Origin of the sequence: Pandoraea sp. NPDC087047, assembly GCF_044745225.1 — a bacterium.
Taxonomy (GTDB): domain Bacteria; phylum Pseudomonadota; class Gammaproteobacteria; order Burkholderiales; family Burkholderiaceae; genus Pandoraea.
Genome location: NZ_JBIUZU010000003.1, coordinates 182874 through 240544, shown reverse-complemented (window position 1 = coordinate 240544; position 57671 = coordinate 182874). Strand labels below are relative to the sequence as shown.

Annotated in this window: 43 protein-coding genes and 1 pseudogene (1 of these 44 only partly in view); 21 read left to right on the top strand and 23 right to left on the bottom strand. The window is 64.0% G+C overall.

The genetic code is table 11. The features are described from left to right. Positions 1–104 precede the first annotated feature (104 nt). Positions 105–417: pseudogene (locus tag ACIPHM_RS06625) on the bottom strand (hypothetical protein); the annotation flags it as partial. A gap of 184 nt (positions 418–601) precedes the next feature. Here ACIPHM_RS06625 and ACIPHM_RS06620 point away from each other — a divergent pair. Next, complete coding sequence (locus ACIPHM_RS06620) at positions 602–1789, top strand: lipocalin-like domain-containing protein (protein ID WP_400325825.1); 1188 nt, start codon at positions 602–604, stop codon at positions 1787–1789. Between the two features lie 125 nt (positions 1790–1914). On the opposite strand, the gene ACIPHM_RS06615 is transcribed toward ACIPHM_RS06620, so the two are convergent. The 4 genes from ACIPHM_RS06615 to ACIPHM_RS06600 form a co-directional block, all read right to left on the bottom strand. Then, a complete protein-coding gene (locus tag ACIPHM_RS06615; RefSeq protein ID WP_400325822.1) occupies positions 1915–2157 on the bottom strand; it encodes a hypothetical protein in 243 nt (80 codons plus the stop codon). Beyond that, positions 2154–2285, bottom strand: a complete 132-nt coding sequence (locus ACIPHM_RS06610) for a hypothetical protein (protein WP_400325819.1) — start codon at positions 2283–2285, stop codon at positions 2154–2156. Before ACIPHM_RS06610 ends, ACIPHM_RS06615 begins: the two co-directional genes overlap by 4 nt. A gap of 312 nt (positions 2286–2597) precedes the next feature. Continuing rightward, positions 2598–3107, bottom strand: a complete 510-nt coding sequence (locus tag ACIPHM_RS06605) for a single-stranded DNA-binding protein (RefSeq protein ID WP_400325817.1) — start codon at positions 3105–3107, stop codon at positions 2598–2600. A gap of 30 nt (positions 3108–3137) precedes the next feature. Further along, a complete protein-coding gene (locus ACIPHM_RS06600) occupies positions 3138–4301 on the bottom strand; it encodes an MFS transporter (protein WP_400325814.1) in 1164 nt (387 codons plus the stop codon). Positions 4302–4792: 491 nt separating this feature from the next. On the opposite strand from ACIPHM_RS06600, the gene uvrA reads away from it, so the two are divergent. From uvrA to ACIPHM_RS06570, 6 genes are all read left to right on the top strand, one after another. After that, entirely contained in the window at positions 4793–7657 is a 2865-nt protein-coding gene (gene uvrA, locus ACIPHM_RS06595) for an excinuclease ABC subunit UvrA (protein ID WP_400325812.1), read from the top strand. 103 nt (positions 7658–7760) lie between these two features. Beyond that, entirely contained in the window at positions 7761–8789 is a 1029-nt protein-coding gene (locus tag ACIPHM_RS06590; RefSeq protein ID WP_400325809.1) for an AI-2E family transporter, read from the top strand. Positions 8790–8941: 152 nt separating this feature from the next. Further along, complete coding sequence (locus tag ACIPHM_RS06585; protein WP_400325806.1) at positions 8942–9616, top strand: transcriptional regulator; 675 nt, start codon at positions 8942–8944, stop codon at positions 9614–9616. After that, positions 9613–10593 carry a threo-3-hydroxy-L-aspartate ammonia-lyase gene (locus ACIPHM_RS06580; protein ID WP_400325805.1) on the top strand — a complete coding sequence of 327 codons (981 nt, stop codon included), beginning with the start codon at positions 9613–9615 and terminating at the stop codon, positions 10591–10593. Before ACIPHM_RS06585 ends, ACIPHM_RS06580 begins: the two co-directional genes overlap by 4 nt. After that, entirely contained in the window at positions 10590–10988 is a 399-nt protein-coding gene (locus ACIPHM_RS06575) for a RidA family protein (RefSeq protein ID WP_400325802.1), read from the top strand. Before ACIPHM_RS06580 ends, ACIPHM_RS06575 begins: the two co-directional genes overlap by 4 nt. A gap of 135 nt (positions 10989–11123) precedes the next feature. After that, positions 11124–12128 carry a hypothetical protein gene (locus tag ACIPHM_RS06570; RefSeq protein WP_400325799.1) on the top strand — a complete coding sequence of 335 codons (1005 nt, stop codon included), beginning with the start codon at positions 11124–11126 and terminating at the stop codon, positions 12126–12128. Positions 12129–12148: 20 nt separating this feature from the next. On the opposite strand, the gene ACIPHM_RS06565 is transcribed toward ACIPHM_RS06570, so the two are convergent. The 5 genes from ACIPHM_RS06565 to ACIPHM_RS06545 all read right to left on the bottom strand — a co-directional run bounded on the left by ACIPHM_RS06565 (position 12149) and on the right by ACIPHM_RS06545 (position 18490). Beyond that, positions 12149–12697 carry a phosphonate degradation HD-domain oxygenase gene (locus tag ACIPHM_RS06565; protein WP_400325796.1) on the bottom strand — a complete coding sequence of 183 codons (549 nt, stop codon included), beginning with the start codon at positions 12695–12697 and terminating at the stop codon, positions 12149–12151. Further along, the gene (locus ACIPHM_RS06560) at positions 12657–14474 is read right to left on the bottom strand and encodes a Na/Pi cotransporter family protein (protein ID WP_400325793.1); all 1818 of its coding nucleotides are present in this window, start codon (positions 14472–14474) and stop codon (positions 12657–12659) included. Before ACIPHM_RS06560 ends, ACIPHM_RS06565 begins: the two co-directional genes overlap by 41 nt. 338 nt (positions 14475–14812) lie before the next feature. Further along, a complete protein-coding gene (gene phnY / locus ACIPHM_RS06555; protein WP_400325790.1) occupies positions 14813–16267 on the bottom strand; it encodes a phosphonoacetaldehyde dehydrogenase in 1455 nt (484 codons plus the stop codon). A gap of 124 nt (positions 16268–16391) precedes the next feature. Next, entirely contained in the window at positions 16392–17645 is a 1254-nt protein-coding gene (phnA, locus tag ACIPHM_RS06550; protein WP_400325787.1) for a phosphonoacetate hydrolase, read from the bottom strand. A 119-nt stretch (positions 17646–17764) separates the two neighbouring features. After that, positions 17765–18490 (bottom strand): phosphonate utilization associated transcriptional regulator, encoded by a 726-nt coding sequence (locus ACIPHM_RS06545; RefSeq protein WP_400325785.1) that lies wholly within the window; start codon positions 18488–18490, stop codon positions 17765–17767. 397 nt (positions 18491–18887) lie between these two features. On the opposite strand from ACIPHM_RS06545, the gene ACIPHM_RS06540 reads away from it, so the two are divergent. The 7 genes from ACIPHM_RS06540 (at position 18888) to ACIPHM_RS06510 (ending at position 36975) form a co-directional block, all read left to right on the top strand. Then, complete coding sequence (locus tag ACIPHM_RS06540; protein ID WP_400325782.1) at positions 18888–19928, top strand: putative 2-aminoethylphosphonate ABC transporter substrate-binding protein; 1041 nt, start codon at positions 18888–18890, stop codon at positions 19926–19928. A gap of 76 nt (positions 19929–20004) precedes the next feature. After that, positions 20005–21099 carry a putative 2-aminoethylphosphonate ABC transporter ATP-binding protein gene (locus ACIPHM_RS06535; protein ID WP_400325780.1) on the top strand — a complete coding sequence of 365 codons (1095 nt, stop codon included), beginning with the start codon at positions 20005–20007 and terminating at the stop codon, positions 21097–21099. A 5-nt stretch (positions 21100–21104) separates the two neighbouring features. Continuing rightward, complete coding sequence (locus tag ACIPHM_RS06530) at positions 21105–22925, top strand: putative 2-aminoethylphosphonate ABC transporter permease subunit (RefSeq protein WP_400325777.1); 1821 nt, start codon at positions 21105–21107, stop codon at positions 22923–22925. Positions 22926–23008: 83 nt separating this feature from the next. Further along, positions 23009–24142, top strand: coding sequence for a 2-aminoethylphosphonate--pyruvate transaminase (locus tag ACIPHM_RS06525; RefSeq protein ID WP_400325774.1), 1134 nt, complete (start codon positions 23009–23011; stop codon positions 24140–24142). Between the two features lie 450 nt (positions 24143–24592). After that, on the top strand, positions 24593–34498 hold the full coding sequence (locus ACIPHM_RS06520) for an autotransporter-associated beta strand repeat-containing protein (RefSeq protein WP_400325772.1): 9906 nt from the start codon (positions 24593–24595) through the stop codon (positions 34496–34498). Positions 34499–34862: 364 nt separating this feature from the next. Next, on the top strand, positions 34863–35177 hold the full coding sequence (locus ACIPHM_RS06515; protein ID WP_400325769.1) for a DUF488 domain-containing protein: 315 nt from the start codon (positions 34863–34865) through the stop codon (positions 35175–35177). Between the two features lie 427 nt (positions 35178–35604). Continuing rightward, positions 35605–36975, top strand: coding sequence for a DHA2 family efflux MFS transporter permease subunit (locus ACIPHM_RS06510; protein WP_400325766.1), 1371 nt, complete (start codon positions 35605–35607; stop codon positions 36973–36975). A gap of 150 nt (positions 36976–37125) precedes the next feature. Here the strand turns inward: ACIPHM_RS06510 and purU are convergent, their stop codons facing one another. From purU to phnF, 6 genes are all read right to left on the bottom strand, one after another. Continuing rightward, on the bottom strand, positions 37126–37998 hold the full coding sequence (gene purU / locus ACIPHM_RS06505) for a formyltetrahydrofolate deformylase (RefSeq protein WP_400325763.1): 873 nt from the start codon (positions 37996–37998) through the stop codon (positions 37126–37128). A gap of 71 nt (positions 37999–38069) precedes the next feature. After that, entirely contained in the window at positions 38070–38921 is an 852-nt protein-coding gene (locus tag ACIPHM_RS06500; RefSeq protein ID WP_400325760.1) for a DUF4743 domain-containing protein, read from the bottom strand. Positions 38922–39111: 190 nt separating this feature from the next. Continuing rightward, the gene (locus ACIPHM_RS06495) at positions 39112–41601 is read right to left on the bottom strand and encodes an FAD-dependent oxidoreductase (protein ID WP_400325757.1); all 2490 of its coding nucleotides are present in this window, start codon (positions 41599–41601) and stop codon (positions 39112–39114) included. A 238-nt stretch (positions 41602–41839) separates the two neighbouring features. Then, positions 41840–42421, bottom strand: a complete 582-nt coding sequence (gene phnN, locus ACIPHM_RS06490) for a phosphonate metabolism protein/1,5-bisphosphokinase (PRPP-forming) PhnN (protein ID WP_400325754.1) — start codon at positions 42419–42421, stop codon at positions 41840–41842. Beyond that, positions 42418–43167 carry a DUF1045 domain-containing protein gene (locus ACIPHM_RS06485; protein ID WP_400325751.1) on the bottom strand — a complete coding sequence of 250 codons (750 nt, stop codon included), beginning with the start codon at positions 43165–43167 and terminating at the stop codon, positions 42418–42420. Before ACIPHM_RS06485 ends, phnN begins: the two co-directional genes overlap by 4 nt. Further along, on the bottom strand, positions 43164–43925 hold the full coding sequence (gene phnF, locus ACIPHM_RS06480) for a phosphonate metabolism transcriptional regulator PhnF (protein WP_400325748.1): 762 nt from the start codon (positions 43923–43925) through the stop codon (positions 43164–43166). Before phnF ends, ACIPHM_RS06485 begins: the two co-directional genes overlap by 4 nt. A 92-nt stretch (positions 43926–44017) precedes the next feature. Here phnF and phnG point away from each other — a divergent pair, with 92 nt between their 5' ends. The 7 genes from phnG to ACIPHM_RS06445 all read left to right on the top strand — a co-directional run bounded on the left by phnG (position 44018) and on the right by ACIPHM_RS06445 (position 50089). Beyond that, positions 44018–44518, top strand: a complete 501-nt coding sequence (gene phnG / locus ACIPHM_RS06475) for a phosphonate C-P lyase system protein PhnG (RefSeq protein WP_400325745.1) — start codon at positions 44018–44020, stop codon at positions 44516–44518. Next, positions 44519–45172, top strand: a complete 654-nt coding sequence (phnH, locus tag ACIPHM_RS06470; protein WP_400325743.1) for a phosphonate C-P lyase system protein PhnH — start codon at positions 44519–44521, stop codon at positions 45170–45172. Next, positions 45172–46401, top strand: coding sequence for a carbon-phosphorus lyase complex subunit PhnI (locus tag ACIPHM_RS06465; protein ID WP_400325740.1), 1230 nt, complete (start codon positions 45172–45174; stop codon positions 46399–46401). Before phnH ends, ACIPHM_RS06465 begins: the two co-directional genes overlap by 1 nt. Further along, positions 46398–47327 carry an alpha-D-ribose 1-methylphosphonate 5-phosphate C-P-lyase PhnJ gene (locus tag ACIPHM_RS06460; RefSeq protein WP_400325737.1) on the top strand — a complete coding sequence of 310 codons (930 nt, stop codon included), beginning with the start codon at positions 46398–46400 and terminating at the stop codon, positions 47325–47327. Before ACIPHM_RS06465 ends, ACIPHM_RS06460 begins: the two co-directional genes overlap by 4 nt. Further along, positions 47324–48148 (top strand): phosphonate C-P lyase system protein PhnK, encoded by an 825-nt coding sequence (gene phnK, locus ACIPHM_RS06455; protein ID WP_400325734.1) that lies wholly within the window; start codon positions 47324–47326, stop codon positions 48146–48148. The genes ACIPHM_RS06460 and phnK overlap by 4 nt, the downstream gene beginning before the upstream one ends. Positions 48149–48222: 74 nt before the next feature. Then, positions 48223–48927: a phosphonate C-P lyase system protein PhnL gene (phnL, locus tag ACIPHM_RS06450; RefSeq protein ID WP_400326537.1), complete on the top strand. Its 705-nt coding sequence runs from the start codon at positions 48223–48225 to the stop codon at positions 48925–48927. A gap of 16 nt (positions 48928–48943) precedes the next feature. Further along, a complete protein-coding gene (locus ACIPHM_RS06445) occupies positions 48944–50089 on the top strand; it encodes an alpha-D-ribose 1-methylphosphonate 5-triphosphate diphosphatase (RefSeq protein WP_400325730.1) in 1146 nt (381 codons plus the stop codon). 250 nt (positions 50090–50339) lie between these two features. Here the strand turns inward: ACIPHM_RS06445 and phnE are convergent, their stop codons facing one another. The 7 genes from phnE to ACIPHM_RS06410 all read right to left on the bottom strand — a co-directional run. Next, positions 50340–51146, bottom strand: coding sequence for a phosphonate ABC transporter, permease protein PhnE (phnE, locus tag ACIPHM_RS06440; RefSeq protein WP_400325727.1), 807 nt, complete (start codon positions 51144–51146; stop codon positions 50340–50342). A gap of 144 nt (positions 51147–51290) precedes the next feature. After that, the gene (phnD, locus tag ACIPHM_RS06435; RefSeq protein ID WP_400325724.1) at positions 51291–52259 is read right to left on the bottom strand and encodes a phosphonate ABC transporter substrate-binding protein; all 969 of its coding nucleotides are present in this window, start codon (positions 52257–52259) and stop codon (positions 51291–51293) included. A gap of 16 nt (positions 52260–52275) precedes the next feature. Next, entirely contained in the window at positions 52276–53148 is an 873-nt protein-coding gene (gene phnC / locus ACIPHM_RS06430) for a phosphonate ABC transporter ATP-binding protein (RefSeq protein WP_400325722.1), read from the bottom strand. A 658-nt stretch (positions 53149–53806) separates the two neighbouring features. Beyond that, positions 53807–54562: a DeoR/GlpR family DNA-binding transcription regulator gene (locus ACIPHM_RS06425; RefSeq protein WP_400325720.1), complete on the bottom strand. Its 756-nt coding sequence runs from the start codon at positions 54560–54562 to the stop codon at positions 53807–53809. An 87-nt stretch (positions 54563–54649) separates the two neighbouring features. Continuing rightward, on the bottom strand, positions 54650–55264 hold the full coding sequence (locus ACIPHM_RS06420; protein WP_400325717.1) for a LysE family translocator: 615 nt from the start codon (positions 55262–55264) through the stop codon (positions 54650–54652). A 70-nt stretch (positions 55265–55334) separates the two neighbouring features. Continuing rightward, positions 55335–55886 (bottom strand): adenine phosphoribosyltransferase, encoded by a 552-nt coding sequence (locus tag ACIPHM_RS06415; protein ID WP_400325715.1) that lies wholly within the window; start codon positions 55884–55886, stop codon positions 55335–55337. 130 nt (positions 55887–56016) lie between these two features. After that, positions 56017–57671: the 3' portion of a cation:proton antiporter gene (locus tag ACIPHM_RS06410; RefSeq protein ID WP_400325713.1), read on the bottom strand. Its footprint extends 328 nt past the window's final position; 1655 of the gene's 1983 nt are visible here — the last part of the coding sequence; its start codon lies off the right edge, out of view; it ends in the stop codon at positions 56017–56019.

Sequence of the window (57671 nt, the reverse complement as noted above, 5' to 3'; positions counted from 1 at the left end):
GAAGGTGGTTCGATATGACGTGTAGCCGTGGCTCGTTATAGTCCTTGAGACAGACCGCGATGACGCCTACGCCTGCGCAAGCGTAGTAAGCAGTGACTCGCCACCTGGGGGTAGACGCGGACGCGAGCAGCGCGGTCCAGTGCACGAGCGACATAAAAACCTGGAATGCCGTGGTCGATGACGAAAGTGACCTTTTCACGAATTGCCGCCACTGCGTTGCGTTTGGCTTGCGGGCTCAGGACTTTCCCCTGACGAGCTTCAACGCATCCATGTCGATCGTTGCCCCGGCCAGCAGCCTGTTGATCCGAGCGCTCTCACCTGCAAGGTCTTTCGCCGGTGAGCGTCCGACACCTCCATGGAGCCATCGGCTTTTTTCACAAACCCGATTACTTGTCTTTCCGCGAACCACTTCGTCATATTCGTCTTCTTGTCCGAAAACGGACTTTACTAGACTACGGTTGGCAGCGTTGGTCGGTTCCTTTCATTCGACATGATCGGGCCACCTGCTGGTCTTGTTGTAAGACTGGGAGCTGTGTACCGGGGAGTCATGGAACACAAAATGGTATGTGTGGCTAGGGGGCAATGCAATGTGGGGGGAGGCATGAATATCGCATTGTATTTGAAGTGGGCGGTTTCAAATACCGTAAATCATGCATTGGTGCGAGCCGGATTGGTCCGTGAACCAATGGCGGTGAAATTACCCGGGAACGCGAATGTTGGCGTCGAGGCCCCCGTCTCTATTCTGCGAGATGAGTCTCCGCACGATGTGCCATTGGAGTGGTGGTACTACACTGGACATCTTTCGGGTACGGATATTTTTGGGATTGTGCACGATTACGGTTATCAAATGACATTTTTTCGTTCGGGGCTTGGGTTATTCCCGATATCTTCCGCTTACGTTGGGAATATTGCAATCTCCGACTTGAATCGAAGCGCTCATTTCAGTTCAAGTAAAATTACAATTCAACCTGATTTGCTGTTGCCGAATGGTGGATACAATATTAATCTGCTGGGTTGGGGGATGAATGCGAAATACGGAAATGGTCAGATAAGTGGTAGTTTTTTTGTTCCCCAGGAGAGTGGCAATTCGAAAAAATATGATTTGATCCTGAATTTGCAGGCACAGAATCCGGCTGTGCTTCACGGCAATCAGGGAGTGATGCCAGAAAACGCTGCCGGATCTTTAAGATACTATTCATTTACCGATCTCAAAACATCCGGTGTAATTAGGGATAATGGGTTGGTCGTTCCAGTGGTCGGCGTCTCATGGTTCGATCATGAGTTTGGCACTCCCAGTGGCATCGCAACAGGTTGGCACTGGTATGCCATTGAACTATCGGATGGCACAAAATATTGCATTTCCCTTCTCAAGGATCTTGACGACAGGACCACACTGGCATACGGCACCTACATAAAGGCTGACGGCACCTATAGTGAAATAGACCCACAGGCATTGGGCGATAGTGCGGCAGGTCCTGTCTGGACCAGTCCTCGTAGTGGCGTCACTTATCCAACAGCAGAAATTGTTACTGTCCCTGGAGGTCAGTTAATTGTTACTTCTTGTATCGATGATCAGGAAATGACGTTGTTTGGGTCGATGTTTTCAAAATTCATGGGCATTGCTAATTTAATTGACATTCATAATATATACTATATGGAGAGTTACTCCTCCGTGACTGGCGTGATAAACGGTGCAGCGGTAAGTGGCAGGGCTTATATGGAAATCGTTCCATTATCTTCGCTGGCGAAATTTTCCCCACATTTGCCGAAGAAATTCTCGCGTCATTGAGCAATAGTCCGGGGTGGCGGGGGCATGCCAATTTCATGGCATGTGAGTGAAACTGATGGGGTTTTGAAATTTGGCGGATTGCCGCTTACTCTCGTCTTTTTCGCGAATAGATTTTTTAATCTTATTCAGACCTTGTCGTTATACGGTGATGACACCAAGATGCGGGAAATTTCATCCTGCGATTTTTCCGCCCAGCCAGGGTCGATTGAAGCCATCAAAGCGACTCTCTTTGCAAAGGCGATCCGCGCAACGCGGACACGCGTGTGCCGCCGCCGGAATTTGCCGCAGCACTCACCTAATTGGTGACGTTCTGCACGGCATCGATCACCGGCGATTTCACCGCCGGCGTGAAACCGGAACTCTTTCACGCATGCGTCTCGTCGCGATGCTGACGATTGAGCACCGACTCGATCGTGATGTGTTGGACGGCACCCGTGATGTCCTTGCCCGCCATGATGTCGCTGCCACGAACCAACAGGGCGTTGCCAGCCACCATGCTGACGTTGCCATCGGGCTGCCGGCCAAGCTCCCTGGCTGCGTCACACTGCTATCGTTGGTCCAGTCGCCTTTCCCTACGAAATCCCCACACATCCCGAAGATCCCAAGCCCGAACTCTGTCAGGATGAAACGAATTGGAAATAGTCGATGCGCAGAACGCAATCGGCATGACGGATAAATCTCCGAAAAGGTAATGACCTACCAATCTTTCAAAGACTTCAGGGGTGCATCACAATTCGATGTAAACAATGAAAAAACCCCGGCAGCACAAGGCTCCGGGGTTTTGTGTACGTTAACAAAAAAATAAATTTTAGAACGGAATATCGTCGTCCATGTCGTCGAAGTTGCCGCCGGACTGCTTGGCCGGGGCTTGCTGACGAGCACCGCCACCGCCGCCACGCGAGTAGCCGCCACCACCGCCTTCGTCGCCACCACCGCCACCACCGCGCGAGTAGCCACCACCACCGCCGCCTTCGCCGCCGCCGCTGCGGCCGCCGAGCATTTGCATCTGGTCAGCCACGATTTCGGTGCTGTAACGCTCCGAGCCGTCCTGCGCCTGGTACTTGCGCGTGCGGATACGGCCCTCGATGTACACCGACGAGCCCTTCTTCAGGTACTCATTGACGATCTCGGCAAGACGACCGAAGAACGACACGCGGTGCCATTCCGTCATCTCCTTGAATTCGCCGGACTGCTTGTCCTTGTAACGGTCGGTCGTCGCCAGACGAATGTTCGCGACCGCGTCGCCGCTCGGCATGTAGCGGACTTCGGGGTCGGCACCCAAATTGCCGACCAGGATCACTTTGTTGACTGATGCCATAAATCTTTCTCCGGTATTGCTGAAACCCGATCAGGATTGACGAGGCACTGGCGTCCTCATCGGTGCGGCGATTATAAGCCACACGAAAGCCCCGGCAGCACAAGTCAGGAAGATTGCGTTTTGACCGTAGTGGGTCATAAGAAAACCCCCTAGTGCTCCACCGCAGAATAGCCCGAGTGCCTGCGTAGTATTGTAGACACCCACGGCCGCGCCCTTGCGCTGTCCCGGCGCCAGTTTCGACACCAGCGACGGCTGCGACGCTTCGAGCACATTGAAGCCCAGGAAGTACACAAACAGCACCGCGGCAATCACGCCCACCGTCGGCGGCAACCCGCCCAGCGCGGCCTGCGCCACCGCCACCAGCGCAATCGCCGAGAGCAGCACCACCTTCATCTTTCCACGCTTTTCCGCCGCAATGATCGCAGGCACCATCGCCACAAACGACAACCCCATCACCGGCAGATAAATCTCCCAGTGCTGCGCCACCGGCAAGCCTGCGGCGACCAGCATGCGCGGCATCGCCACGAACAGCGCCGTCTGCGTGGCATGCAACACGAACACACCGAAATTCAGACGCAGCAGTTCCGGGTTATGCAACACCTCCGAGAACGGCGCAGGCCCGGCCTTGGCATGCACGGGCGGTGTCGGCACCACCCACAACACCACGAAAATCGCCAGCACCGCCAGAATGCCAATGGCCGAAAACAGGCCGCTCATGCCCAGCCAGTGATACAGAAACGGCGCGCACACGATCGCCACGGCGAACGACACGCCAATGCTGCCGCCAATCATCGCCATCGCCTTGGTACGGTTCGCGTCGCTCGTCAGGTCGGCCACGCAGGCCATGACTGCCGACGAAATCGCCCCCGCGCCCTGAATCGCACGGCCGACGATGATCCACGTCAGGTCATGCGCCATCGCCGCCACCAGCGAGCCGATCGCGAACACGATCAGGCCGAAAACGATGACCGGCTTGCGGCCCAGACGGTCGGACGCCCATCCGTACGGAATATAGAGCAAGGACTGCGTCAGGCCGTAGATGCCAATGGCCAGCCCGACGAGAAAAGTGTTGTCGCCGCCCGGAATCGTCTGAGCGAAGACCGAGAACACCGGCATGATCAGGAACAGGCCGAGCATGCGCAGTGCAAAAATCCCCGCGAGCGACGCACTGGCGCGCACTTCTAGCGGGGTCATGCGGCCACCTCGGCCGCGGGTCGAGGCAGGGGATGCGGAAGTCACGGAATCAGTAGACATTACGTCCTGAGAGATGGAAAAAGCGCGTGCAGCCTCGGAATCGTCTGATGATTGCAGCCCGGACGGACGTCACGTCAGCCGCCCGGCAGCCGCGCCGATGACTGGCTTCTGTCCCAGGGGCGACGGGTGAGCGCCAGCCTCTGGAAATCGGGCAGTTCGTCCCCATCTGTACCCCGTGCCGCCTGGCGGCTCAAGACAGGCCGTCAGCAGGGATCAGCCCCGGCAATCAAACTTAGGTATATTAGCAGGTTTAGCCGCCCGGATTTCCCCCCCAGCGGCCCGCCCGACCGCTTCCGCCGCCTGCTGCGTCGATGCCCGGCCAACGCCGTGCGGCGGCGCCCGACGTCCCGGGAGACTCAGGCTCTTGGGGGCCGGATCCCGCCCCGCGACAATTCGCCGCGCGGATTCCTCGGCGACGACCCGGAACCGTCATGGAAACCATTCGTATTCGTGGGGCTCGTACCCACAACCTCAAGAACGTCAATCTCGACCTGCCGCGTCACCAGCTTGTGGTGATCACCGGGTTGTCGGGCTCCGGCAAGTCGTCGCTGGCTTTCGACACCCTGTACGCAGAAGGTCAGCGTCGCTATGTCGAAAGCCTGTCGGCGTATGCGCGTCAGTTCCTGCAACTGATGGAGAAGCCCGACGTCGATCTGATCGAAGGCCTCTCGCCCGCGATCTCCATCGAGCAGAAGGCCACGTCGCACAACCCGCGCTCGACGGTCGGCACGGTCACGGAAATTCACGACTACCTGCGTCTGCTCTACGCACGCGTGGGCACACCCTATTGCCCGGACCACGGCCTGCCGCTCGAGTCGCAAAGCGTGTCGCAAATGGTCGACGCCGTGCTCGCGCTTCCCGAAGACACCAAGCTCATGATCCTCGCGCCGATCGTCGTCGATCGCAAAGGGGAGCACGCCGATCTCTTCGAATCGATGCAAGCACAAGGGTTCGTGCGTTTTCGCATCCGCTCCGGCGGTGGCGCGGCCAACGAAGGCACGGCGCGTGTCTACGACATCGACGCCCTACCCAAACTCAAGAAGACGGAAAAACACTCCGTCGACGTGGTCGTCGACCGCGTGAAGGTGCGCGCCGATCTGAAGCAGCGTCTGGCGGAATCGTTCGAAACGGCGCTGCGGCTGGCCGACGGCCGGGCCATCGCGCTGGAAATGGAGACCGACAAGGAACACGTGTTCAGCTCGAAGTTCGCGTGCCCGGTGTGCTCGTATTCGTTGCAGGAACTCGAACCGCGTCTGTTTTCGTTCAACAATCCAATGGGCGCGTGCCCGACCTGCGACGGCCTCGGCCAGATGACGTTCTTCGACCCGAAGCGCGTCGTCGCCTTCCCGGCGCTCTCGCTCGCCTCCGGCGCGATCAAGGGCTGGGATCGACGTAACCAGTTTTACTTCCAGATGCTGCAAAGCCTCGCGGCGTTCTACGATTTCGACGTCGACACGCCGTTCGAGGAGCTGCCGGAAGACACGCAGAAGATCGTGCTGTACGGCTCGGGCGAGCAGGAAATTCCCTTCACGTATGTGAACGAGAAGGGACGCACCTCGGTGCGCTCGCATGCCTTCGAGGGCATCATCCCGAATCTGGAGCGACGCTATCGCGAAACTGATTCGGTCGCCGTGCGAGAAGAGCTCGCCAAGTATCAGAATAACCGTGCCTGCCCCGACTGCGAAGGCAGCCGCTTGCGTCGCGAGGCGCGCTTCGTCAAGGTCGGCGAAGACAAACAGGCACGCGCCATCTACGAAATCGGCAATCTGCCGCTGCGCGAGACGCTCGGCTATTTCCACGAACTGGTACTGCATGGCGCAAAGCGCGAGATCGCCGACAAGATCGTGAAAGAGATCGTTGCGCGCCTGACGTTCCTGAACAACGTCGGCCTCGATTACCTCTCGCTGGAGCGCAGCGCCGACACGCTCTCGGGCGGCGAGGCGCAGCGCATTCGTCTCGCGTCGCAGATCGGCTCGGGCCTCACGGGGGTGATGTACGTGCTCGACGAGCCGTCCATCGGCCTGCATCAGCGCGATAACGACCGGCTGATCGGCACGCTCAAGCATCTGCGCGACCTCGGCAACTCGGTGATCGTGGTCGAGCACGACGAAGACATGATTCTCGCGAGCGATTACGTTGTCGACATGGGCCTCGGCGCGGGCATTCACGGCGGCACCGTGATCGCGCAGGGTAGCCCCGAGCAGATCGAGCAATCGGCCGAGTCGCTCACCGGGCAGTACCTGTCGGGCGCACGATGCATCGAAGTACCCGCCGAGCGCCGCGCGCCGGGCGAGGACAGCCTGCGCATTCTCGACGCCACGGGCAACAACCTCAGGCACGTGAATCTGGATATGCCGGTCGGGCTGCTCACCTGCGTGACGGGGGTGTCCGGTTCGGGCAAATCGACACTCATCAACGACACGCTGTATCACGCCGTCGCCCGCCATCTCTATGGTTCGTCGGCCGAGCCGGCGCCGTACGACCAGATCGAAGGGCTGGAGCACTTCGACAAGGTCATCAACGTCGACCAATCGCCCATCGGACGCACGCCGCGCTCTAACCCCGCCACCTACACGGGGCTGTTCACGCCGATTCGCGAGCTTTTCGCGGGCGTGCCGGCGGCCAAGGAACGCGGCTACGATCCCGGCCGTTTCTCGTTCAACGTGAAGGGCGGACGCTGCGAAGCCTGTCAGGGCGACGGCGTCATTAAGGTCGAGATGCACTTCCTGCCGGACGTGTACGTGCCTTGCGACGTTTGCCACGGCAAGCGCTACAACCGCGAAACGCTGGAAGTCCAGTACAAGGGACGTAACATCTCCGAAGTGCTCGACATGACGGTCGAGCAGGCGCACGAGTTCTTCAAGCCGGTGCCGGTCGTCGCGCGCAAGCTCAAGACGCTGCTCGACGTCGGGCTGGGTTACATTCGTCTCGGGCAGTCGGCCACCACGCTCTCGGGCGGCGAAGCCCAGCGCGTGAAGCTCTCGCTGGAACTGTCCAAGCGCGATACCGGCCGAACGTTGTATATCCTTGATGAACCGACCACCGGGCTGCATTTCCACGACATCGAACTGCTGCTGACGGTGATTCACCGCTTACGCGATCAGGGCAATACGGTCGTCATCATCGAACACAATCTCGACGTGATCAAAACGGCGGACTGGGTGATCGATCTGGGACCGGAAGGCGGCGCAGGCGGCGGGCAGATCATTGCGCAGGGCACGCCCGAGCAAGTGGCGGCAAACAAGGCCAGCTTCACCGGCAAGTATCTCGCCCCGCTGCTCACGCGCACGAAGTAAGACGCCGGGGGAAACGCCTGGCGAGCGTTTGCCCGGCACCGTGCGTCGCGCGTCGCCAGTCACACGTGGCGGCGCACTCGCAATTTTTTAAGGACGTCATTTCATGGAACCGCGCTCTGGCTGGACTCCGGACCGCAATTTCTGGGTCGAACTGGCGAGCTATGTCTTCGCCGCCGTGGCGCTCTGGCTGATTCTCAGCATCCATCTGCTCTCGGCGGTGCTCTCGGGCATGGTGGTCTATCAGCTCGTTCACGTGCTGGGACCGCGCCTGCAGTTACGCATCTCGAGCGAACGTGCACGACTCGTGGCAGTGGCGCTGCTCGCCGCCCTCATCGTTGCGCTGATGACGGCGCTCATTTTCGGTGTCATTGCCTTCTTCCGCAGCGACGCGGGGCATCTGGAGCACATCAACGGCCGCATGATGGAAGCGGTCGAACAGGCGCGCACGCAATTGCCCATGTGGCTGACCGACCGTCTGCCGGCGGATAGCCAGGATATCCATGAGGCCGTGACGGGATTCCTGAAGGATCACACGCAGGAGATGTCGCTCGTCGGCAAGGAAGCCCTCAATGCGACAGTGCACATCATCGTCGGGCTGGTGCTCGGTGCGCTCGTGGCGCTCTCGACCGTGCGTCCGGTGCAGCATATGCGCCCGCTCGCCGCGGCGCTCACGCGCCGCGTCACGCTGTTCGGCGACGCCTTCCGGCGCATCGTGTTCGCGCAGGTGAAGATCTCCGCGATCAACACGCTATTCACCGCCATCTTTCTGCTCGCCATCCTGCCGTTGTTCGGGATTCACCTGCCGCTGCGCAAGACGATGATCGTCGTGACGTTCGTTGTCGGCCTGCTGCCGGTCGTCGGCAATCTGATCTCGAACACGTTCATCGTGGTGCTCGGTCTGTCCGTGTCGCTGTACGTGGCCATCTCGGCGCTGATCTTCCTGATCGTGATCCACAAGCTCGAATACTTCCTGAACGCGCGCATCGTCGGCACGCAGATCCAGTCTCGCGCCTGGGAATTGCTGCTTGCCATGATCGTGCTGGAGGCCGCGTTCGGACTGCCGGGGCTTGTCGCCGCGCCCATCTATTACGGCTATCTCAAGAGCGAACTGGCAGAGAAGAAGCTCGTCTGAGTGTCTCGCTCGGCCGTACCGCCGTAACGTCGTAACGTCGGCACGCTGTCACGCCCGCTGTCTGGCGCCTCCGAACAAGGCGCCACGGACACCGGGCGTCATTTTTTGACCTCGACTTGACATTTCGTCACTCAATGACACAATGTCAAATCATGAACTCCGCAAAATCTCCCGCCACGGGCAAGCTCGACGAGAACACGCTGCTGTTGCGTGAAGGACGCAAGATCGTCGAAGCGCTCGGCCAGACGTTCGCGCCACTCGTCGAAGTGGTGTTGCACGACCTGACCGATCCCGATCACGCCATCGTGGCGATCGCCAACAATCTGTCGGGCCGCGAGCCGGGCGACGCTGTCACGGAGATGGGCCTCGCGCGCATTGCCGATCCGGCGTTCCCCGAAGTCATCGCGAACTACGCCAACCGGTTTCCGGACGGGCGTCCCGCCAAGAGCACGTCCATCGGGCTGAAGAACAGCCGTGGCGAGTACGTCGCCGCCATCTGCCTGAATATGGACATTTCGATGCTGGCGGCGGCCGCGGCGAGCGTTCAGCAACTGGTGAACGTGCCGAATCAGGCCCCGGCATCGGTCAACGAGACGCTCTCCAACCGTCGCCTCGACGACATCGGCCCGCTCATTACCGACTTCGCCGCGCAGCGCAACACCACGCCGCAGGCGCTGACGCTCGCGCAACGCCGCGAAGCGATCCGTCTCATCGAAGGCCGGGGGCTGCTCGATCTGCGTCATGCGCATGCCGAAGTGGCGCGCGCACTGGGCATCGCCCGCTCGACCGTCTACACCTACCTCTCCGACCCGAAAGGCGCATCATGACTCCCCCCACGCTAGCGATTACGTATGGCGACGTTGTCGCCGCTCACGACAGAATCCGGGAAGCGGCGCATCGCACGCCGGTGCTCACGTCGCGCACGGCCGACGCCATGACCGGCGCGAGCCTGTTCTTCAAGGCCGAGAACCTGCAGCGCATGGGCGCTTTCAAGTTCCGTGGCGCCTACAACGCGATCTCCCAATTCACCGCAGAGCAGAAGCGTGGCGGCGTGCTGGCGTTCTCCTCGGGCAACCATGCGCAGGCAATTGCCCTGTCCGCGCGTGAGCTCGGCGTGCCGGCCGTCATCCTCATGCCGCAGGACGCCCCGCAGATGAAGATCGACGCCACGCGCGGCTACGGCGCGGAAGTGATTCTGTTCGACCGTTACAAGGAAGATCGCGAGGCGTTGTCGCAACGTCTGGCACAAGCGCGCGGCATGACGTTGATCCCGCCCTACGACCATCCGCATGTCATGGCAGGACAGGGCACGGCGACCAAAGAGTTGATCGAAGACGCCGGGGAGCTCGATGTCCTTCTGGTGTGTCTAGGCGGTGGCGGCCTGCTCTCGGGCAGCGCGGTCGCAGCGCGTGCGTTGAATCCGAATATCGAGATTTTCGGTGTGGAGCCGGAGGCCGGCAACGACGCTCAGCAGAGCTTTCGCACGGGCGAGATCGTGCACATCGAGACTCCGCGCACGATTGCCGACGGCGCGCAGACGCAGCATTTGGGCCAGTTCACATTCCCGGTGATCCGCGCGTTGGTGGACGACATTCTCACGGTGACGGACGACGAGCTCGTGCAAACGATGAAGTTCTTCGCGAGCCGCATGAAGATCGTGGTCGAGCCGACGGGTTGTCTCGCGGCGGCGGCGGCGCTGCAAGGAAAAATCGACATCCGCGGCAAACGGGTGGGTGTCATTCTGTCCGGCGGCAACGTCGATCTGGCGCGCTTCGCCAAACTCACGCTCGGGGAGGCCGTATGAGCACACAGGAACGCGGTATCGAATCCGTCAACGTAGCGACATTGCAACCGCCGCGCGGCCATTATTCGCACGGGGTTTGCGCGGGTGGCTTCGTGTTCGTCTCGGGCCAGTTGCCCATCACGCCGGAGGGCGAGCGCCTCGTGGGTGCGCCATTCGCCGTGCAGGCAAGGCAGGCGCTGGATAACGTCGCAACGATCCTGCGCGCTTGCGGAACGAGCATCGGCCATCTGGTGCAGGTGCGCGTGTACATCACGAGCGTCGACGATTGGGGCCCGTTCAACGAGGTCTACGCCGAGTGGGCAGGCGAGGCAAAGCCGGCGCGCTGCGTTGTACCGGTGCCTGCGCTCAGTCATGGCGTGGCGGTGGAAATCGAGGCGACTGCGCTGGCAGGGTAATGGTTGCGTCGGTCATCTGACTGACGGCGGCGGCAGGGGCGCGCGAGGCGCGCCTGCCCATCGGTCGGTGCAGGCATTCATTTGCGCAATATCCTATGGATTTCGCGCCAATTGGGCTCGTCGGATAGATACACTTTGGCAATCAACGCCGACGACACCCTCGCCATGACCACACCTGACCTTTCGAAACCCAGCGAAGCCAACACGGCAGACGTGCCGTCGCAACAACGCATCGACGACGAACCGATGCGTCTCATCACCAGCTTCAACGACGTTTTCGTCTTTGTCGCGTCGCTGCTTTTGCTATTCGGCACGGCATGGCTGACCATTTCGCTGCCACGCTGGCTCGCCGCGCTGATCGGCGCCGCCATGTTCTGGGGGCTTTCCGAGATATTCGTGCGACGCCGCCGCATGGCGCTGCCCGCGCTCTACTACGCCTTCGGCTTTCTCGCGACGTGTGCCAGCTTTGGCTTCAGCGTCCTTTACTGGGTGAACGGCCTTGACGAGTCCAGCGCCGTCACGGAGCAACCGGTGTCGGGCATCGTGTTGCCGATGATGGTCGGCTATGTCGCCCTCGCCATCGGAACGGTGTTTTACTGGAAACGCTTTCGCGTACCGGCCACGTTCGCGATGGGCATTGGCGGCGCGGTCGCGATGACGTGGATCGTGTTCGTCCTTTTGCTCGACGAGCCCTTCATCGGCGCGCTGCGTGTCGCGAACATCGCCCTTGGTCTCGCGATCTTCGGCTGGGCGCTACGTTGGGACGCCCGAGACCGCAAGCGCACGACCATCCGCTCGGATGTCGCCTTCTGGCTGCACTTGCTGGCCGCCTGCATGGTCACGCACCCGATCTTCTGGGCGCTGATGCCCGCCTATCCCTTCGCCGCCATCGCCGTGTTCGTTCTGCTGACGGGTATCTCGCTGGTCATCGATCGTCGCGCGCTCATGATGTCGTCGCTTCTCTACGTCATCAGTGCCATCGTGAACGTGTTGATGACATCGACAGGCACGCAGTCGCTCGCGGTGGTCGCCGTCGTGGTCGGCGGCGCTCTGCTGCTGTTGTCGGTGTTCTGGCAGCCCGCGCGGCACGCAGTTCTCAAGCTGGTGCCCGCAGACCTGCGCGAGCGGCTGCCACAGTAAGCGCGAGTGCTCGCCGTGACTTACTGCATCGTCACGCGCTCAAGCACTTGCATGTAGTGATCCAGCGAAGGCGTCGGCATACCGGCGACCTTCGCGCGGTCGTCCCAGCGACGCAACCGAAGTGCCGCCTGCGCGTGTTCGCGCGCCAGAAACGTTTTGGTTTCGTCCTCGCGGAACACCCCGCCCTGCAACGCCAGACTGCGCACCGAATCCACCGACAGCTTGCCGTAGTACTCGGGATCGATGGCGCACAGGCAACGCTTGGCGTCCACGTGCAGACAAATCGGATCGAGCACGGCGTCGCTGAACAGCGGTCTCAGGAACGGCAGCGCGAAATATTGATGCAGATCGTCGATGCCGCGCTCGGTGGGCGTTTCGCCCTGAAGATTGAGCAGGTGGCCGAGATCGTGGAGAAAGCTGGCGGCGACGAGCGCCTCGTCGGCGCCCTCGCTCTCGGCAAGCGCGCCGCTTTGCAGCGCGTGCTCCAGTTGCGTGACAGGTTCGCCGCTGTAGGCGATCGAACCGAATTTATCGAACAGGGTCCGGATGTCCGGCAGGCTCAGGGCCATCGTGAGAACTCTCGTTATCGTCGCGAGAACTTGAGACAGTACCGGCAGCGGCCGTCGCGGCATCGGCAAGCGCCGCCAGCTTCGACACCTTCGTCTCCTTGGGTGCCTTCAGATCCTTCGTTTCCTTGCTCTCCTTCGGCTTGTCGCGCATCCGGCTCTTGCGCAGGGCACCGGCGTCGTCGAGCACCGGATATGCCGTCGAGCAGAACAGCGAATTGAGACGCTTCATATCGCTGATGATGTCCAGATGCAGCGAACTCGTCTCGATACTTTGCACCGACTGACCTGCCAGACGGTTCAGGTGCGTGTACGAATAGGCGCGCTCCAGATCGCGGAAGCTCTCCTTCTCGGCCATCAGCCGCTGCGCACTCCTGAGGTCCGTGTTCAGGAACACCGACAACCCGAGTTGCAGGTTGGTCACGAGTCGCGCGTGCATATCGCAGATCTCCTGCAACCCGGCCTCCGAGAACGACAGCTTGTGCGAGATCTTCTTCTCCTCGACTTCCACGACCATGCGCTCGATGATGTCGCCCGCATGCTCCAGGTTGATCGTGAGCGAGATGATGTCCGTCCAGCGGCGGCTGTCCTGCTCGCTGAGGTTCTCGCGCGACACGCGCGTCAGGTACATCTTCACGGCCGTATAGAGATGGTCGACGTCGTCGTCCAGACGCCGCGTCTCGCGGGCGCGCACCACGTCGTTGCTCTTGATGACGTCGAGCAATCCATGCAGCATCTGCTCGACCAGATCGCCCATGCGCAGCGTCTCGCGCGTGGCGTTGGCCAGCGCCACCGACGGCATCTCCAGCGCACTCTCATCCAGGTGACGGGGACGTGTCACCCCGTCGGCCTCCGGCTTCTCCGCGAGCAACCGCACGCACAGGCGCGCCATCGGTTCGGTGAACGCGAGGAAGACCACGCAGCGAATCAGGTTGTAAAGCACGTGGAAGTTGACGACGGCTTGCGCGGGGGCGTCGGAGAGCCAGTTCACCAGCAGCGGCGCGTAGTCGACGAACGGCAGCACGATCAGGCAGCCGATCAGCTTGAAGATGAGACTGCCGAACACCACGCGGCGACCGGCCGCGTTCTGACCGGCCGAGGTGAGCATCGCGAGCATTCCGCTGCCCAGATTCGCGCCGATCACGAGGCACAGGGCGACCTTGAGCGAAATCACACCGGAGGACGCCAGCGTCGCCGTCAGCAACACAGCCGCCAGACTCGAATACGACACCATCGCGAACAGCGCGCCGATAAGCGTGTCGAGCATGACGTCGCCCGTCAGCGAGCCAAACAGCACCTTCACGCCTGCCGCTTCGGTCATCGGCGTGGTCGCACCCACGATCAGTTGCAACGCGAGAATGATGAGTCCGAGGCCAATGGCGACACGGCCAAGCTGGCCGGCACGCGTTTGCTTGCGCGACAGGAAGAAGATGACGCCGAAGAAGATCAGCAACGGCGAGAGCCAGTGCAGGTCGAACGTCAGGATCCGCGCCATGAGGGCCGTGCCGACGTCCGCGCCCAGCATGATGGACAGTGCGGGGGCCAGCGCAATCAGGCCCTGCGCGCCGAACGACGAGACAATGAGCGCCGTCGCGTTGCTGCTCTGCACAAGGCCCGTGACGAGCACGCCCGCAGCGAACGCAAGGAAGCGGTTCGAAATGCTGTGCGACAGAATACGCCGCAGATCGGCACCATAGACGCGCAGGACCCCGGTACGCACAATGTGCGTACCCCAGATCAGCATCGCCACGCCGGAGAGAAGGTTGAGCAGTGTCAGCATGCCAGTGTTCCGTGATCTTATTGTCGACGGGACAGGCAGCGCTTCGCGCCGCCAAGATGACGCGTGCCCTGGTTTGCCAGACAGGCATCCGGCGTCAGTCCAACACTGGCGTCGGGATGCGTATGAAGTTCACGCGTCATGCGTATCCCCAATCGACACACCGTACACCAAATCGACCAGCGCAACAATCGTGTCATCAATTTGTCACAATTTTTGCGCCGGTTCTGCTAAGCCTTGTTGCGTAAGGGGCACAGACCGGGTCCGCAGGCCGCAACCCGCGCCATTTTAGACGATTTCGCCGCCTGTGGCGCCCATCCGTTACCGCGGGAGACCCGGCCTCAGATCCCCCATGGCAGCGTAAAGGTCTTCGTGTTCGTGAAGCTCTTCATCGCCTCCTGCACACCTTCCTTGTAGCCGAGTCCCGAATCCTTGATACCACCAAACGGTGTCAACTCGATGCGATATCCCGGCACCTCCCAAACATTGACCGTCCCCACCTGCAATTCGTTGGTAAAGCGCGTTACATAATCGAGCCGGTTCGTGCACACCCCTGACGACAGGCCGAACGCGGTGCCGTTGGACATGGCGATGGCCTCGTCGATGCTGCCGAACGTGAGGATCGGCGACACCGGCCCGAAGGTCTCTTCGCGCACCACCGTCATCTTCGGATCGACGCGATCGATGACCGTCGGCGAGTACAACGCGCCATCGCGCTTGTTGCCCGCGAGTAGCCGCGCCCCTTGCGCCACCGCTTCGTTCACGCGTGCCTCGAACAGACGGGCAGCCGCCTCGTCGATGACCGTGCCCATATCGTTGTCGCCATCCGCCGGATCGCCGTACTTCCACGCCCGGGTCTTCTCCACGACCAGTTCGGTGAACTGCGCCGCAATGTCCCGATGCACGAGCATGCGCTTGACCGCCGTGCAGCGTTGCCCCGAGTTCTTGTACGAGCCCTGCACAGCGAGATCGGAGGCGCGTTCGAGATCGGCGTCTTCCATCACGATCAGCGGATCGTTCCCGCCGAGCTCCAGCACGATGCGGCGATAGCCCGCCTTCGATGCGATGTACTTGCCGATCGACACGCCGCCCGTGAACGTGATCATGTCGATGTTCTCGTTCGTGATCATCTCGTCGGCAATCTCCACCGGATCGCCCGTGATGACTTGCAGCATCTCCGGGGGCAGACCGGCTTCGTAAAGCGTGTCGGCCAGATAGAACGCGGAGAGCGGCACTTTCTCCGACGGCTTGAGCACCATCCGATTGTTCGTGGCGATCGACGGCGCCACCTTGTGCGCCACCTGGTTCATAGGGTGATTGAACGGCGTGATGGCGGAGATCGCCCCGAGCAGCGGCTCGCGCTGCGTGACCACGCGACGCTTCTTGCCGTGCGGCGTGAGGTCACAGGAGAACGCCTGTCCGTCGTCCTTGAGCGCCTCGCCCGCCGCGAAACCCAGCACGTCGGCCACCCGGCCGATTTCATAGACAGCGTCTTTCTTGCACAACCCCGACTCCATCGTGATGATGGCGGCCGCCTCCGGCGTGCGCGCACGCAACAACGCAGCGGCCTTGTCGAGGATGTTGGCCCGCTCGAAACGCGTGAGCGTCGAGCGGTACTGCTTGGCAATCGAGAACGCGCGGCGCACGTCGTCGAGCGAGGCTTTCGGCACAGTGCCGACCAGATCGCCCGAATACGGATTGAACACTTCGATGATCCGTTCGCGGGTCACTTTCTCGCCACCGATGCGAAGCGCTTCGGCGCGGAACTCGGGGTGCAGCTTATGCGGCGCGTTCATGGGGTTCTCCACTGCGTCTCCAACTGGACAGGGGCCCGGCGACACAAACGTTCTGAGGTTTGCGCGCCGTTGCTTCTTGTTGCGGCTCTTTCGGGGCAGGCGTCAGACGTGAATCAACGGTGACTCAAACGTGATTGAGCGCGACATCGAGAATGTCGAAGTTGCGCAGTCGCGCCTTGCCCGGAATGCCTTCGGTCTTGCGGTTGAAGAGCAACGGCACCGTCTGCTCCGAGATCCCGCCATGCGAGCGCAGGGGCACGGTCAGCCCCGACAGGTCGTGACGGCTGACGCTCGTGCCCAACACGACCGACTGATCGCTCACGATCACCAGATCGCCCACGCGATCGGGCGGCAGTTCGAAACGCGCGCAGGCTTCGGCGTTGGTGAGCACCACTTCGATGCCCGGCAGCGCGGCAATGCGCGCACGCATGGCGTCGCGATCCGCGTCGGCCGGCAGGTAGATCGTGGCGTACGAGCCGAGGGCACCGTGATGCACTACGTACGGATCGGTAATCGGCAGAATCACGCGCGCGCCGCCCGCTTCGACACCCTTGCCGAACCAGTCGTCGAGCAGATCCTGCAAATAGATCACGTTCGGCTCGCCGGTCTTCGGATCGTGCTTGGCGTTCATGCCGTGGTCGGCCGTGAGCCCGATGACCGCACCCAGTTCGTCCATGCGGGCGAGGTACTTGTCCATCATGGCGTAGAAGGCATTCGCGCCTTCGGTGCCCGGCGCCCACTTGTGCTGAACATAATCGGTCGTCGACAGATACATCAGGTCGATGTGACGCGTCTCGAGCAGGCGCACGCCCGCGGCGAACACGAACTCCGAGAGTTCCGCGCTGTAGACGTCCGGCACGGGCATGCCGACGAGACCGAGCACGTCTTCGATGCCGTTCTCTTCGAGCGTGACCTGATCGGCCTTCTCCGACGAGAAGCAGATGCCCTTCATGCGATAGCCGAGCAGTTTGCGCAGCTTGTCCTTGGCCGTCACGACCGCGAGGCTCGCACCGGCGTCGGCCGCCGCCGCGAACACGGTGCCCGCGCGCAGATAGGCGGGGTCGTTCATCATGACTTCCGCGCCACGGCCGCCGTCGGCGGCCGGGTCGAAGAAGTAATTGCCGCAAATGCCGTGCACGGCGGGAGGCGCGCCGGTCACGATCGACAGGTTGTTCGGGTTGGTGAACGACGGCACGACGCAGTCGCCACGGAAAACCGCGCCTTCGGCAAGCAGGCGCTTCAGATACGGTGCGACGCCTGCGGCAGCGGCCGCTTCGAGGTATTCGAACTGACAACCGTCCACGCATACGATGACGGTGGTCTGTTGCGGCAGCCGGTACTGGCGGCCGTTCACTTGGATCTGTACGGGCTGGTTCACGTCGGGTCTCCTCAAGAGCAACTCGGTTGACCGTGGCGGGCATCGCACTTCGCGCAATACCCCGTCTGCGGCCGGAAAATCAACAAGACAACATCGTCAAAAACTCGCGCATCGGGCGTTCAGCCGGCTTTCGCCTGCGCCGAAGTCACCGGCGCACCTGGCGCACGTGCCAGCATTTCGCGAATGCGTGTGCGGCCAAGCGTCAGGTGATCGCGCGTGACTTGCGCCGCACGTTCGGGATCTCGCGACGCAATCGCGCTCACGATGTCGCGGTGCTCGCGCTCCGACTTAGGCGGCGCAGAGGCGTCGCCCGTCAATGCTTCGTGACGGAACAGACTCAGTTCCTTGACCAGGCGGCGGTAGGTATCGAGCAACTTTCGGTTACCGACCATCTCCACGAGCGCGTCGTGAAACGCCAGATTCAACTGGTAATACGCCTCGCTGTCGCCCGCCTCGACCGCGCGATGCATCGCTTCGACGGATTCGCGCAAACGCGTGAGCTGCTCGGACGTAATGGACTCGGCCAACGTGCGCGCCACGTACTCGTCGAGCACGCCGCGCAACGCGTAGATCTCTTCGGCCTCTTCCAGCGAGATCACGCGCACGAACACCCCGCGATTCTTCTCCGTGCGCAGCAGCCCCGCCTCTTCGAGCGCGCGAAACGCCTCGCGTACCGGACCGCGCGACACGCCAAGGCTGCCTGCGACCTCGATTTCGTTGAGCTTGGTGCCGGGCGTGAGCGTGCCCGCCATGATCTGGCGCTCGATCTCGTGCTGGACGAGCGTGGTGAGCGACTGACTTTGCAACAACTCGATCGCCGTGGGCGACGTGGGCTTCGGGGTCATACGGGTCTTCCTTATCTCTGGACGCTAGTGCTATCGCGCGACGCCATCGCACCGGGAGACAAATTGCCCTGGCATCTTCGCGTGGCAATTTGTGGCATCACGTGATTATTTTTGTTGTTGACATTCAAGCACAGCAATTTGTAGATTGTCAACAAAACACATCCGACATTGCAGACAGATTTCGCAAAGCCGTCGGGGTGAGTCAGTTGAGGCAACGACAAAACCCTATCTGAATCAACGATTTCCATACTATTTGAGGTATTTGACGAACAGATGACAAAAGCAAAGGGTTTCAATAAAACGACATATTTTGCCAATATCATGCAACAAATCGCCTCATAGAGGGCGTCAACCGTACTCACAACGCGACCCGGATCGCGACCCACAGGAGCCATCCATGAACCTATCCTTACGCCGTGCCATGCGTGCTGCCGCCGTTCTCGCCGCGGGCCTCGTCTGCGCCGCCCAGGCCGGCCACGCACTTGCCAAGACCACGCTGACCGTCTACACGGCGTGGGAAGTCGAAGTCATGCGTCCGTACGCCGAAGCGTTCCAGAAGGCCAATCCGGATATCGAAATCAAATACGTGCGCGACTCCACGGGCGTGGTCACGGCCAAGGTTCTTGCCGAAAAAGCCAATCCGCAGGCAGACGTGATCGCGGGACTCGCCGCGTCGAGCCTGGCGCTGATCAAGCAGGAAGGCCTGCTCACGCCGTACACGCCCAAGGGTTTCGATCAACTCACGCGTGCGTACAGTGACAAGGCCAATCCGCCGTCATGGATCGGTCTGGACGTATGGGGCGCCACCGTTTGCTTCAACACGGTCGAAGCGGCCAAGCGCAATCTTCCCAAACCCACGTCGTGGGAAGACCTGGCCAAGCCCATCTACAGGGGAATGATCGTGATGCCCAATCCGGCGACTTCCGGCACGGGCTTTCTCGACGTGACCGCCTGGTTGCAGATGTTCGGCAGCGACGGCGGCTGGAAGTACATGGACGCGCTCGACAAGAACATCGTCAAGTACACGCATTCGGGCTCCAAGCCGTGCCGCGACGCGGGTGCGGGCGAGTACCCGATCGGCATTTCGTTCGAATTCAACGCGCATCGCACCAAGGCGGCCGGCGCGCCCATCGAGCTCGTGTTCCCGAAGGAAGGACTGGGTTACGACATCGAGGCAGCGGGCATCGTGAAGACGACGAAGAAACTCGACGCCGCCAGGCGATACATGGATTGGCTCGCGAGCAAGGAAGCGAACCAGATGTACGCGAAGGACTGGGCCATCGTGGCGTATCCCGGCGTGGCGAAGAAGTTCGACACGATTCCCGACAACTACCCCGATCTGCTCGTGAAGAACGATTTCACGGACATCGCCAAGCGTCGCGAGTCGGTGCTGACCGAGTGGCAGAAGCGCTACGGCGCGAAGTCGGAGAAGAAGTAACGTCCGGCACCGCCACGCCATGCATAGGCACGCATGCGAACTCACGCGCACCCACGCAATGCAGGAGGTCCACCGAATGAGCGACGACACGCTTCAAAGCGCTTACCTGAATCTCGCCGGCATCCACAAACGTTTCGACAACACCGTGGTGCTGCACGACATTCACCTCACCGTGCGACGCGGCGAAATGCTCTGCTTTCTCGGCCCGTCGGGGTGTGGCAAGACCACGCTGCTGCGCATCATTGCCGGGCTCGAAGCGCAGACGCAGGGCACGCTGTCGCAAAACGGCCGTGACATTTCCTTGCTGCCGCCGATGCAGCGCGACTACGGCATCGTTTTCCAGTCGTACGCGTTGTTTCCGAACCTGAGCGTCGCGCAAAACGTCGCTTATGGATTGACGAACCGGCGCGTACCGCGCGCCGAGCGCGACGCGCGTGTGGCGCAACTGCTGGAGATGGTCGGGCTGCCCGATGCGGGCGGCAAGTTCCCCGGCCAGCTCTCCGGCGGTCAGCAGCAGCGCATTGCCATTGCTCGAGCGCTGGCGACATCGCCCGGCCTGCTGTTGCTCGACGAACCGCTCTCGGCGCTCGATGCTCGCGTGCGGGTGCGTCTGCGCAGCGAGATTCGGGCGCTGCAACAGCGTCTGGGGATCACGACGATTCTCGTCACGCACGATCAGGAAGAAGCGCTGTCGATGGCCGATCGCATCGTGGTGATGAATCACGGCGTGATCGAGCAGGTCGGCACGCCCGGCGAGATTTATCAACATCCGGCAACGCCGTTCGTTGCCGATTTCGTCGGCAAGACCAACATCCTGCCCGCGCGTCTCGGCGACGCGGGACGGGTGCGCGTGGGGCAGTACGAGCTGACGTGCGGCACCCTCAACGGTTGCCGCCCGGGCGAAGACATCCGCGTCTTCTTCCGGCCGGAGGACGTGCGCGTGCGCGACCTCGGCGATCTAGACGACACCGTCAACGTCTTCGACGGCGCCGTCGAGAAGATCGAGTTTCTCGGCGCGTTCTCACGCGTGACGCTACGCATGCATGCCTGCGAGCACCCGCTGTACGCCGACCTCTCCCCTGCGGACATGCAGGCCCTGCAACCGGCCGCTGGCGGCGCCTTGCGCTTCGCCGTGCCGAGCGCCGCCGTGCGCGTCTTTCGTCAGGGGTAGCCACCATGGGTTCTGTATCCTCGACACTGACCGATACGCCGCAAGCGCATGCAGCGCCGTCTGCGGCGGGTCTTACGCCCTCGGCGGCGGCGCACGCGGCGCGTCCCTCACGGCAGGTCAAGCTCGCCTCGCACTGGACGGATCGTCTCGCACAGGCGCTGTTGCTCGTTGCGGCGGCTGCGGGCGTGCTCTTCCTGCTCGCGCCGATGGCCGCGATTCTCATCAAGAGCGTGCAGGACAGCGACGGGCACTTCGTCGGTATGCGCCACTTCCGTGAGTATTTCCAGTCTCCCGCGTTGTTCGGCTCGATCTGGAACAGCGTGTGGATCTCCGTGGCGACAACCTGCATCACGGTGCCACTCGCGTTCGTGTTCGCGTATGCGCTCACGCGCAGTGGCATTCGTCACAAGACGTTGTTGCGCAACATCGCGCTGATCCCGATTCTCGGCCCCACGCTACTGCCCGCGATCTCGTTCATTTTCTGGTTCGGCAATCAAGGCTTGTTGCGGCCGTTCATGGGAGATGTGGATATCTACGGGCCGCTGGGCATCGTGATGTCGCTCGTGAACGCCACCTTCCCGCACGCGCTGATGATTCTGATCACGGCGCTCTCGCTCACCGACGCGCGGCTTTACGAAGCGGCCAACGCGCTCGGCACGCCCATGCTGCGACGCTTTTTCACCATCACATTGCCGGGCGCGAAGTACGGGGTAATCAGCGCGGCGATGATCGTCTTCACCTACGCGATCTCGGATTTCGGGATTCCCAAGGTCATCGGCGGCGACTTCAACGTGCTCGCCACCGACATCTACAAGCTCGTGATCGGTCAGCAGGACTTCTCGAAAGGCGCGGTCGTCGGCCTCGTGCTGCTGGTGCCCGTGGGCATCACGTATCTCGTGGACTCGGTGGTGCAGCGCAAGCAGCAGGCGCTGCTCTCGGCACGCGCGGTGCCGTATGCGCCGAAGCCGTCGCGCGGGTTCGACTGGCTGATGGCCGCGCTGTGCTGGGGCATGGCCGCGATCATGCTCGCGATTCTCGGCATGGCGGTGTACGCATCGTTCGTGAAATTCTGGCCGTACAACTTCAGCCTGTCGCTCGGACACTATCGCTTCGGCCTGATCGAGAGCGGCGCGGTGGACTCGTACGTGAACAGCTTGCAAATGGCGTTCTGGTGCGCGGTATGGGGCACGGCGGCGATCTTCGTCATCGCCTATCTGCTCGAGAAGACGCAGGGCATGGCCTGGCTGCGCGGGTTCATCCGCATGATGGCCGTGTTGCCGATGGGCGTGCCGGGGCTGGTGCTCGGCCTCGGGTACATCTTCTTTTTCGTCTCCGAGGCGAACCCGCTGCACAACCTGTACGGCACGCTCGCCATTCTGGTGATCGTCAACGTCGTGCATTACTACTCGTCGAGCCATCTCACGGCGGTAACGGCGCTCAAGCAGATCGATCCGGAGTTCGAGTATGTGTCGGCGTCGCTGGGCGTGCCCTTCTATCGCACGTTCTGGCGGGTGTCGGCGCCGATCTGCCTGCCGTCGATCATCGACATCAGCCGGTATCTGTTCGTGAACGCCATGACGACGGTCTCCGCTGTCGTGTTCCTTTACTCGGCCGATACGTCGCTCGCGTCGGTCGCCATCGTCAACATGGACGAAACCGGCTCCATCGGACCGGCGGCGGCCATGGCCACGCTGGTCGTGCTCACGTCGATGCTGGTGTGTGCGCTCTATCACGGCGTTCAAATCGTGGTGGAGCGTTATACGCAGGCATGGCGGCAACCCTCGGGAGTGGCACAGGGCGCTACCCGCGTTCGTCAAGGGCATTGATGCACATCTCATCGAAGCCGACGGTGTTGTTACTTCTTTCGCTTGCTCATTTCACCAGTTTTCCCGCTTGATAGGAGGCGGTCATGATTCTCGGTCAGGAACCGATTCTGCTCACCCCCGGCCCGCTCACGACGTCGCCGGCCACCCGACAGGCCATGCTGCGCGACTGGGGCTCGTGGGACGCCCAGTTCAACCGCATCACGGCGTCGCTGTGCCGCGATCTCGTGGACATCGTGCATGGGGGCGACGAGTACGTTTGCGTGCCGCTGCAAGGCTCGGGAACGTTCTCGGTGGAAGCCGCCATCGGCACGCTCACACCGCGCAACGCCCGCATTCTCGTGCCGGATAACGGGGCGTATTGCCAGCGGATTCTGAAGATCTGCCGCTATCTGGGGCGCGACGCCATCGCGCTCGCGATCGCCGAAGATCAGGCGGCGAGTGCTGCGGCCATCGACGAGGCGCTCACGCGCGATCCGTCGATCACGCACGTCGCGCAAGTGCATCTGGAAACCGGGGCGGGCGTGCTCAACCCGCTCGCCGAGATCGCGCGCGTCTGCCAGAAACACGGCAAGGGGCTGATCGTCGACGCAATGAGTTCGTTCGGCGCCGTGGAAATCGATGCCCGCTCGATGCCGTTCGACGCGCTCGTCGCCGCAAGCGGCAAGTGCCTCGAAGGCGTGCCGGGCATGGGCTTCGTGATCGCGAAGCAGTCGGTGCTGGAGGCGAGCGGCGGCAACAGTCATTCCCTGGCGATGGATCTGCACGATCAGTACGTCTATATGCAGAAGACCACGCAATGGCGCTTCACGCCGCCGACGCATGTGGTCGCCGCGCTGCGCGCCGCCATCGATCAGTTTCTCGTCGAAGGCGGGCAACCGATACGCGGCGAGCGTTATCGGAAGAACTGCCGCACGCTCGTGGACGGCATGGCGTCGCTGGGCTTCCAGCCGTTCCTCGCACCGGACGTGCAGGCGCCGGTGATCGTCACGTTTCATGCGCCCACGGACAGCAAGTACGACTTCAAGGCGTTCTACGCGGCAGTGCGCGAGCGGGGCTACATCCTCTATCCGGGCAAGCTCACGCAGATCGAAACGTTCCGCGTCGGTTGCATCGGCGCTATCGACGATAACGAGATGCGCAATGTCGTCACGGCAATTGCGCAGTCGCTGGCGTCGCTCGGTATCCGTCAGGTCGCACCGCTCACTCGGGCGGCGTGACGACTTGCGCGTCAACGGTCGCTGGTAATGACGGCGAGCGGCCCCGGACAGTCGCTCGCCATCATCGATCTAGGGAATCGTCCGAAACTTCGCTTTTTATCGCGGCGCCGCCATGGCGTCGTCTGGTGCTTCGCACGGTCTCGATCTGCCTTGATTCTCCGGTCAAATTTCGCATCGGCGCCCGTCACTCGTCAGCGCACGTCGGCGCACGTCGGCGCAACACGACGGGCGCTGACGCATCGCGCTTTCTAGAATGGCCCGCACGTTAATAGCCGCGCATTAACGCTTCGTCAGGTATCGGGACGCGCCGGTTCATCGGGTCTGCCGGGCTCATCCATCGTTCGTCCACTGCTGTCGTCGCCTCCCCCCCCGAATGTCGCCTGCCCAGGGTGCGTCGCCATCGCGCGCGCCGCCCCGTCTGCATTCCATGCCATTGGAAACCGGAGCACGATGAACCAACACCTCTATCGTTTGGTCTGGCGGCATTGCCGCGTCGATGTCGTCCCCGCGCCGGAGACGGCGAGACAAAGCGCCGGTGCTCCGGCGTCGCGCGTGCGCCGTGCGCGGCGTAGCGCGTCGCCATTCCTCACTCGCGTTTGCCTCGCCTGCATGGCGCTGCTGGGTGCCGCGGTGCCGATGTCGTCGTGGGCGACCTGCACGGCGGCAGGCAGCGTGGTGACGTGTAGCGGTGCGGCGAACCCGTTGGCGCCGTCGTACGCCAACGCGGCGAACAACTTGCAGGTGAACGTCAACAACGGCGCCGGGATCGGCGTCCTGCTCGGTGTCGGCGGCACCGCCCTAACGCTGACGGGGAACAATGTGACGCTCGTTAATGCCGGCACCGTCGATCCGTCGTTGCTCGGCGGCATCGGGCTGCTTGCGACGGGCACCGTCATCGGCAACGGTAACGCCGGCGGTAGCACGCAGACAGTGACGAACACGGGCACCATGCGCGGCACGGTCGGCATACTCGGCGTGAGCCTGCCGGGACTGACCGGCCTCGCGCTGACGGTGCAGAACGCCACCGGTGGCACCACCACGATCAACAACAGCGGCACCCTCGGCGCCACACCGATCCTGGGCGTGACGCTCACGGGCAACGGCAGCGCACCGGTCGCTGCGGCGTATGGCGGCGGGGCCGTCAACTTCTCCAACACAGGCACCATCCTCGGACGCGTCGCATTTCAGTCGAACGGCGCGGCGGGTGCGGGCAATACGTTCAGCAACGCAGGCACGATCAGCGGCAGCGTCTCGCTCGGAACGAACAGCACAAACACGTTCACGGCGATCACCGGCTCGACGCTCGACGATGGCGGGAGCACCGGCATCGGCGCCCTGCCCGTCACCGGGTTCAATCTCGGTTTTGCCGCAACCGGCGTAGTCGATGGCGGCGCAGGCGGCAACAACTCGCTGGTGCTTCAGAACACCACCAACGACGCCACGGCGACAGGCACCGGCACGCTCAACGGGACAAGCTATGTGAACTTCTCGCAGGCGACGGTGAACGGTGGCACGTGGACGCTCCAGGGGCCGCTCGCCGTCACATCGACAACCCTCAACGGCGGCCTCGCCATCTTCAATAACGCAGGCAGCTTCGGCACCGGTTCGCTCACGATCAACGGCGGCGCCATGCAGGCGGCCGCCACGGGTCTGACGATCGCCCTGCCGGCGACGCTTGGCGCCAACGGGCTGTCCGTCTCAGGTGCCAATCCCCTCACGCTCAGCAATACGGTCAGCGGCATCGGCGGCGTGTCGCTGGCGGGCCCGGGCAGTCTGACGCTCTCCGGCACCAACACGTATGCCGGCGGCACGTCGTTGACAGGCGGCACGCTCATCGCGGGCAACAGCGCGGCATTCGGTAGCGGCGCGATTCAGGTGTCCGGCACGACCGGCGTGCTCGATGCCAATGCGCCGCTCGCGCTTGCGAACCCGATCACCCTCGGCGGCGGCAGCACCTTGACGCTCGGCGGCAGCGTACCGCTGACCCTGTCGACCGCGATCGGGGGCAGCGGCAGTCTGGCCAAGCAGGGCACGCAGACGGTCACGCTCTCGGGAGCCAATACGTTCAGCGGGGGCGTCAACGTCGCCGCGGGCACGCTCGCGTTGTCGGGCGCGGGCACGCTACAGACCGGCGGCACACCGCTCTCGCTCTCGGGCGCTGGCGCCGTCTTCGACATATCGAATGCGAACGGCAACAGAACGATCACGACACTCTCCGGCGTGGGCAACACACAGGTCGTGCTGGGCAGCAACAGCCTGACACTGGGCGACAGCGCGGCGGGGACATTCGCGGGCACGATCAGCGGCACAGGCGGCATCGTCAAGGCGAATGCCGACACGCAAACGCTGAGCGGTACGAACACCTTTACCGGCGGCACGACGATCAACGCGGGCGGGATAGCGCTCGGGGCAGGCGGCTCGCTGTCGCCCGCCGGCGCCGTGTCGCTGGCGGGCAGTAACACCACGTTCGACATCAGTCAGGCCTCGGCGCAAACCATCGGTGCGTTGTCGGGCGCTGCCAACACATCGGTCGCGCTGGGCGCCAATACGCTGACCTTTGGCGATGTAACCAGCCAGACGTTTGCCGGTGTATTCACCGGCGCTGGCGGGGGCATCGTCAAGCAAGGCACGGGCACGGTGACGTTGACTGGCACGAGCACCGCCTCCGGGGGCATCAACGTGCGCGCGGGCACGCTCACGCTCGACGGCGCCTTTGCCAACGCCACGCCGCTCTCACTGAGCAGCGGTGCCGCGACGCTCGATCTCTCCGCGGCAACGGGCATGAATTTCGGGGCGCTGTCCGGCGTTGTCGGGTCGACGGTGCTCATCGGCAATCAGACACTGACCGTCGGCGGCGCGGGCAACTCGACGTTCGGCGGCACGATTTCGGGAACAGGCGGAATCGTCAAGCAAGGCACCGGCTCACTCCTGCTCTCCGGCGCGCAGACCTTCACCGGCGGTATCGATGTCGCAGCGGGACGTCTCGCGCTCCAGGGCAACAATACGCTCGTGGGCAGCAATGTCGTCACGCTGGCCGACGGGGCGACGTTCGACGTCGGCGGTGCCGGGCCGGTCGGCATCGGCGCGTTGAGCGGCACGTCGAACAGCCAGGTCACGCTCGGCAGCAACACCCTCACCCTCGGCGACGCCACGAGCCAGACGTTCGCGGGCAGCATCGGCGGCACGGGCGGCATCGTCAAACAGGGGACGGGCACGCAAACGCTGACCGGGCAAAACGCGTTCACCGGTCAGATCAGCATCAATCAGGGAACGCTGGCACTCGGCGGCACAGGCACGCTTTCCGCCAACCCGATGAGCCTCGCGAGCGGTGCGGTACTGGATATCAGCGGCGGGGAAAACCAGACCATTCGGGCGCTCTCAGGAGCCGCTGGCAGCGTGATCAGTCTCGGCAACAACACGCTGTCGTTCGGGGACGACAGCAATCAGACGTTCGCCGGAACGCTCACCGGGAATGGCGGCGGGATCGTCAAATTCGGTTTGGGTGCGCAGACGATTACCGCACAACAGACGTTTACCGGGAGCATCGTGATCGGTGGCGGCTCACTCGTCATCGGTGCGGGCGGCGGCTTGTCGTCGGAAAACGACGTGACGCTCGGCGACAGTTCAACGTCGCTGGACATCAGCGCCGCCGCGCCACAAACCATTGGCTCGCTGAGCGGGGGTGCCGCGCAGGTGCAACTCGGCGCCAACACGCTCACGTTTGGCGACGACATGGGGGAGACATTCAACGGCAGCATTCACGGCACCGGTGCGCTGGTCAAACAGGGTGCAGGCGTGCAGACGCTGGCGGGCGCCAGCGACTTCACGGGGGGCGTCACTGTCAACACCGGCGGGCTTCAGTTGGGGAATGCCAACGCCGTCGGCACCGGCACGCTCGCCATGGCCAATCAGACCACGCTCGACACCACTCAGGCGCTCACGCTCGGCAACGACATTACGCTCGCCGGCACGTCGACCATTCTCGGCAGCGCCGACCTCACGCTCACTGGCTCGGTGACGGGGAACGGCACGTTGCAGAAAGCGGGCGCCGCAACGTTGACGCTGCAAGGCGCTGGCGACTGGACGGGCGGCACGACCATCAACGACGGCGTGCTCGCCATCGGCAGCGGCGGCTCGCTCGCGTCGCAGGGGGCTGTCGTGCTGAACAGCCCGACGGCGACATTCGACATCAGCGGGGCGTCGGGAGCACAAACCATCGGCGCACTCTCGGGCACCGGCGGCACGGTAACGTTGGGGGCCAACGCCCTGACCTTCGGCGATGCTACCCATCAGACACTGACCGCGACGCTGAGCGGCACGGGAAGTCTCGTCAAACAGGGCACGGGCACGCAAACGCTGACGACATCGCAGACCTATACGGGCGCCATCGACATTGCCGATGGAACGCTCGCGTTGGGCGGCGGCGCGTCGCTTCAGGGAGCGAACCCACTGACGCTTGGCAGCGCGACCAGCGTGTTCGACGTCAGCAGCGGAGGGGCGTCGACCATTGGCGCGCTGACCGGCGTATCGGGCAGCGCCATCTCGCTCGGCGCGCAAACACTCACGCTGAACAACCTCACCAACGCAGCCTACGGCGGCGCGATTCATGGCAGCGGCTCACTCGTCATTGCAGGCTCCGCCGTTCAGACGCTCTCGGGCGCGAGCGATTTTTCCGGTGGCGTGCGCGTCGGCGCAGGAGGAGTGATCGTCGGCAACGATGCGGCGTTGGGGACGGGCGCGGCCACGTTCGGTGCCAACGTCACGCTCGACAGCACGCAGGCGGTCACGCTCGGCAACAGCGCGACGCTGCTCGGCACGCTGACGGTACTCGGGAGCCACAATCTGACGTTGAACGGCGCGCTCTCCGGAAACGGAGGCTTGACCAAAGCGGGCGCGGCAACGCTGACGCTCGGCGGCAGCAACACCTATACCGGGCCGACGTCGATCAACGCGGGCACGCTGGCGCTCGGCGCCGGGGCGTCGCTAAATTCCGCCGGGACCGTGACTGTCGCCAGCGGGGCGACGCTGGACCTCTCGGCGGGTAATGGAACGCAGGTCATCGGCGCCATCGACGGTGCGGGCACGGTCAACATTGGCGCGCTGCTCACCGAGATTGGCGGCGCAGGCAACGACACCTTCAGCGGTAGCCTCACCGGCTCGGGGTCGGTGGTGAAGATCGGCACGGGCACCGAAACGCTCACAGGGCAAAACACCTACACCGGCGGCACCGTCATACAAGCGGGAACGTTGGCGCTGGGCGGCGCGGGCGAGCTCGCTTCAGGCGGTGCCGTCACGCTGAACAACGCGGGTTCGACTTTCGACATCTCGGGGGCCAACGGCCCCGTGACGATCGGTGCACTGTCTGCCGATGCCGGCACACAAATTCAACTCGGCACCAACACGCTGACCTTCGGCGATGCGACGAGCCATACCGTCGCCGCGATCATCAGTGGCAACGGCGGGATCGTCAAACAAGGCAGCGGCGTGACGACGCTGCTCGGCTTGCAGCAATACGCGGACACCACGACGATTGCCGACGGCACGCTCGCGGTGGGTCCGACTGGCAACTTGGGTCCGGGTGCCGTTGTTGCCCTGACCGGTCCGGGAGCGGTGTTCGACATCAGTGCGGCGGGCGGTCTATCGGTGAGGCATCTCTCCGGAACAGGCGGCAGCATCGTCCTCGGGGGCGGCAACCCGCTCACGGTCTTCAACAACGACAACACCACGCTCGCAAGCGTCATTTCGGGCACTGGCGCCCTGAACATGAACGGCAGTGGCACCCTCACGCTGGGCGCGCAGAATACGTTTGCAGGCAACGTCGGTGTGAGCGGCGGCACGCTCGCGCTGGGTGCGGGCGGCACATTGTCGAGCGCCAACGACGTGACGCTCACGTCCGGTGCCACGCTGGATGTAAGCGCCGCCACCGCCCCCGTCATCGGCTCGCTGGGCGGGGTAGCGGGCAGCACCGTCAACACGGGTACGCAGACGCTCACATTGGGCAGTGCGACGAACGCCACCTTCAGCGGCGCGCTCAACGGGACCGGCGGCCTCGTCAAACAAGGCAGCGGAACGCAAACGCTCAACGGCGGTGCCGCGTTGACCGGCGACGTGAGCATCGACGCCGGTACGCTCGCGTTGCGCAACGGAACGCGGCTCGACGGGAATAACGTCACCCTCGATGGCGCGAGCGCAGTCCTCGATATCTCGACAGGCCCCAATCAGACGGCCGCCACGGCGTCCGGTGTCGCGGGCAGTGCGATCAACCTCGGTAACACGGCACTGACGCTTGCCGACGCCTCCGGCAGTGCGCTCGCCTCCGACATCCACGGCGCGGGCGGCAGTCTCGTGAAGCTCGGCAACGGGGAGCAAACGCTGTCGGGCAATAGCGATTTCACCGGTGGCGTGAGCGTGCAGGCGGGCGGCATCGCCGTGGGGAGCAACAGCGCGTTGGGTACGGGAACGGTGAGCTTCGCGGACGGCACGTCGCTCGACGCGACGCAAGCCAGCACGCTCGGCAATCAGATCACGCTGGGCGGCAATCTGAACGTGGTCGGCTCGAACGACCTCACGCTTGACGGCGCCGTCAGCGGCGCAGGCGGCATCACGAAAAACGGCAACGCCACCCTCACGCTCAACGGGCAGAACACCTACGCCGGGGCGACCAACGTCAACGCAGGAACGCTCGCGCTCGGAGCAGGCGCGAGTCTCGATGCCGCAGGTGTCGTCGATGTGCAGACGGGAGCGACCTTCGATCTGTCGGCAGGCAACGGCACGCAGACGTTCGGCGCCCTCACCGGCGGCGGCACCATCAACATGGGTAGCAACACGCTCGAAGTCGGCACCAGTGGCCTGAATGAGATTTACAGCGGTGGTGTCATGGGCAGCGGCAGTCTAGTGAAGGTGGGCGCTGGCACCGAAACGATGACCGGTACGAATACGTTCACCGGTGGCGCCGTGGTGCAGGCGGGAACGCTCGCGCTTGAGGGCGCGGGAACCTTGTCGCCGACTGGCGCCGTCACCTTGCAGAGTCCGGGGGCGACGCTCGATATTTCCGGAGCGAACGGCGACCGCACCATCGGCGCATTCACGGCGCAGGCAGGCACAGACGTCACGCTGGGGAGCAACACGCTGACCTTCGGCGACGCGTCGAGCCACACCGTGAGCGGCACGATCAGCGGCACGGGCGGTATCGTCAAGCAAGGCAGTGGCACGCAGACACTCGTCGGCCAACAGCAATTCACGGGCACGACCACCGTCGCGGACGGCACGCTCGCGCTCGGCGCGACAGGTCAACTGGCGAACGGGGCCAACGTGGCGGTGACGGGAGCCAACGCCACGTTCGATATCGCCGCCGCCGCAAATCAAACGCTCGCCACGCTCGCAGGCACCGGCGGCACGGTGAATCTCGGTAGTAACACGCTGACGTTTGGCGACGCCACCCACCAGACACTGGCGGCGTCCATCGCCGGCGCGGGGGGCATCGTCAAAGCCGGAGCGGGCACGCAAACGCTCACGGGGCAAAACACCTTCTCCGGCGGCATCGACGTGACGAATGGCACCGTCGCCCTCGGCGCGGGCGGCACGCTTTCCGGCGCCAATAACGTGACGCTCGCCAGCGGTACGGCGCTGAACATTTCGCAGGCCACGTCCCCGGTCGTCATCGCGGGGCTCGATGGCACGGCCGGATCGGGGGTGTCGCTCGGCGGGCAGTCTCTCACCCTCGGTGGCACGACGAACAGCACGTTCGGCGGGATCATCGGCGGCACGGGTGGCATCACCAAGCAAGGCGCGGCCACCGTGACGTTAGCGGGCAACAATACGTTCACCGGGACGACATCAGTCACGGGCGGCACGCTGGCGCTCGGCCCGTCGGGCCAATTGAGTCCAGGCGCGGGCCTGACGTTGAGCAATGCCGGGTCGACGCTCGACGCATCGGCATCGTCCGCACCGCTCGCGTTCGCCGCAATCGATGCAGATGCAAACACGCAGCTGGTGCTGGGCAGTGGTGGATTGATCGCCGGCGACAGCGGGAACCATGGGCTCAACGCGACGGTGTCAGGTACCGGCGGATTGGTCAAGAACGGCGGCGGCTCGCTCCGGTTGAGTGCGTCGAACACCTACTCCGGCGGCACAACATTGAACGCGGGGGCATTGAGCATCAGCGGCGCCACCTCACTCGGTAGCGGCAGCCTGGCCGTCAATGGAAGCGGCACGCTCTCGGCGAACACGCCCCTTAACGTACCCGTGACGCTCGGCAACGACATAACACTGAGTCATGGCGCGACGCTCACCGTCACCGGCACCTCGGCGTTCACCCTTGACGGCCCGATCACCGGCAGCGGCGCCCTCTCGCTCGACACGCCGAACAACCTCACGCTCGGCGGAAACAACAGCTATACCGGCGGCACGACCGTCATCGGCGGAAATGTCACCGTCACGTCCCCGACAGGTCTTGGCGGCCCGGCGGCAGGCGGCCTCACGCTCACGGGAGGCAATCTCACCACGCAGGGAATCGACATCACACTCCCCTCGCTGAATGGCACAACCCAAGGCGGCCTCGCGATCGACGGTGGCGCCGTGACGGTGACGTCCGGCAACTTCCCCGGCAGCGTTTCCGGCTCGGGCGGCCTGACGAAAACCGGCAGCGGCACACTCACGCTCGGCGGCCAGAACCCGCTGACCGGCCCCACCACTGTCGCAGGCGGCACGCTCAGCATCGGTGGCCTCGGCAACTCACCGGTGACCGTGCAAAGCGGTGCCACGCTGACGACCCCTGCCCCCGCTGCCGGGGGCACTGGCGGCACCGGCGCAGGGGCACAAACCGGACCGCTGACGGGGGCGAGCGGTAGCCAGATCATTGTCAGTTCGCCCGGTTCGACACTGAGCGTCGGGGGCAATCTCACGTTGGCCCCCGGTTCGACGTTGCAAGTCAACGCAGCGCCCGGCACCGCGCCCAGCCAGGTCAGCGCGACCGGCAGCGCCAGCGTCGGCGGCAGCAATCTCGTCGTCGATGCCGCACCGGGAACGCAACCGGCTGACGCCTCTGGTGCCGTGATCGTCTCTGCGGCGGGCGGTGTCTCCGGGCAGTTCGCGTCGACGTCGACCAACCTCCTCTATCTCACGCCGCAAGTGAGTTACACGCCGACGTCCGTGTTGCTGACGTTTGCGCCAAACGGCACGCCGCTTCCTGCCGGTGCCGTCACGCCGAATCAACGAGCGGCGGCCGCTGCCGTCGCGACACTCGGCGCAGGCAGCGCCCTCTATCAGGCTGCGCTCGGCCTCACCGCAGCCACCGCACCGGCGGCGTTCGCGAGCCTTGATGGAAGTCTGCATGCGTCCGTCGCGTCGATGCTGCTGGGGCAGACGCAGATCGCACGTGACGCCATTTCGCAGCGGCTGCGTGAGAGCCTGTCGCTCGCGCTGGATTGCGACGTCTCGTCGTCGGGGGACGACCTCGCGTCCAGCGGATCGGTGTCATCCGATCGCAACACCGACTGCCGCTCGCAACCTCGCGCGACACAGGCGTGGGCGTCCGTCTACGGCAACGACGGACAGATGCGCAACAAGTCGGTCGCCGACGGTGGCTCGGGCGCATCCACCTTGTATCGACGCGGCATGGGTGTGCTGGCCGGTGTCGACGCGCCGTTCGCCGGGGCATGGCGTGCGGGCGCGTTCGGCGGCCTCGGCCACAGCACGTTCAATACGGGGTCGAGCGCGTCCGGCAACAGCAACGACGCGCAGATCGGTGCCTATGTGAATCGTCGCTTCGGACACCTCGGCGCCACCGTCGGCGGCGCGTATGCGTGGCAGCAAATCAGTTCGCAGCGCGCCATCGCTATCGGCCCCATCGCGCAAACGGCACGGGCGAATTACGACGCTGCCGTCTGGCAGGTCTACGCGGAGGCGGCGTGGCGTCTGGATGCGGGTCGCGTCAGCATCGAACCGTTCGCGAATGTGGCGTACGCCCGCGTGCGCACCAACGCCTTCGACGAGTCCGGCAGCATTGCCGCTCTGCACGCCGACGAGCAATCGCAAGGCGTCACGTTCTCGACGGCGGGTCTGCGCGGCGAACTGCCGTTCGGCCCGGGCTTCGCTGCGTCGGGACGACTGCGTCTTTCGGCCGGCTGGCGTCACGCGTATGGGTCGAACACGCCGGACATGCGTTTGGCGTTCTCCGGCACCTCGGCCGCATTTACGGTGAGTGGTGTGCCGATTGCGCGCGATGCCGCCGTGGTCAGCGCTGGGGTCGACGCCTTCGTCGGCGACGCCGTCACCGTCGGTGTGAGCTACTCCGGCCAGTTCAGCCGCCAGCTCAGTGATAACGCCGTGTTCGGCAACGTCAACTGGCGCTTCTGACAGGAGACTTGCTGCACCGGCAAACCATGGCCATGCTGTCGCGCGCGCCGGCGAGAAACGCAAAGCGCAGAAAGCAGCGCATTGCGGCATGCCAGGGAAAGCGCCGAAGGCCAGCAACGCGAGAGGGCGTTGCCCGCCGAAGCGGGACTCGCCTGCCTCGGCCGCCTCCGGTAAGCTTTCGAGTGTTGCGCGCTCTCGCGCCCACTCCCGGAGGTCGTCCCCCATGCCGTCATCAAAAGTCACTGACGCGGCACCACCGGACAAAGCCACGTCCGCCAGCCCTTCGCACAAGGGCAAAGCCAAGCCCCTCGACATTCACTTCAAACGCGCCTATGACGCCCCCGATCCTGCGGACGGGCAACGCGTGCTCGCCGATCGTCTGTGGCCTCGCGGTCTGGCCAAGGTGAAAGCACACATCGACTTCTGGGCGAAGGACGTCACGCCAAGCACGCCGTTGCGGCAGTGGTTTCACCAAAATCCCGAGCAGTTCGACGGGTTCCGTCAGCGCTATCTCACGGAGCTCGCCGCGCTCGACGCCGATCACAACGCCACGCTCTCGGAATTGCGCACGCGCTTGAGCGACGGTCCGCTCACGTTGCTCACGGCTGCGCATCGACTCGAAGACGGGGACGCCCACACACACCTCCATGTGCTACGCGACTTCCTTTCGTCGCATTAGTCATATTGATGACCCTGAATGGGCGCCTCGATCGCTGCAGCGACGAAGGCGTCGCTATCGCGCCGGCGGCGGACTGTCAGGCAGCCGGATCCGCGCGGCGACGCCTCGAATGCCCTCAACGGGGGCGTCGATCGACAGCGTGACGAGGGCGGCGCCCGCGTCGATAGCGCACGGCGGCGGGTTCATCGGGTGCAACGACGTATCGGGACGCGACACGGCATTCCGCCCCTCAAAACGACGCTGCGCGACGTGGATCCATCGGAAACCCGCGTCACGCCTGGCTTTGCACGGGAGCGGGACGGGGGCTATCGAAATTTGTTATAACGCCAGGGTGCCCCTGCCCCCGTTCGTTCGCGTTGGCCTGTTGACAGGCTGACCTGTCTCGTTCGATGACTCTCTCGTTGCCGCGACGGCAACGTCATGCCTCATGCTCGTTCCGCTGATAGTTGCCTGCGCGCTGTTCATGGAGAACATGGATTCCACCGTGTTGTCCACCTCCTTGCCGTTGATCGCCAAAGATCTCGGCGAGAGCCCGATTACGCTCAAGCTTGCCCTGACGACGTATCTCATCAGCCTCGCGGTCTTCATTCCGATCAGCGGCTGGATCGCCGATCGCTTCGGCACGCGCAACGTCTTTCGCACGGCCATCGGCGTGTTCGTGCTCGGCTCGATCTGCTGCGGCATCTCGACCAACCTGCCGGAACTGGTGATCGCGCGATTCGTGCAAGGCATGGGCGGCGCCATGATGGTGCCGGTCGGACGCCTCGCGCTGCTCAAATCCGTGGAGAAGCGCGACATGGTGCGCGCGCTCAACTACCTCACGATTCCCGCGCTCGTCGGGCCGGTGCTCGGCCCGCCGCTGGGTGGTTTCATCACGACGTACTGGCACTGGCGCTGGATCTTCTTCATCAACATTCCCATCGGCGTGCTCGGCTTCATTCTCGCCACGAAATACATTCCCGATCTTTATGAAGACAAAGTGCCGCCGCTCGACGTCAAGGGTTTCATATTGTCGGGCTTCGGGCTATCGATCCTGATGCTGGGGCTCTCGACCATCGGGCGTCATCTGATTCCAACGCCGCTGGCGCTCGGACTCGTCGCCACCGGCGCGACGTTGCTCGTGGCTTATCTGCGTCACGCCAAGGGTCTCGAACATCCGCTGCTGCGGCTCGATCTATTTCGCATCCCCACGTTCCGCGCCGGTGTCGCCGGCGGCACGCTGTTTCGCATCGGCGTGGGCGCAACGCCATTTCTGCTGCCGCTGATGCTGCAACTCGGCTTCGGCATGACACCCATGGAGTCGGGCGCGCTCACGTTCATCTCGGCTGCGGGCGCCATGTTCATGAAGACGCTATCGCTGCGCATTCTGCAACGCTGGGGCTTTCGCCGGGTGCTGATGACGAACGCGATCGTCGCGGCGGCGACCATCGGCGCTTATGGTCTCTTCACGGACCAGACGTCGCATCTGGTCATTCTCTGCACGCTGCTGTTCGGCGGCTGCTTCCGTTCGCTGCAATTCACGAGCCTGAACGCGATTTCGTATGCGGATGTGCCCGCGCATCGCATGAGTCAGGCGACGAGCCTTGCCAGCGTCGCGCAGCAGTTGTCGCTCACGCTCGGCATTACCATCGGCGCGGCCGTGTTGCAGACGTCGTCCTGGCTACACGGCCGCGATCATGTGACCAACGTCGACTTCCCTTGGTCTTTCCTTGTCGTGGGACTGATCGCCGTGAGCTCGACGATCTCGATCGCTCGCCTCTCGCGCGATGCGGGGAGTGAGCTGGCGCAGCGCAGCTAACGCGCGAGGCGCTTCTCGCAAGCCATCGCGGCAAACAAAAACGCCCGGACCATAATGTCCCGGGCGTTTTTGCGTTTACGGTGTTCTGCATCGATGCCTGCCTCGCATAGTCCACGACTACACGCATCGACGCATCAACGCATCAGTCGATCAACGGAAGATCACCGTCTTGTGACCGTTGAGCAAAATGCGGTGCTCGGCGTGGTAGCGCACGGCGCGCGCGAGCGCCACGCACTCCACGTCGCGACCGATGGCGGTCAGTTGCTCAGGATCCATCGTGTGATCCACGCGCTCGACTTCCTGCTCGATGATCGGACCTTCGTCGAGATCGGACGTCACGTAATGCGCCGTCGCCCCGATCAGCTTCACGCCGCGGTCGAACGCCTGATAGTACGGCTTCGCCCCCTTGAAGCTCGGCAGGAACGAGTGGTGGATATTGATGGCACGGCCGGCGAGCTTCGCGCACAGATCGCTCGAGAGCACCTGCATATAGCGGGCGAGCACCACGAGATCGACGTTGTTGTCTTCGACCAGTTCGAGCACCTTGGCTTCTTGCGCCGCCTTGGACTCGGGCGTCGAATTCATGAGCGGCAGGTGATGGAACGGAATGTTGTAGCTCGCCGCCAGCTGGTAGAAATCCTTGTGGTTCGAGACGATCACGGGGATTTCGACGTTGAGCTGGCCGGTCTTGTAGCGGAACAGCAGATCGTTCAGGCAGTGCCCGATCTTCGAGACCATGAGCATGACGCGCGGCTTGATCGCGGCGTCGACCAGTTCCCACTGCATCCCGAACTGCTCGGCGAGCGGCGCGAAGTCACGCTGCAACGCGGCCAGATCGGTCTGGCCCGGCAGTTGCTGGAAATGCACGCGCATGAAGAAGCCACCCGTGAAGCGATCGTTGAACTGGGCCGAGTCGAGAATGTTGCCGCCGCGCTCGACCAGGAAACCCGCCACCGTGTGAACGATGCCGGGACGGTCCGGGCAGGACAACTTCAGAATGTAGCTATTTTCGATCGGTGCCATGATTGCTCCTGGGCAAAGGCTTGCAATGTCGTTGCAGTGTTGGAATTCGTGGATTCGATTTTTGACCGGGCTTACTCGTCCGCCGGCTTAAACAGCGCCTCGATCCCCGCGCAGTCCCTGGCGCGAATCGCACCTTCACGCAGCAGGAAGTCGAGACTCGCGAGGCTCGCGTCGACAGTCATCTTGCCGCGTGCGATTACGTCGCGTACGTTGCCCGCCGAGCACAGCCAGTGCGCGCTGGCCTCGCCGTCCTGATTCTCGGGGACGAAACCGCGCGGCAGCGCGAGATCGTAGACGAAAATCTGCTCGGACTGCACGCCCTCGGGAATCTCCGCGAGGATGTGCAGCGTGCGTCCCGGACGCGCTTCATTCGCCAGATACGCCGGAATGCCCGCCTCTTCCCAGCACTCCTTGACGAGCGCGTCGCCCACGCCAATGCCGTTACCGATGCCGCCCGCAGCCGTATTGTCGAGACAACCGGGGTCGGTCGCCTTGAACACGCTGCGCCGCGCAAGCCACATCTTCGGCGCTTCGCCGACGAAACGGGCAGGCACGAAACCGTTCACATGCACGGCGAACGTACGCGTGCCGAAAAAGCGCGAGGCCGCGCGTTCGATCCACGCGAGCGGCGTGTCGTAGAGACGCTGACGGATCGCGTAGCGCTCGTTGCGCCAGCCGGTGATGCGCCCCTCGGCCGCCAGCGCTTCGATCACAGGGGTCAGCGCCGCCGTGCGGGCTTCGCACGTGTCGTGACGCGGATGAATACGCACCGCGAGCGAGCTGATCTCGAACACCTCGGGCCAGCGGCACAGCGACTCGACGTCGCTGCGGCGAATCCACCCGTAGCGCTGCGAACCGATCACGAGCGGCAAATGCGCTCTGTCGTCGAAGCGGCGTGCCGCCGCAATACAAGCAAAAGACATACGTCAGGGACCGGACGCGCGCCCGACGCAGGCGCACGAAATCGAAGCAAAAGCGGCATTTTACAGAAGCGGCGGCCAGTCCGCCCGTGTCCGGTGTTGCGGCAAACGTCGACGCCGAGGCGGGCCGCCTGCGCGGCACTCGTGACGGGCGTTGCTGCGGGGCTCGCGGGGGACGCGCGACAAGCCCCCGTCAGGCTTTCACGCGCTCGCCCTTCGGATCGTACAGCGCACGCAGTTGCACCCGTGCGTCGATCAGTTCGCCCGCCAGATCGACCTGATACCGGCCGGCTTCCACGTATTCGGCCGTCACCGGCGCGTCGGGATTCGTGAGAAATGCCAGGCCGACGGGGGCGTCGATCGTGTGACCGAACGCCGCCGAGCAGACGAACCCGACAGGCTGACCATCGCGCAACACCGCCTCGCCGCCCCAAAGCATCCGGTCGCTTGCACCGTCGAGCGCCACACTCACGAGCCGTCGGCTCGCACCCTTCGACTTGGCGCGTTCGACGGCCGTACGTCCCACGAACGCAACACCGCTCGCCAGTTTGCACGCGAACGTCAGCCCCGCTTCGACCGGATTCGTGTCCGGCGTCAGTTCGCGGCCCCAGGCCCGATAGCCCTTCTCGATACGCAGCGAGTCGATGGCGTAGTAGCCCGCATCCTTCAGGCCGAACGCTTCGCCCGCCGCATGCAGTCTCTCGTAGACGCCGACGGCGAATTCAACGGGGACGTACAACTCCCAGCCAAGCTCACCGACGTACGTCAGACGCGTGGCCCGCACCGTCGCGTAACCGAGATCGATCTCACGGCTCGTGCCGAACGGGAACGCCTCGTTGGAGAAGTCGGCCCGGGACACTTGCTGCAACAGCGCACGAGCGTTCGGCCCCATCAACGCGAGCACCGCGTATTGCCCGGTGACGTCGACCACCGTGCAGCGCGGATCGTCGGGCAGACTGGCGATGCGTCGCTCCAGATAGTCCATGTCGCGCGTGGCCTGCGCAGAGCCGGTGACCATCAGGTACTGATCGGGCGCGAGACGCGTGAGTGTGAAGTCCGACTCGTAGCCGCCCCGTTCGTTGAGCATGCCGGTGTAGACGGTGTGTCCGGGCGCGACGGCGACGTCGTTGGTGCACAGCGCCTGCAACACGCGCTCGGCGTCGCGTCCCTTGATGAGCAGCTTCGAGAACGAACTCATGTCGAACAGCGCCACCGCCTCACGGCACGCCCGATGCTCCGCCGCACTCCACGCATGCCAGTTCTGCTGGCCGAAGCGGTACTCGATCTTCGCCTGCGCCGGCGACGGCGCGAAGAAGTTCGGCCGCTCCCATCCCATCTTGCTGCCAAAGCACGCGCCCTTGGCGAGCAGCGTTGCGTACAGCGGCGAGCGGCGGAAAGGCCGTGCGGTATCCAGTTCGCGATTCGGCCACGGCATGGCGTAGTGCAGGCCCAGCGTCTCCTTCACGCGGTCGTGCAGCCAGGTGTCGTTGCCATTGAAGCCCGCAAAGCGGCGAATGTCGACGGGCCAGAGATCCATCGTCGGCTCGCCCGCCACGATCCACTCCGCGAGCGCCATGCCCGCCCCGCCGGCCGACGCGATGCCCATCGAATTGAAACCCGCGCCGACGTAGAAATTTCGCAGCTCGGGCGCTTCGCCGAGCATGAAGTTGTTGTCCGGCGTGAACGACTCCGGTCCGTTGTAGAACTGCCGGATTTGCGCCGTTTCCAGCGCAGGCACGCGTATCAGCGCGTGCTCCATGAGGATCTCGAACTGGTCCCAGTCGTCGGGCAGCAGTTGAAACTCGAAGTTCTCGGGGATGCCGTTCATGCCCCACGGCTTGGCGTTCGGCTCGAAGCCGCCCATCACGAGACCGCCGACTTCTTCCTTGAAGTAGATGTAGCCGTCGGGATCGCGCATGACCGGCAGGTCGGTGTGCACGCCGGCGATCCGCTCCGTGACGATGTAGTAGTGCTCGGCCGAATGCAGCGGCACGCTCACACCGCACATGCGGCCCACGGCTTTGGCCCACTGCCCGGCACAGTTGACGACGATCTCCGCGTCGATGTGTCCGTGCTCGCCGTCCTTGTTTTGCCACGACACGCCCGTCGCCGTGCGAATGCCGTTGGGCGACGCCGTGTGAATCTGCGTGATACGCGTGTTCTCGGCGATGCGCACGCCACGGCTGCGCGCCCCGCGCGCCAGCGCCTGCGTGAGATCGGTCGGGTTGGCCTTGCCGTCGCCGGGCAGCCACACGGCGCCAACGAGATCGTCGGTGCGCATGACCGGCCAGAGTTCGCCCGCCTCGCGCGGCGAGATCACGTCGCACTGCACGCCGTAGGCGCGCGCGATGGCGGCCGTGCGCTTGAGTTGCGTCATGCGCTCGGGGCTGCGCGCCACCGATAGCGAACCGCACTGTTTCCAGCCCGTGCCGAGCCCCGTCTCCGCTTCCAGTTCGCTGTAGAGCTTCGTGGAGTAGCGGATGAGCTTCGTCATGCTTTCCTGCGAGCGCAACTGACCGACCAGCCCCGCCGCGTGCCACGTCGTGCCGCAGGACAACTGTCCCTGCTCCAGCAGAACGACGTCCGTCCAGCCGAGTTTGGCGAGGTGATACGCGACGGAACAACCGACGATGCCGCCGCCGACGATGACGACGCGGGCATGAGTGGGCAAAGCAGAGGTCATGAGGGGCTCCGGGATGAACCCGCGCCGGTTGCCCAGGCAAAAGGTGAGGCAAGCGCCAGGCGTCGGACGGGCAATGTCGTGTGCGATGACGTGAGGTTACGCAAAGCGCGTCATCTTTGCAATAATTTGCAAAATAACGACACGTATTGCCACATTCATATCATCGTCATACGCACGACGTGCCCGCCAGGCGCGGCGGGCGCGACGTTATGCCGTACTCCTTGCCTCAACCTCGTCTTCAGACGGCGTGCCGCCCGCAGAGCAGGTCGACGAGGCGATCCCCGGCCACTGCGAGGGCGCCGTCGTTGGAGACCACCGACAGCGCAACGCCTTCGGGCGGCGTCCACGACACCTGATGGGCCACGCGCTTGTCGAGCGCTTCGCCCGATTCGCGACCGCGATTGGCCAGACGCTGCGCGCGCACCTCCGGATCGACGCGAATCTCGACCAGATGCAGACGCTCCCCGTAACGCGCGACGGCTTGCGCAAGGAACGCGCGCGAGCCGTTGACCACAACACTCGCCCCCGCACTCAGCCACGCATCGATTTCGATACCGATGCCGTACCGGCAGCCGTGACTGTCCCAATCCAGCGCAAAGCAGCCAAGCGAATGTCGCAGCGCAAACTCGGCTTGCGACAGCGCGACGTGATTTTCCCCGTCGGCAGGCGCACGCGTGATGTAGCGGTGCGCGAACAACACCGGTGAGCTGCCAGACGAAAGCGCATCGGACACATGGAGCACCCCGCGCGCATAGTCGAGCAACGAATCCTTGCCCGCCCCGGACGGCCCCATCACATAGAAGAGACGCGCGCGATTCATGCCGCCTCCCCGAACGCGAAACGTTCGTGCAACAGGAATGGCTCCCCCGGCGACGGCTGCACGAAGATCGCGAGACTGTCGACGCGCATCGGCCCGAGCGCCTGCACGCGGGGTCGCCACCAGTCGGTGATTGCCGTCGCATCGTTGGCGTCGACACGATCGGAGAGCGTCACATGAAAGCGGAATTCGTCGAACACATACGGATAGCCCCATTGGGCGAGCCATTCGCGCTGCCGCGACGTCAGCCGTTGCGGGTTGCGTTTGGCCAGTTCGGCGTCGGTCGGCGGGGCGCGCAGATCGTCGAACGCCCGCACGCAATCGGCGGCGAGCGCATCGACCGCTTTCGTGTCGTCCGCGCCTGCCTTGGGACGCAGCGCGACAAAGCCCGGACGCTTGCCGTTGTCGGTGTCGATGACATCGGTATGCACTACGAGATCGAACGGCGCATGGCGCGCCGCCAGCGCCGCCGCAACGCCCGACAGATCACCCAATTGCGCCTGCGGCACGAGCCGCATCGGCGCCTTGAGCGTGGCGTGCAATCCGTAGCGGCGCGGATCGACGGTCAGGTCGGACAGCGCGCGAGAGAGGCCCGGCACGCTCGGCGCAAGCAGATCGCGTCCGGTGATCGCGTCGCGGCCCAGCCACCGGCTGCCTTCGTTCCACCAGCAGGAGCCCGGCGGCGGGGTGTAGTAGATCGCGAAGCGCGCCACGGACAGATCGAGACCACGTTGCAGCGCGCCGCTCATTGCGAATCTCCCTGCACCACGAGCTGCATGCGATCCGCCGGGAAGTAGGCGGTGCCGTACTTGATCGGTTTGCCCGCTTCGTCCACATCGGTGCTCTCGACACAGAGCACCGGTTGCTGACGGTTGATGCCGAGGTGCCTGGCGATATCGGCATCGGGCATGCGCGCGCCGATGCGACTTTCCCGGCGTGTGTAATCCGTCACGCCGAAACTGGCGAGGGTCGCGCTGATCGAGGTGTGCTGCGCGAAGACTTCCGGGAAGTCCGGAAAGCGCGTCGCGGGAAACCAGTTTTCGCTGTAAGCGAGCGGAAGTTCGATGCCCTGCGGGTCAAGACTGCGACGCGCCAACTCAAGACGATAGACGGGCGCGCCCACGCGCAGGCCCAACGCGTGCGCAACGCTCCCTTCGGCCTTGAGTTTGTGCGCCGAGAGAATCTGTTGCGCCGTTTTCAGATTGTTCTGCGAGAGGTTTTCGGTGAAACGGGTACGGCGTCCGATCACGTACCCGATGGCCGCCGCCTGCACGAAGGTACCGCGGCCATGCTCAACGCTCACCAGCCCCTGCTCCGCGAGCCCGAGAATTGCGCGTCGCACCGTGTGACGATTGACGCCGAAACGCTGCGCAAGATCGGTCTCGCTCGGCAAACGGTCGTCGGGCAAACCTTCGCCGTAGCGGCGCTCACCGATCTCGGTCGCCAGAATCTGCGCAATCTGCCGCCAGACGGCAACACCACCGCCACGTTCGAGTTGTGCTGTCATCAAATTGACACCCCGGAAAGTTGTAATGGGTCCGCAAGCCGTACCCCCTGAAGTCATTGCGATCATACACACGTCTATACGACTAGACAATCATGCGACTCACATCTTCCGATACAGCAGGTGACGAGGGCAGCACCGCCTCGCCAGACCCGGCGCAGCGACCCGAGCGCGCCAAGTGGCTCGCGCTGTTCGCCCGCGCCACACGCGACGAACTCGACGACGCCATCGCGCGCTGCCCCGACGCGCCGCAGTTCATCTGGCTGCGCGCGCCACAAACCGGTCTCGTGCTGGTGCAGGGCCGCGTTGGCGGCAGCGGCGAGCGTTTCAACCTCGGCGAGACGACCGTCACGCGCTGCACGCTGCGCCAGCAGGACGGCGTGGTCGGCACCGGTTACGTACTGGGTCGCGACGCCGATCGCGCGGTGCGGGTGGCGCGTCTGGACGCGCTCATGCAAATGCCGCAGCACCGCAGCAGGCTCGCCGCCGGTCCGCTCACGGCGATCTCTCGACGTCTGGCCGCCACCGCGGCGCAGAACGACGCCGACACGGCCGCCAGCCGCGTCGAATTCTTCACCATGGTCCGGGAGGCCTGAATGTTGACGGCAACCACGCCCGACTGGTCGGAACTGCAACCCGGTTTCGACGATCCGGTCCACGACGCCCAAGGCGTATTTCGTGCGGTGCTCGACGCGCTCGCGCGTCCCGGCCAATTGCGCAGCGTCGGCCACCGGCTCGCTGCCAGCAGCGAGGCCAGCCTCGCCGCACGCGCCACGCTCCTCGCGCTGACCGACGCCTCGACGTGCGTGTGGCTGCAATCGCCGCTCGCCGGCGTCGCCAGCGCGCTGCGCTTTCACACCGGTGCCCCGCTGCTCAGCGGCGAGGCCGACCTAGCCAGCACGCAAGGCGCACAACTCGTGCAATTTGCGCTAATCACCGATCCCGCGCGCTGCCCCGCGTTCGACCACTTCGCGCTCGGCACGGCCGAGTCGCCGGAGCACAGCACCACGCTGATCGTCGATGTGCCGACGCTCAACGAAGGTCATATCGGCAATGACGGGTTGCATCTGCGCTTGCGCGGCCCCGGCATCGCCACGCATGCGGACGTCACCGTCGGCGGTCTGACGACCGCCTTCTGGCAGGCTCGCGCCGCACTCGCACCGCGCTTTCCCGCCGGGCTCGACCTGCTGATCGCCGCCGGCGACTCGGTGCTCGGGCTGCCGCGCACCACGCACGTGGAGGTTTGCTGATGTACGTCGCAGTCAAAGGTGGCGAGCGCGCCATCGAACAATCCTGGGATCTGCTCGCCAAAGCGCGCCGCGGCAACCCCGATATTCCCGCACTCACCGTCACGCAGATTCGTGAGCAGATGCGTCTCGCGGTCTCGCGCGTGATGAGCGAAGGCGCGTTGTACGACGAAACGCTCGCGGCGCTGGCGATCAAGCAGGCGGCCGGCGATCTCGTCGAAGCGATCTTCCTGTTGCGTGCGTATCGCACGACGTTGCCGCGTCTTGGCACCACGAAGCCCATCGACACCGCCGCGATGCGTCTGTCGCGCCGCATCTCCGCGACGTTCAAGGACGTGCCCGGCGGTCAGGTGCTCGGCGCCACGTACGACTATACCCAGCGGTTGCTCGACTTCGCGTTGCTCGCAGAAGGCGAGACGGCCGACGCCGCGGCGCACACCGCGCTGCCCGGCGAGGTGCGCAGCGAGGTGCATAGCGAAGTCACTAACGACACGACGCTAGCCGCAGCACACGGCACTTCAGCCATTCCCAACGTGCCGCCCATCGGGGCGACCACGCGCGTCACCGACATCATGAAGCGCGACGGTCTGCTCGAAGCGCTTGGCACCCAGGGCGCCGACCCCGAGCCGCACGACCTCGTGCACTCGCCGCTCTTCACGCCCGCGTCGCGCACCGCGCGCTTGCAAAACCTCGCGCGCGGCGACGAAGGTTTCCTGCTCGCGCTGGGCTATTCCACGCAGCGCGGGTACGGCAACGATCACCCCTTCGCAGGCGAAATTCGTATCGGGGATGTGTCCGTCGAGATCGAGCCGGAAGAACTCGGCTTCGCCATCGACATCGGCGAAATCTCGGTGACGGAGTGCCAGATGGTCACGCAGTTCGGTGGCAATCAGGACATTGCGCCGCAGTTCACGCAGGGCTACGGCCTTGCGTTCGGTCACAACGAGCGCAAGGCCATGGCGATGTCGCTCGTCGACCGTGCCCTGCGAACGACCGAACTCGGCGACGAGATCACCTCGCCCGCGCAGCAACAGGAATTCGTGCTCTATCACAGCGACAACGTCGAGGCGTCCGGCTTCGTGCAGCACTTGAAGCTGCCGCACTACGTCGACTTCCAGGCCGAGCTGGAACTGGTGCGCCGTCTGCGCGCCGAGCACGCCGCGAAATACGGGACGCAGACCCATGGCAACGCCACCGACGCTGCCACCCAGAACACTCAGGAGGCCGCATGAACGACGCCGCCACGTTGCAAGACACCCCGCAGCCGTCGTCTGCGGCGAGCGCCGCCACGGCGAACGGCTACAACTTCGCGTTCCTCGACGAGCACACCAAGCGCATGATTCGCCGCGGTCTGCTCAAGGCCGTGGCCATTCCGGGCTATCAGGTGCCGTTCGGCAGCCGCGAGATGCCGTTGCCCTACGGCTGGGGGACGGGCGGGATTCAGGTCAGCGCCGCCGTGATCGGTGCAAACGACACGCTCAAGGTCATCGACCAGGGGGCGGACGACACGACCAACGCTGTAAACATTCGTCGCTTCTTCGCGCGCACCGCCGGTGTCGCCACCACGACGAAGACCTCGGAAGCCACGCTTATCCAGACCCGTCACCGCATTCCCGAAACCGCGTTGCGCGACGGCCAGATTCTGGTGTTTCAGGTGCCGATGCCCGAGCCGATGTTCCGCCTCGAACCGCGCATTGTGGAGTCGCGCAAGCTGCATGCGCTCGGCGAGTACGGCCTCATGCGCGTGCGTCTGTACGAGGACATCGTGCGTCACGGCGCCATTGCGAGAACTTACGACTATCCGGTGATCGTGAACGGGCGCTATCTCTCGTCGCCCTCCCCGATTCCGAAATTCGACAACCCCAAGCTGCATATGAACCCGGCGCTGCAACTGTTCGGTGCGGGGCGCGAGCGACGTCTGTACGCGATTCCGCCATACACGTCGGTCGAGAGCCTCGACTTCGACGATTACCCGTTCGAGATCCAGAAGTGGGACGCGCACTGCGCCCTGTGCGGCGCGACCGACAGCTTCCTCGACGAAGTCATCACGGACGACGCCGGCACGCGCATGTATGTGTGCTCCGACAGCGAATACTGCGGCGAGCGTACCTCGGCAAGCGTTGCGGATGCCGCCCACGCAGCGAAGGAGCCCGCATGAACGCCGTGACCGATAACACCACTCTGGCCCTGCGCAACGCTGCGCCGGTGGACGAGCCGCTGCTGCGCGTGGCCGGTCTGGGCAAGCATTATGGCGATCGCATCGGCTGCGCCGATGTGACGTTCGATCTGTGGCCGGGCGAAGTCGTTTGCGTCGTCGGCGAGTCCGGCTCGGGCAAGTCGACGTTGCTGAACGCGCTGGCGTTGCGCCACGAGATCGATGCGGGCTCGCTGCACTACCGCGGCACCGACGGCGCGCTGCACGACCTGCGCGTGCTGGATGAAGCGCACAAGCGTCGTCTGCTGCGCACCGAGTGGGGGTTCGTCGAACAAAACCCGCGCGACGGACTGCGCATGAACGTGTCTGCCGGCGGCAACATCGGCGACCGGCTGATGGCCGTGGGGGCGCGTCACTTCGGCGATATCCGCGAGAAGGCACGTCACTGGATGGCGCAGGTCGAACTCGATCCGGCGCGCGTGGATGAGATGCCCGGCGCGTTCTCCGGCGGCATGCAGCAACGTCTGCAAATCGCGCGCAACCTCGTGACCGAACCGCGCCTCGTGTTCATGGACGAGCCGACCGCCGGTCTCGACGTGTCGGTGCAGGCGCGTCTGCTCGATCTGCTGCGCTCGCTGGTGGAGCGCCTTCATCTTGCCGCCATCATCGTCACGCACGATATCGGCGTGGCGCGGCTCATCGCGCATCGCCTCATCGTCATGCAGGCGGGGCGTGTAGTCGAAGCCGGGCTGACCGATCAGGTGCTCGACGACCCCCAACATCCCTATACGCAATTGCTGGTTTCCTCGGTGCTGCCCGTATGAACTCCGGAACGACCCTCACTCCCCCTGCGACGTCCAGCGCACCGCTCACGCTCGGCACCCCGGAAAACGACGTCATGCTGCGCGCCCTGGGCTTGCACAAGACCTTCCGTCTGCACGCTCAGGGCGGCGCCGCGATTCCCGCGCTCGAAGGCGTCGATCTGACGGTGCGGCGCGGCGAATGTGTGGCGCTCGTCGGCCCCTCGGGCTCGGGCAAGAGCACGCTGCTGCGCTGCCTCTACGGCAACTACCTCGCGGGCGAAGGCCGCATCGAGATTCGTCACGATGCCGGTCAGGGCGAGCGCTGGATCGACCTGACCCACGCCAGCGCGCGCGACGTGCTCGGCGTGCGCCGCACCACGCTCGGCTACGTCAGTCAGTTCCTGCGCGTGATTCCGCGTGTGAGCACGCTGGATATCGTGGCGGAGCCGCTGCGCCGGCTCGGTCACGGCGAGCGCGACGCCGCAGGGCGCGCACGCGATCTGCTCGCCCGCCTGAACATTCCCGAACGGCTCTGGACGCTCGCCCCGGCAACGTTCTCCGGCGGCGAACAGCAGCGCATCAACATCGCGCGCGGGCTGATTGCCGCGGCGCCCGTGCTGCTGCTCGACGAGCCGACCGCATCGCTCGACGCGCAGAACCGTGCCGTCGTGTCGCAACTCATGACCGAAGCCCGCACTGCGGGCAGCGCCATCGTGGGCATCTTCCACGACGAGGCGACCCGCGACGAAGTGGCCACGCGCACGCTCGCCATGCGCCCCGTGCTTCGCCCCGCACACTAACCCCCGGAGTTTGTCCATGCTTATCAAGAACGCTCGCATTGTTACGCCCGACACTACCTTCACCGGGGTAGTCGATGTGCGCGAGGGTCGCATTCATGCCGTGGAAGAAGGCACCACGCAGGCCCCCGACGCCCTCGACTGGGAAGGCGACTACCTGGTGCCGGGTCTGGTCGAGTTGCATACCGACAATCTGGAGAAGCACCTCGCACCACGCCCCGGCGTGTTCTGGAATACGCACGCCGCGCTCGCGATTCACGACGCGCAGGTGGCTGCTGCAGGCATTACCACCGTGTTCGACTCGCTGGTGATCGGCGAGCGCGACGCCTCGGGACTGCGCAGCCGCAAGGTGCAGGCCGAGTGCGGACAGGCGCTGCTCGACACCATCGCCGCCGGGCTGTTCCGTGCGGACCACTTCCTGCATCTGCGCTGCGAAATCGCCACGGCGGACGCCGCAGATACGTTCGCCGACATGTGCGATCACCCGCTGCTGCGGCTCGTGTCGGTGATGGATCACACGCCCGGGCAACGTCAGTGGCATAACCCGGTGCTGCACCGTCAGTATCACGAGCGCAACGGCAAGGTGCCGGACGCGCAGTGGGACGCGATGCTGGCCGACCTGAAGGCGCAGCAGGAGAAGTACGCGATCCCGCATCGCCGCACCATTGTGGAGATGAGCCGTGCGCGCGGCCTGCCGCTCGCCAGTCACGACGACACCTCGCTCGAACACGTGGAGGAAGCCGCGCGCGACGGTGTGGCGCTCTCCGAATTCCCGACAACACTTGAGGCGGCCCGCGCGGCGCACGAGAAGTCGATTGGCGTCATCATGGGCGCACCGAACGTCGTGCGCGGCGGTTCGCACTCGGGCAATGTGGCCGCAGCAGAACTGGCCCGTGAAGACGTGCTCGATATCCTGTCGTCGGACTATGTGCCTGCGAGCCTGTTGCAGGCGGCGTTCCAGTTGCATAACGATCATGCCGATGCCGGCTGGACGCTGTCGAAGGCCATGCGTACGGTGTCGTGGAATCCCGCGCAATCGGCGGGTCTGACCGATCGCGGCGGCATCGTACCGGGTCTGCGTGCGGACATAGTGCGCGTGGCCGTTCGTCCCGGCATGCCGCCGATTCCGCGTGCGACGTATAGGGTGGGTCAGCGGATCGCTTAAGCTGCCCGTTCGCTTGACACGTCGGGCACTGCACGCAGGGTTCCGAACAGACAATTGTCGCAGTCGGAAGTCAGGTGCCTCAAACTTCCTCTTTGCCTTCAGGATGAGGTGCATGGCTTCCACGGACTGTTTGGCCAACCCCGATTGAAAACATCTTTTTTGATAGGAATAAAAAAGTCGAGGCTGGGCGCAACAAAAAAGGGCGCCGAAGCGCCCTTTCTGTTGCTACACACCACGCTCGCCTGAAGCGTCAGATCACCATCTTGCGAACGCGTGCCGAGAAGACGTCGATGCACGTCACGACGATCACCATGATCACCATCACGGCGCACGTCTGCGCGTACTGGAAGCTGCGGATCACTTCGTAGAGCACCACGCCGATACCGCCCGCGCCCACCATGCCGACCACGGACGCCGAACGCACGTTCGACTCGAAGCGGTACAGCGTGTACGAGATCCACAGCGGCATGACTTGCGGCAGCACGCCGTACAGGATTTCGTCGATGGCGCGCGCGCCCGTAGCACGCACGCCTTCGACCGGACGCGGATCGATCGCTTCGACCGCTTCGGCGAACAGCTTCGAGAGCGTGCCTGTCGTGTGAATCCAGAGGGCGAGCACACCGGCGAACGGGCCAAGACCCACCGCCACGATGAAGAGCATCGCGAAGACCATTTCATTGATGGCGCGGCAGGCGTCCATGACGCGACGCACCGGCTGATACACCCACGCCGGCACCATGTTCGACGCCGAGAGCAAGCCCATCGGGATCGAACACACCACCGCGAGCACCGTCCCCCACACCGCGATGTGAATCGTCACGATCATCTCGTGAACGTACACGCGCCAGTCGTGGAAATCGGGCGGGAAGAAATCGTGCGCGAACTGGCTCATGTTGCCGGAATCGCGAATCAGATCGAGCGGACGCATGTCGGCGCCGCTCCATGACCACACCAGGACCAGGAAGAAAATGCCCCAACTGATCAAGGACAGCCACGAACGCTTGGGCGGCTCGCCCGGCAGGCGGCCATTTGCAGTGAGGGATACGCTGGTGTTCATGTCGAGTACCACTAGTCATACCGGCACAGCTTCTGCCGGTGAAAAATCGGACCGCCGGGGAGATGGCGAACCCGGTGACCGGGCTCGCCGTCGCTTGAATCAATTTGCCTGCGTCAAACGCTCAAACACGATGACGCGAACCGCTTACTTCGTCTTGTTCAGTTCTTTGTCGAGCGCCGCCAGCTTGCTGTCGAGATCGGCCAGTTGCGTCTGCTTCCTGGCGGCATCGATGTTGGTGTCCGACTCGAGCTGCACCTTCTGCTTGAACAGTTCGAGCTGACGGATCGGCAGCAGTTGAGCATCGGACGACGCGCGGAAACCGCCGTAGTTGTAGATGTTCTTCAGCACTTCCTTCTCGTGGGCGTCTTTGCCGTAGGCCAGGAAGAAGTCGCGAATCTTCTTCTTCGTTGCGTCCGGCAGATCCTTGCGCCACAGCAGCGGATCCGACGGGATCAGCGGCGACTTCCAGATCACGTGAACCAGCCTGGCCTTCTCCGGATGCGTTGCTTCGAGCTTGTTGAGCTCTTCGGTGTTGTTCGTCGCCACGTCCACCTGATTGTTGATCACGGCCATCAGGTTCGCGCCGTGGTTCGAGCTGCGCGCGGTCTTGAAGTACGTGCGCGGGTCGATGTTGTTCTTCGCGAACACGTAGTAGCCCGGCACCAGCGTGCCCGATGTCGAGGTCGGATCGCCCAGGCCGAAGTTGATCTTCTTGCCGTTCTTGATCACGTCGTCGAGCGTCTTGTACGGGCTCGACGCGTTCGAGATCAGCAGCGAGTAGTAGCCTTCGGTACCGTCGGCGTACATGATCTTCGCGAAGACTTCGCCTTGCGAGCGGTCTACGGCTTCCATCGCGCCCTTGTTACCCATCCACGCGAGTTGCACTTTGTTGAAACGCATGCCTTCGATCACGCCGGCGTAGTCGGTGGCGAAGAACGGGGTCACCTTCAGGCCCGTTTGCTTCTCCATATCGTCGATCAGCGGCTGCCAACGCTGGCGCAGTGCTGCGCTGGAGTCGGTCGAGATGATGCCGAAGTTGATTTCCTGCGCGTGTGCCGCCGCTACCGAGGCGATCATGGCCGCGCCGGCCAGCAGGGTTTTCCACAGTTTCATGAGAGCAAGCTCCTGGTCAGGTCAGGCTTAGGGACATCGAAGTAAGGAAAGGTGCTTCTGCGTCGGCCGGCTTGGCATTCGCGTCGCCGGTCGCGCGCTCCGAGGTATCGGATGCTTCGTTGAACAACTCGCTCGCCTGCACGCCATAGAGGCGGCGCAGCAGGTCGGGCGTGAGTGCCGAGGACGGGCCGTCGTACACCACACGCCCCTGGTGCAGCGCGACCGTGCGCACGCAATAGCGCATGGCCACATCCACCTGGTGCAGCGAGACGACAACCGTCAGTTTGTGATCGCGGTTCATGCGCGCGAGCATGTCCATCACCTTGCGTGCCGACTCGGGGTCGAGCGACGCAATCGGTTCGTCCGCGAGAATGATCTTGGCGCCCTGTACGAGCGTGCGCGCCAGCGCCGCGCGCTGCTGCTGGCCGCCCGAGAGCGTGCTCGCACGCTGGAACGCCAGATCGGCAATGCCGACTTCGGCGAGCGCCGTCAGTGCGGCCTGACGCTCGGCCGACGTGAAACGGAACATCAGACTGCGCCACAGCGGCACACGGGCGAGCAGCCCAGTGAGCACGTTCGTGATGACCGGCAGGCGGCCCACCAGATTGAACTGCTGGAAGACGAAGCCGATGTCGCGGCGAATCTGGCGCACTTCACGCACGATGCGTCCGTCGCGCTGAATCGGGCGGCCCAGAATCTCGATGCTGCCCGGTTGCTGATCGGCAGGAACGAAACCCGCAATGTGACGCATCAGCGTCGACTTGCCAGAGCCCGAGGCTCCGATCAGGGCAACCATTTCGCCCGGCATGACTTTGAGCGCCACTTCGTCGAGGGCACGGCGGCTCCCGAAAGTCTTGGTCAGTCGCTCGATTCGAATCGCTTCGTCCACGGTTCACCTGTGAGTCAGATCGCCGGTCGGCCCCGATGCTCGGCTTCCTGCGACACCCCACGAAGAGGTTGCGTCGCCCGCATCGCTCGACTAGCTGTTTTGTGGCAATTTGTGCCAAAAGTGAACGCAGTCTAAAAAGCCCCGATGACAAGACAGTGACAATCGAACAGCTTTTTACGAGGCAGGCAAAATCCTTATCTACTCAATGATTTGGCAACGTTTTCGGGACGACTTCGGGTGTTGCCAAAACGGCGTGTTCGTCAGGACGAATGAGATGGTGCGGCGCCGCCCTTCGAGTCGGGCAACCACTTTGTCTACATATTTCCGGAATCCCGGGGAGCGGGTATCGGCAGGAAAAACGGCCGCACAAGGCCATGCGGCCAGCGCCTCGTGAAGCGATGCGCGACGGACTGTTTCAGGGACGCAGGCAACGCTTGGCGACGTGTGGCGTGCTGTGGCGACCGATGGCGCGCACGGCCATCGGGGGAGTCAGGGCCGATTCGGCCTGCGAACAGAATGAGCGAGCGGCGGATTGTCGGTGCCCGGACGGAGCGACTTTAAATTGGCGCGCAGTCAGGTCAGGGTACCGGCAGGCGCCGCGGGCTGGAGGGGGAGGTTCGCATCAACGCGACAAGTCGGGTCGATGCAGCCAAGTCGATCAGGCAATCAACAGTTCCGGGCCGCGAGCGCGCAATTGGGCGAGCATGCTCTTGTGCGGCGCGGCGTCGCTGATGAGGTAGCGGGCCGCTTCGAAATGACGGATGCGCACGGGCGTCACGCGACCGAACTTCGTGTGATCTGCGACCACGGCGGACACGTTCGCGCACAGCAGCATGCGCGCACGCAATTCGGCCGCCGCGCGGTTGAAGTCGGTAATGCCGCCGTCTTCCGTCACACCGCCCACGCCGATGAATGCGAAGTCGGCGTGGTATTGCGCGATCTGGTTGATAGCGTCCCAGCCTTGCACGGCGTCTTCGTTGTCCTGCAACTCGCCGCCGAGCAGCGTCACGCGGTTATCGTGATGACGGCCCAGCAGGCGCGCAATCTGCCAGTCGTTCGTGTAGATACGCAGCCGATGCTTGGAGAGGAGCGCCTGCGCGACGGCGCGCGTGGTCGTGCCGTAGTCGATGATGACCGACGCACCGTCGGGCACCAGTTCTGCGGCGCGCACGCCGATGGCGCGCTTGCCCACGGCGTTGAGGTTCTCGCGCAGCGTCCAGTCGGGCTCGCTGCGATCGGCGGCGAGCGCCCCGCCGTGCGTCATGAGCAGCAGTCCGCGTGCGGCCAGCGTATTGAGGTCGCGTCGCACAGTTTCGCGCGAGACACCCAGCTCCCGCACCAGATCGCTGATCGCAAGCGCCCCGGTCTTGGCAAGTTGTTCGAGCACGTATTGTTGGCGTTGTTCGGCAAGCATGATCGGACAATATCAGTTGGACTACGAAATCTTGGGTGACGTCGGGATAGCCGACATCGTCATACGTATTGCGCTTACCGCAGCGCGTTAACCCTGCAACGCCACGCGCAACCCCAAACCGATGAAGATCGCACCGGCCACGCGGTCAAGCCAGCGCCCCGCGCCCGGACGGCGCTTGAGCCACGTCCCCAGCACCCCGGCAAACCAGCCATAAGCGCTGAACACGACGATGGTCTGCGCCATGAACACGAGGCCGAGCAGCAGCATCTGCCAGCCCGGATGGGCGGCGTCTGCGCTCACGAATTGCGGCAGGAACACGAGGAAAAACAGCGTGACCTTCGGATTGAGCATGTTCGCCAACACGCTCTGACGGAAAACGGCTCGCAGCGGTTGCGGGGTGGCGTCGTTCGCCAGGGCGAGCGCACCGCGCGCGCGAAGCGCCTTGATGCCGATCCAGATGAGATACGCGGCCCCGGCCAGCTTGATCGCCTCGAATGCCCACGGCGACGAACGCAACACGGCAGCCAGCCCCACGGCGGCAATCGTCGTGTGAAAGAGGCAACCGAAGGTGAAGCCGGCGGCCGCCGCCAGCCCCGCACGGCGGCCCTGTGCGATGCCGCGCGCGATGACCTGCATGTTGTCCGGGCCCGGCGCGAGCGTGATCGCCACCGAGGTCAGCAGGAACAGCCAGAGATTGGGCATCGGTGCGTCCGGGTCGGAGAGTCAGTGACGTGAATCAGGTTGGGGGAAAGTGCGCAGCGACGGGCAACGCTCAGTGGCCTTCGAACGAGCACAGCAGGAAAAGCTCCAGACCCGCGTCGCGAATCAGGCGCGAACCGCCCAGTTCCGGCAGGTCGACGATGGCCGCGCCCTCGATGACCGTCGCCCCAAGACGCTCAAGCAGCTTCTTGCCCGCGAGCATTGTGCCGCCCGTGGCGATCAGATCGTCGATCAGCAGCACGCGGTCGCCCGGACCGCAGGCGTCGGCGTGGATCTCGACCGTCGCACTGCCGTACTCGAGCTCGTACTCTTCGGCCACCGTCTGGTAAGGCAGCTTGCCTTTCTTGCGAATGGGGATGAATCCGATATTCAGCTCGTACGCGAGGATCGAGCCGAGAATGAAGCCGCGCGCATCGAGACCCGCGATGTAATCGGGGCGTTGCGCCATGTAGCGATGCACGAACACATCGATGAGTACCCGCAAAGTGCGCGGGTTCTTGAGCAACGGGGTGATGTCGCGGAACTGCACGCCGGGCGAGGGCCAGTCCGGCACGGTGCGGATCTGGCTCTTGATATAGGCGGCAGGTGACTCGTCGATCTGCACGGGGATCCTTCTTTGGGTACTGATAGGGAACACGCCACATTATGCCAAAAAGGCCCGGCGTCCCCCTTGAGCGCCCGGGAGTTACCACTTTGCCCGAACGCCCGGTGCTCGTCTGCCAGGCGCTGCGCGCCTATGCTTCCCCGAGCAGACGGTTCTGCGCCGCGACCAGTTTGTCGGGCAAGCCGCGCAGCACAACGATGTCTTCCGCCATCAAGCGCGTTTCCGCCACCGGTTCCACGCCGCGAATGCCATGCCGGCGGATCGCCGTGACCGTTACGCCGAGCTTGTCGAGCCGGAGTTCGCCAAGCGTGCGCCCAACGGCGTCGGCGCTCAGCGGCAGTGGCACCGACTGCAAGCGCACCTGCTCGCGCTCGCCCTCGTCGTCTTCGTCGTCCAGACCGTGGAAATAGCCGCGCAACAGGCTGTAGCGCTCGTTACGCGCCTGCGCCACGCGACGCAGCACCCGGCGCATCGGCACCCCCATGAGCACCAGCGCGTGCGACGCCAGCATCAGACTGCCTTCTACGATCTCGGGCACGACTTCGGTCGCACCCGCCGCGATCAGTTCGTCCATGTGCGTGTCGTCGACCGTGCGCACGACTACCGGCAACGTCGGCTCCAGCGCCTGCACCTGCGCCAGTACCTTGAGCGCGGCCGGCGTGCTGTCGTACGTCACCACGATGCCTGCGGCCCGATGAATCCCTGCGGCAACGAGCGCTTCGTGCCGGGCGGCGTCGCCGAACACGACCGTCTCGCCGGAACTTGCGGCCTCCATCACGCGATCGGGGTCGAGATCGAGCGCCACGTAACCGATGCCCTCCTGTTCGAGCATGCGCGCGAGGTTCTGGCCGCATCGTCCGTAACCGCAGATGATGACGTGGCCCGAGGTCTTGATGCTCTGCGTGGCGATCTTCGTCATCTGCAACGACTGCATCATCCATTCGTTGGCCACGAAGCGCAGTGCGATGCGATCGGCGTTGATGATGAGAAACGGTGCACACAGCATCGAGAGCAGCATGCCGGCGAGCACCGCTTGCGAGAGCGACGGATCGAGCAGGTTCCGGTCGATCACCAGATTGAGCAGCACGAAGCCGAATTCGCCCGCCTGCGCCAGCCCCAGCCCGGTACGGATCGCCGTGCCCGGCGGGCTGCCGAACAGACGCGCAAGACCCGCGATGAGCGTGAATTTGACGAGCAGCGGACCGACGAAGAACAGCAGCACGAGCAACGGCTGCTTCACCACGATGACCGGATTGAGCAGCATGCCGGTCGTAATGAAGAAGAGGCCGAGCAGCACGTCGCGAAACGGCTTGATGTCGTCTTCCACCTGATGACGGAACGGCGTCTCGGCGATCAGCATGCCCGCAATGAATGCCCCCAGCGCCATCGACAAGCCCAGGTGTTCCGTGATGTACGCCAACCCCAGCGTGAGCAGCAGCAGGTTGAGCATGAAGAGCTCTTGCGAGCGGCGCGCCGCTACGATGTGGAACCAGCGGCCCACCAGTTTCTGGCCGATCCACAGCAGCAGCGCGAGGGCGCCCGTGATCTTGAGCGCCGCCAGCGAGAGCGCGAGCACCAGCGCCTTGGAATTGCCGCCGAGCGCCGAAATCAGGATCAGCAACGGCACCACCGCCAGATCCTGGAACAGCAGCACGCCCATGATGTTGCGGCCGTGCTCCGTCTCCAGTTCGAGACGCTCGGCGAGCATTTTTGTGACGATGGCCGTCGAGGACATGGCCAGCGCGCCGCCCAGCGCCACCGACGCCTGCCACGAGAACGACCAGA

Excerpts from the sequence above, each read along its gene's own strand:
- ACIPHM_RS06610 (WP_400325819.1), bottom strand. The coding sequence starts at position 2,285 with ATGGTGGCTGGCAACGCCCTGTTGGTTCGTGGCAGCGACATCATGGCG.
- ACIPHM_RS06510 (WP_400325766.1), top strand. The coding sequence starts at position 35,605 with ATGCTCGTTCCGCTGATAGTTGCCTGCGCGCTGTTCATGGAGAACATG.
- phnN (WP_400325754.1), bottom strand. The coding sequence starts at position 42,421 with ATGAATCGCGCGCGTCTCTTCTATGTGATGGGGCCGTCCGGGGCGGGC.
- ACIPHM_RS06425 (WP_400325720.1), bottom strand. The coding sequence starts at position 54,562 with ATGCTTGCCGAACAACGCCAACAATACGTGCTCGAACAACTTGCCAAG.
- ACIPHM_RS06580 (WP_400325805.1), top strand. The coding sequence starts at position 9,613 with ATGACTCCCCCCACGCTAGCGATTACGTATGGCGACGTTGTCGCCGCT.
- ACIPHM_RS06620 (WP_400325825.1), top strand. The coding sequence starts at position 602 with ATGAATATCGCATTGTATTTGAAGTGGGCGGTTTCAAATACCGTAAAT.
- phnY (WP_400325790.1), bottom strand. The coding sequence starts at position 16,267 with ATGAACGCGCCGCATAAGCTGCACCCCGAGTTCCGCGCCGAAGCGCTT.
- ACIPHM_RS06600 (WP_400325814.1), bottom strand. The coding sequence starts at position 4,301 with ATGACCCCGCTAGAAGTGCGCGCCAGTGCGTCGCTCGCGGGGATTTTT.
- ACIPHM_RS06560 (WP_400325793.1), bottom strand. The coding sequence starts at position 14,474 with ATGCTGACACTGCTCAACCTTCTCTCCGGCGTGGCGATGCTGATCTGG.
- ACIPHM_RS06500 (WP_400325760.1), bottom strand. The coding sequence starts at position 38,921 with ATGTCTTTTGCTTGTATTGCGGCGGCACGCCGCTTCGACGACAGAGCG.
- ACIPHM_RS06540 (WP_400325782.1), top strand. The coding sequence starts at position 18,888 with ATGAACCTATCCTTACGCCGTGCCATGCGTGCTGCCGCCGTTCTCGCC.
- ACIPHM_RS06530 (WP_400325777.1), top strand. The coding sequence starts at position 21,105 with ATGGGTTCTGTATCCTCGACACTGACCGATACGCCGCAAGCGCATGCA.
- ACIPHM_RS06445 (WP_400325730.1), top strand. The coding sequence starts at position 48,944 with ATGCTTATCAAGAACGCTCGCATTGTTACGCCCGACACTACCTTCACC.
- ACIPHM_RS06590 (WP_400325809.1), top strand. The coding sequence starts at position 7,761 with ATGGAACCGCGCTCTGGCTGGACTCCGGACCGCAATTTCTGGGTCGAA.
- ACIPHM_RS06575 (WP_400325802.1), top strand. The coding sequence starts at position 10,590 with ATGAGCACACAGGAACGCGGTATCGAATCCGTCAACGTAGCGACATTG.
- ACIPHM_RS06465 (WP_400325740.1), top strand. The coding sequence starts at position 45,172 with ATGTACGTCGCAGTCAAAGGTGGCGAGCGCGCCATCGAACAATCCTGG.
- phnL (WP_400326537.1), top strand. The coding sequence starts at position 48,223 with ATGCTGCGCGCCCTGGGCTTGCACAAGACCTTCCGTCTGCACGCTCAG.
- ACIPHM_RS06525 (WP_400325774.1), top strand. The coding sequence starts at position 23,009 with ATGATTCTCGGTCAGGAACCGATTCTGCTCACCCCCGGCCCGCTCACG.
- ACIPHM_RS06535 (WP_400325780.1), top strand. The coding sequence starts at position 20,005 with ATGAGCGACGACACGCTTCAAAGCGCTTACCTGAATCTCGCCGGCATC.
- purU (WP_400325763.1), bottom strand. The coding sequence starts at position 37,998 with ATGGCACCGATCGAAAATAGCTACATTCTGAAGTTGTCCTGCCCGGAC.
- ACIPHM_RS06460 (WP_400325737.1), top strand. The coding sequence starts at position 46,398 with ATGAACGACGCCGCCACGTTGCAAGACACCCCGCAGCCGTCGTCTGCG.
- phnD (WP_400325724.1), bottom strand. The coding sequence starts at position 52,259 with ATGAAACTGTGGAAAACCCTGCTGGCCGGCGCGGCCATGATCGCCTCG.
- ACIPHM_RS06420 (WP_400325717.1), bottom strand. The coding sequence starts at position 55,264 with ATGCCCAATCTCTGGCTGTTCCTGCTGACCTCGGTGGCGATCACGCTC.
- ACIPHM_RS06585 (WP_400325806.1), top strand. The coding sequence starts at position 8,942 with ATGAACTCCGCAAAATCTCCCGCCACGGGCAAGCTCGACGAGAACACG.
- uvrA (WP_400325812.1), top strand. The coding sequence starts at position 4,793 with ATGGAAACCATTCGTATTCGTGGGGCTCGTACCCACAACCTCAAGAAC.
- phnG (WP_400325745.1), top strand. The coding sequence starts at position 44,018 with ATGCGACTCACATCTTCCGATACAGCAGGTGACGAGGGCAGCACCGCC.
- phnH (WP_400325743.1), top strand. The coding sequence starts at position 44,519 with ATGTTGACGGCAACCACGCCCGACTGGTCGGAACTGCAACCCGGTTTC.
- ACIPHM_RS06485 (WP_400325751.1), bottom strand. The coding sequence starts at position 43,167 with ATGAGCGGCGCGCTGCAACGTGGTCTCGATCTGTCCGTGGCGCGCTTC.
- ACIPHM_RS06495 (WP_400325757.1), bottom strand. The coding sequence starts at position 41,601 with ATGACCTCTGCTTTGCCCACTCATGCCCGCGTCGTCATCGTCGGCGGC.
- phnK (WP_400325734.1), top strand. The coding sequence starts at position 47,324 with ATGAACGCCGTGACCGATAACACCACTCTGGCCCTGCGCAACGCTGCG.
- phnF (WP_400325748.1), bottom strand. The coding sequence starts at position 43,925 with ATGACAGCACAACTCGAACGTGGCGGTGGTGTTGCCGTCTGGCGGCAG.
- ACIPHM_RS06605 (WP_400325817.1), bottom strand. The coding sequence starts at position 3,107 with ATGGCATCAGTCAACAAAGTGATCCTGGTCGGCAATTTGGGTGCCGAC.
- ACIPHM_RS06520 (WP_400325772.1), top strand. The coding sequence starts at position 24,593 with ATGAACCAACACCTCTATCGTTTGGTCTGGCGGCATTGCCGCGTCGAT.
- ACIPHM_RS06545 (WP_400325785.1), bottom strand. The coding sequence starts at position 18,490 with ATGACCCCGAAGCCCACGTCGCCCACGGCGATCGAGTTGTTGCAAAGT.
- ACIPHM_RS06565 (WP_400325796.1), bottom strand. The coding sequence starts at position 12,697 with ATGGCCCTGAGCCTGCCGGACATCCGGACCCTGTTCGATAAATTCGGT.
- phnE (WP_400325727.1), bottom strand. The coding sequence starts at position 51,146 with ATGAACACCAGCGTATCCCTCACTGCAAATGGCCGCCTGCCGGGCGAG.